Here is a 57,671-nt window from a genome sequence, read left to right on the forward strand (position 1 = left end):
GAACTGGCCCCCGAGCCAGAGCCGTGCGATCTCCTCGTCGCTGGCGCCGGCGCGCAGCGGGCCACGCAGGTCCGTCTCCGTGCGCGAGAACAGGCAGTTGCGCATCTGGCCGTCGGCGGTGAGGCGGGTGCGGTCGCAGGAGCCGCAGAACGGGTTGGTGACGGACGCGATCACGCCGATCCGGCCGCCGGCCTGCTGCTCGTCGGGCGCGACCTCCCACAGCTCGGCCGGCGCGGCACCGCGCGGGGTGGAGGCCGGCGTGAGGACGTACTGCTCGCGGAGCGTGTCGAGGATCTCGGTCTGCGTGACCATCTGCGAGCGGTCCCACTGGTCGTGCGGGCCGAGCGGCATCTGCTCGATGTAGCGCAGCTGGTGGCCGCGGCGCAGGCAGTAGTCGGCCAGCGGGAGGATGTCCTGCTCGTTCTGGCCGCGCATGATCACGGAGTTCACCTTGACCGGCGTGAGGCCGACGGCGTGGGAGGCGTCGATGGCGGCGAGCACGTCGTGCAGGCGGTCGCGCCGGGCCAGACGGGCGTAGCGCTCGGGGTCCAGGGAGTCGAGGGAGATGTTTACGCGGTCGAGGCCTGCGTCCTTCAGTGCCTGCGCGCGGTGCTCGAGGCCGAGGCCGTTGGTGGTCAGCATCAGCTCTGGGCTGCCGCCGTCGACGGTGCGCATTGCGGAGGCCGCGGCGACGATGTCCTCCAGCTCCTTGCGCAGCAACGGCTCGCCGCCGGTGAAGCGGACCTTGACGATGCCCAGGGTTTCGACGGCGATCCGCACCATCCGGATCACCTCGGCGTCGGAGAGCACCTTGTCAGTGGGCAGCCACTCCATGCCCTCGGCGGGCATGCAGTAGGTGCATCGCAGGTTGCAGCGGTCCGTCAGGGAGACGCGCAGGTCCCTCGCGGTGCGCCCGAAGGCGTCGACCAGCGGAGTCTGGACTGCGAGTTCTGACACGTCGCCACTGTAGCCGGTGTCAATCGGCAGGCCTGCAGCGTCGCGTCAGGCGGGAGCCACCGGCTGCCTCAGGATGGTGCGCAGTTTCTCCGGTGCCGTGCGCCGCGGGTCGGAGAGGTAGATCTCGTGGTGGTGGCCGTTGAACCGGAGGCCGCGCTCCGGGATCACCCGGTTGTGGAGCCGCTCCAGGGTGGGGCCCTCGTCGTCGTAGGGGCCGACGTGCAGGATCTGCAGGCAGCGGCCCTCGGTCAGCGGCTGGAAGACGACGCGCCCGAGGCCCGGGAGGTCCTTCTTGGCGGCGGTGGCCTCGACGGCCCCGCGCACGGCCGCGTCGTCGACCCAGGGCGGGACCGTGATCATCGCTCGCCAACTCCAGGCATCCTTGTCCCTCGTGAGGAAGGTGGACATGTCGTCGGCCCACCAGAGTGCCTCGAGGGGGCCGACCACGCAGTCGCGGCCCTCCGCCTTCGCGGCGAACTTGAGCGCGTAGGCCACCGGGTAGAGGGCCTCCACGGCCTGGGCGTAGGCCGACGACGTGTTCGGGTCCCCGCTGCCCTCGACGGCGAGGTAGCCGAGGGTGGGAACGTCCACCTCGACGAAATCCTTCGAGCCGGGCGCGTAGAGGTGCTTGAACTCGGCCTTGACGTCGTACTTCTCCATCCACGTCTCCTTCGACCCCACCAGCCTAGACCCGCTCCGCGACGCGGATTTCCCAACTTGTTCGTGAAAAGTTCGCTGGGAAGGTGCACAATGTGGGCGTGGCGAATGAAACGGTGGGACACGGTCTGGGGCCGACGCGCGCCCGCGTGCTCAACCGCCTCACCGAGATCGACGGCGGGGTGGGCGTCTCGTCGCTCGCCAAGGACCTGGCCCTGCACCCCAACACCATCAGGTTCCACCTCGAGGCGCTCGTCGACTCCGGGTACGCCACCCGCAGCCACGAGGCGCCCAAGGGGCAGGGACGCCCGAAGACCCTCTACCACTCCTCCGAGACCGCGCCCGTCGTGGACGGCAACCACCTGCGCGACCTGACGCAGGTGCTGGTGCGCCAGCTCATCCACCGGGCACCCGACCCGGGCCGCGCAGCCGAGGAGGTGGGCCGCGCCTGGGGCGAGGAGGTCGCCGCCGACGCGGTGCCGTCGCGGCGCGGCGAGGACGGCATCGGGACGCTCCTCGAGCACACCCAGGAGATGGGCTTCACCATCGACACCCCGGACGCGGAGACCATTGCCTTCCACTCGTGCCCGTACCGCTCGGTGTCCCAGCCCACGCTGTCGAGCATCTGCCAAGTGCACCTGGGGATGATGCGCGGCTACCTGGAGAGCGCCGGCTCGAGGTTCGACGTCGACACCCTCCGCCCGGGAGTGGTCTGCATCGCCGACCTGAAGCTCCGCGACGTCGAACCGACGCCCGACGGCGAGGACGTCGTCGGCGAACCGGTGACCGCCGACGAGTTGCCGCCGGCCGCCCACTAGGCTCGGCCCATGAGCAGGGAAGAGCGCGCGGCGGACGCGCAGCGTCGTGTCGAGCTGGGCAAGCAGGCCGCGCGCCTCGAGGCGCAGGCGGCACAGGCGATCATCGACGACTTCATCGCGAAGGCCCGCGAGAAGGGCCTCGACCCCGTGCCGCTGCGGGCCCGCACCATGGACGGCCACCTCGTCCGCACTGACAAGCACGGCTGGTACATCCGGCAGAACCACTCCCTCGCCATCGACACCGACGGCGGCTACCAGGTGCTCACCGTCCCCGGCGGCTGGCGGGAACGGATCACCGGGGTGAAGCTGACGGCGAGCCTGCCGTCGCTTGAGGTCGGCCGCGGCGGCCGCGACGGCGAGACGGGCAGCCTCCGCGAGTTCCTCGGCTGGGTGCTCGACGGCCAGGTCCCGCAGGAGTAGACCGCCGGGGCCCAGCAGCTGCGACCCGCGCGTGGTCCACCCGGCTTCGGCACCTTGTCCCCAGCCTTTTCCACAGCACCCGGGCGGGTCAACCTCGAATTGACGAGATTTCGCCCTGCGTGAACACGGGGTTAACCGATCGCAAACTTCGGGAGCCGGCGGTGGAGAACTGCCCGAGCTTTTCCACAGATGGTTGACAACTTCGATGGAGAAGCCGGCCACTCTCAGGTGGGATCGGGCTGAGACGGGGCCGGTCCACGCCTGCCTGCCGCACCTCGCGGGAGTTATCCACAGGTCGAAATGCTGCCGCGGCCGTTGACCCCCTCCACCTCATAAGTTGTCTGCCATCGACCAAAGGTGGTGATCAGATGCTGCGAGACCGCGCCCCCGAGGCCGGGGACCCGACGGCCCCAGCCCAGCCCAGGCCGGAGGGCGTCCAACTGCGGCCCCGGCGCAGCCCGAGACTCGTTGCGCTGGGCGTGCTGTTGGTGGTGCTGGGCGCGCTCGGGGCTGCGGCCCTGTACTCGGCCAGCGTGGACCAACGGACGGCCGTCGTGATGGCCGAGGACGTGGTGCGCGGCCAGCAACTCACGGCCGAGGACCTCAGCATCGTCTCCGTCCCGGCGGGCTTCCAGGTCGACGTGACCGACGGCGACTCACTCGCCCAGCTCGTGGGCCGGACGGCGCGCACGGACCTGCCTGCAGGATCGTTCCCGACAGCCCGGCACCTCGGAGACGAGCCCATCCCGCCCGGGCACAGCCTCGTCGGACTGCAGCTCGGTCCGGGTCGCATGCCCGGAAGCGAGCTCGTGCCCGGCACCGCGGTGCAGCTGGTGAGTCTGGCCGAGGGCGACGAAGCGGTGACCGACGCGGTCGTGGCGGAAGCACCCGTCCTGACCGACGACGGAACCGGATTCGTGCTCGACGTGGTGGTGCCCGAGGAAGCGGCGCACGCCGTCGCCCGGCTCGCCGCCACCCAGCAGCTTGCCCTGGTAGCGGTGGGTGAGGGCTGATGGCGGTCATCGTCTGCACGGGTGCCTCGGGGGCGCCGGGGGTAACGACGAGCGCGCTCGGCCTGGCGCTGACGTGGCACCGCGACGTGCTGCTCGCCGATTGCGACCGAGAGCCTTCTCAGGCGATCCAGGCGGGCTACCTGCGGGGTCTCGACCATGGTGGCCGCGGCCTCGGAGGCCTGGCCAGGGTCCACCGGGAGAACCGGCCGCTGTCGTCCGAGTTGTGGCACCACACCGTGGCCCTGTCGGAGTCGAGCGACGTCCAGCGCCGGTTCCTGCCGGGGTTCTCGCTGCCCGGCGCGGTCCGCCTGTTCGACGTGGTGTGGCCGGAGCTCGCCGACTCCTTCGCTTCCCTGGACGCGCGGGGCGTGGACGTCATCGTCGATGCTGGGCGGCTCGGTCGCGACGGCCTGCCGTTGCCGCTGCTGGCGAGAGCGGACGCGGTCTGCTTCTTCACGAGGACGTCGCTGCGTGCCCTGGCCGGCACGCGGTTGTACCTGCCGCTGCTCGCCGAACAGTTGGCTGAACTGCCCGTCGACAAGCTCCTCGGGCTGGTCCTCGTCGGCCCCGACCGGCCCTACTCGGCGCGTGAGATCTCCGCCCAGTTCGGGATCGAGTGCCTGGCCGACGTCGAATGGAACCCCGCACTCGCGGCGGTCCTCTCCGACGGCGATCCGGAGCCCAAGCGGTTCGGCGGGCGAAGTCTCATGAGCCAGCTGCGTGCGGCCGGCATGCGGATCCACGAGCGGATCAGCAGTGCCCGTGAGCTGGAGCGGGCCCTGGTGGCGAGGGCAGCTCATGTCTAGCCCGGTGTCCCGGGTCCCCAGCCTCGGCGGGGCGTTCAACTCACTCGCCGCCTCGGACTGGCACCCGGATCCACCGGCCCGAAGGCGCGGCCACGACGCTCCGGAGCCACGATCGGCAGTGCCACCGTCGTTGGACGTCGACTGGCCACTGGTGGTGGTGCTGCGTCGGCACGCCGCCGAGCGCATCAGCCAGATCAGCGAGCAGTGGCAGGAGGAGCGTCACACACCGATCCCCGAGGAGGACCGACGGGTCCGCGGCCGTGCCGTGATCCGGTCCGTGGTGCACGCCCACGCCGAGCAGCTCACCGAGACCGGGGAGGCCCTCTGGCCGATGGAACTCGAGGACCGCTACGCCGCGGCTGTCGAGAACGCCATCTTCGGCTACGGCCGGATGCAGCCCCTGTTCGAGATCCCCGAGGCCGAGAACATAGAGATCCACGGCTGGGACTCGGTCATGGTGCAGTACGGCGACGGCCACCGCGAACCCCATGCCCCGGTGGCGGACACCGACGAGGAACTGGTGGACGCCATCCGCTTCCTGGGTGAGACCGCAAGCCCACCGCGCCCATTCGACGACGCCCACCCGACCATGACCCTCGCGCTCGGCGACCGGTTCCGGTTGCACGCGATCGGATTCGGCCTGAGCTATCGCCCGTCCATCATCATCCGACAGCACATCCTCACCGACGTGACCCTCCCGGACCTGGCAGAGGACGGCATGCTTCCGGCCCAGGTCGCGCACCTGCTGCACGCTGCGGTGCTGGCCCGCAAGTCCATCGTCATCTCCGGTGACCAGGGTGCCGGCAAGACGACGTTGTTGAGAGCCCTCATCGCCGCCATCCATCCCACCGAACGGTTCGGCACGCTCGAGACGGACTACGAACTCCTGACCCACCTCCGCCACGACCGTCGCAACATGCTGGCCCTCCAGGCGAAGGTCGGGCTGGGCGAGAACTCGTCCGGGCGCGAGGTCGGTTCCTGGAGCGTCGCGGACCTGATCCCGGAGGCGCTGCGCCAGAACCTGTCCCGGCTCGTGGTCGGCGAGGTGCGCGGTGCCGAGGCGGGCGCGATGTTCGAGGCGATGCAGGCCGGGGCGGGAACGCTCTCCACCACACACTCGCACTCGGCAACCGCGACCATTGACCGTCTCGCGGCACGCGTCGCGCAGGGCGGGGTGATCGGGATGGAGGAGGCCCTGCGGCAGGTGGCCCACAACATCAACTTCATCGTCCACGTCGTCCTCGAGGACAACGCCTGGCGCGGTGGCACCCGGCGACGGCTCGTGAGCGAGGTCCGGCAACTCACCGGCTCGATCGAGGGCGGCAGACCCAGCACGCATCTGGTCTACCGGGCGGCCACGTCCGGGGCCGGGCAACTGTTCCAGCCGGAGGCCTCGATGGCGGCCGAACTCGAACCGTTCCAGGCAGGTGTGACATGGAACCGATGATCGCCGGAACAATCGGAGCGCTGCTGGCTCTGGGGGTGACCCTCGTCGTCGCCGGCCTGATGAAACGGGAGCAATCCACAGAGTTGTCCCCAGATCTGTGGAAAAGGGTCGCCAAGGTGTGGGAATCGTCCTCGCGACGCTCGAAGCTGTGGGTCGTCGGGTCGCTCGCCGCTGGGGTGCTCCTGGCTGTGGTGTCCGGCTGGCTTGCTGCAACGGTCCTGGTGCCGGTGTTCGCGATCGGGATCCCGGCACTGCTCAAGGAGCCGCGGCAGCACGAGATCGACGTGCTGGCGGCGCTCGACCGCTGGGTGCGCCTGCTCGCGCCGTCGATCGCCACGGGCAAGTCCATCCGGGACGCAGTGATCGCCACCCGTCAGCAGGCGCCCGCGGTGCTCGTGCAACCGGTGAACCGGTTGGTGGCCCGCATCGACCAAGGCTGGACCACCCGGGACGCGCTCCTCACCATGGCCGACGAACTGGACTCCGCCGACGGCGACGCCGTGCTGGCTGCACTGGCCATCGCCTCGAGCAGGGGTGGCGTGGGAACCCGTGCGACCCTGACCGCGCTCAGCGCCAACACGCAGGATCGCCTCCGGGCCCTGCGTGAGATCGCCGCCGAGCGCGCGAAGCCAAGGGCCGTGGTGAGGCAGGTGACCCTCATCACGCTAGTCGTGCTCGGGGCCTCGGTCCTGCTCGGCGGAGAGTTCTTCGACGCCTACCGGACGCCGCTGGGCCAGGTGCTGGCGCTCGGGATCGGCGCGGCCTACATCGGCTCCCTCGCCATCCTGCGGCGACGGACGGTCCCCGCGCCGACGGCCCGCTTCCTGCGGGGGTCGGCATGACCGGGATCGGGCTGGCGATCGGCGCCGGCCTGCTCGTGGGCCTGGGAGCATTCCTCGCCCTGGCCGGTGCGGTCGGACGGACCGCCAAGCTCGAGGACGCGCTCGCGGCGTTGGACGGCACCACGGTCCCTGTCCAGCAGGTGCAAACCGTCGAATCGCGAGGACTCGAGGGAATCGGCGCCGCGCTGCAGCGTAGGTTCCGGCTGCCCGTCACCGAGAAGCAGCAGCAACTCCTGCTGCTCCAGGATCGCTCCATCGGGGACTTCTTTGCCGAGAAACTCGTCCTGGCGCTCTCCGGTCTGTTGCTGCCCGGTTTCTGGGTGGCGTTGCAATACCTGGCAGGCTCCCGGCCGGACCCGCTCCCCGTCTCGCTCGGGCTGGTCGGGGCCGTGGCCGGGTACTTCCTCGCCGACTGGAACCTCGCCCGGGGCGCGAAGGAGGTCCGGCGCTCCACCACCGAGAGCATCCACACGTTCTTCGACCTCGTGGCGCTGGAGCGGCTCGCGAATGCATCGGCGGCCCAAGCCGTCGAGACCGCCGCTCGGGTCTCCGACGCACCGCTGTTCCGCCGGATCTCGGCGGGGCTGGAGCGCTCGCGACTGGAGCAGACGACGCCGTGGGCGGAACTGGGTCGGATCTCCCGCGAGTGGGACCTGCCCGAGCTCACGGACTTCGCAGACGTGATGCGTCTGGAGGAGCAGGGGGCCGCCCTCGCCGACGTCCTTCAGGCCCGGGTGAAGGAGCTGAGGGAGGCGCACGTCTCGAGGCAACGCAGCGAGGCGCAGGAGGCCACCGAGGCGCTGACCGTCTGGATGACCATCCCGGCGCTGCTGCTCGGCCTCACCTTCGTCATCCCGCCGGTGCTGACGTTGTGGGGGATGTGACGAGCCTGTGGACAAAGAAGTTCGACGCCCGCAAACAACCAAAGTAGGAACAACGAGAAGGAACGAGAACATGATCACCAAGAACATCATCGGCCTCTGGCTGCAGTTGGTCCGTCCCGCCGCCCATGACGAGCGCGGTTTGTCCCAGTCCACCGAGAACGCCATCCTGCTGGCGGGCGCCGTCGCGGTCGCCTTCATCATCGTGACCGCGGTGACGGCGTTCGTGCAGGGCGAGCTCCCCTTCTGAGGCGGGGCCGGATCGGGATGCTGCGATGAGGCTGCTCAAGGCACTGGCGGCACTGCTGCTGTTGGTGGTGCTGCTGGTCGGCGTGCCCTGGGCCCTGCTCGAGTGGGGCCAGGTGGCCGGGCTGGCGCAGGTGCAGTGGTCCACCGCGCTGCTGCGACCCGACGACGGCCGCATAACGCTGGGTCTGCTGTCCCTCGTCGGCTGGGTCGCCTGGGTGGTGGTGGCGGCCACCACCGTGCTCGAGTCCGTGCGTGCCGTGTCCCGGGGCCTGGTTGACATCCGCCTGCCAGGCACCGGATGGCTCCGTCCGGTGGTGGCTTCGTTGGTGGCAGCGGTCGCGGCGCCGCTGCTCGGCTCCGCCCTCGCGGGTACGCACCCGGACCTGGCACCCCCGCCGGCCGCCGCCGTCGCCCCACTCGAGGAGCGCCGGGAAGAGATCCCGCCCTCAGCGGCGACGGACGACGTGGAGTCTCCAAAGTCGCAGTACGTTGTCCAGCCCGGGGACGAGCTGTGGTCGGTCTCCGAGCGCGTGCTCGGCTCCGGTGAGAGATGGCGCGAGGTGGTCGCCGCCAACCCCGGCCTGTCCCACGACGCCCACCTACGTCCGGGGCAGGTCCTCAACCTGCCCGAGGTTTCGGAACCGAGCGCATCGGCGGGGGCCGACCCCAACTCCCACGTCACCGTCGCCGAGGGGGACACCCTCTGGGACCTAGCCGACGAACACCTCGGAGACGCCGAACGCTGGCCCGAGCTGCACGGGGCCAACCGTGGCCTGGTCCAGGACCCCGACGAGATCCAGGTGGGCTGGGAGCTACTGGTCCCCGACGTCGTTCCCGGCGGTCCCGGTGAACCGGGTGATGAACCCGCCCGCCCTGAGCCGTCCCCACCGGTTCTGGAGACGGTGCCGCCGGTGGCTGAACGGCCCACGACGCCCTCGGAGCCGACGCCCACAACCACCCCGGCACCTGCGCCGACGACCGTCGAGCCGTCGGCCTCGGCCCCCGCCTCCACTGAACCTCCACCGCCTGCCGACGACGTCCACGAGCCCTTGGAAGTGGACGAGGCCGCACAGCACGACGTCCTCGGTCCGCTCGGCGCCGTGCTGGCGGCAGGGATCTTCGCCGGGGTGGCCGCTCGGCGCCGCACCCAGCTCCTGCAGCGCGCCGTCGGACGACGCGTCCTTCCGTTGCGTCCGGAACTGCTGCGGTTCTGGTCATCCCTCACCAAGCGCAGCGGCGCGGCCGAACCGCCCGCCGGGATGGCGCCCACCGGGGTCGTGCTCGGCTGGCGGGGCGGGGAAGACGTGGCCTCGGAGCTCGAGGCGAACCGGTGCACCCTCGCGCACGGCTCCGAAGAGGACTCACTGGCGGCCGTCTCGGCGATGCTGACCAGCCTGATGTGCGCACCGTGGTCAACGGCCGTGGACGTGGTGACGGTCCAGTCGCCCGACGACTGGGAGGCGAGCCTCGACGACCCCCGCATCACCGGCGTCAGCGACCTGGAACATGGGCTCGTCCAGTTGCAGAAGCTCTGCGCTTCCAGACGGATCGAGATGGGCAGCTCAAGCCTGGGAGAGCTGCGCACTGACGCGGACCTAGCCAGTGCTTGGGCGCCGATCGTCTTCCTGTTCTGCCGGCCCGTACCCGAGTCCGCGCTCAGGCGCATCGAGGACTGCTTGTCCCTGGGAGAGGTGGGCGTCAGCGTCGTGGCCGCCGTCGACCACGCTCCTGCCCCGGCGCCCGGCTGGAAGCTGGTCCGGCTCGACTCCCCGGAACAGGCCTTGTTGCTCCCGGAAGAGTCCCGGTTCATCCCCCAACTACTGTCGGCACCGGCCCGGCATGCCGTGGTCGAGCTCTTCGCCGGCGCCAATGACGAGACCACCGAGCCCGCCCCCTGGTGGGACGAGGACCCCCTGCCCCCGAACGTGAAGGTCCTGCCCCGCAAGACGCTCGAACCCACCGAGGACACCGCGATGCCAGCCCGGACAGTCGACACAGCTCATCCGACCCTCCTCCTGCTCGGCCCAGTCGAGCTCCGAGGCTGCACCGGGCCGGCCCCTTCCCGCTCCAGGGCCGCCAGCACCGAGTGCTGCGCATGGCTGCTGGCCAACCCCGGCTCGACGCCCACCCGGATGGCACGCGAACTCGTCGTGGCCGAGTCCACGCGCCGCTCCATGGTGAGTCGGCTGCGCACCTGGCTCGGCAACGACCTCTCCGGCAGCCCGTACCTGCCCGACGCCTACTCCGGGAGGCTGGAGCTCCACCCGGACGTCGAGTCGGACTGGGAGAGGTTCCAGGTGTTGCTCTCCGGCGGGGTGAACCACGCCAGCACGCCGATCCTCCGGGAGGCGCTGGACCTGGTGCGCGGAGAGCCGCTCGAGGGCGTCGCGTTCCAGTGGCCATGGGCCGAGCAACTCCGCACGGACATGGTCAGCATGATCACCGACGCCGCCGTCGTCCTGTTCGACCGAGCGCTGGAGCAGGGGGACGCGGAGGCTGCCGGATGGGCGGTCTCCAGAGGACGCCTGGCCGCTGGGCAGGACGAGACCCTCGCGGTCCGCGACATCCAACTGCTGGCTCTTGCAGGCGACAGGGCGCAGGTCGACCAAGCCGTCCGAAGGCTCACCCGTGCCACCCGCGCTGCCGGGCGCGACCTCACATCAGACTCGGTCCGCCGCATCCAGCGCTCCCTCCACCTGGTCGTCGCAGGCCAGGAGGCGAACTGAACTACTGGTTCAGCGCCTCGGTGGGCTTGTCACCGTCGCCGTGGTCACCGAACAGGCCACCGCGGTGGCCCTCGCCGGTCACCTTCATGGAGTCCTCGTCGCCGAGCAACTTGTGGTGGTGCGGGTGGTGGGACTCGCCCTCGCCCAGCAGGCCGCTGCGGTGGCCCTCCCCCTCGACGTCCAGGTCTCCCTGGTCACCCAGGAGCTTGCCTTCCCCGGCCTCCGCACCTTCCTCTTCGCCCTCGTCGAACTCGTCGTCGAAGTCGTCCTCGTCGAACTCCACCGGGATGGAGGTGTGCTCGTGGATGATCAACCACTGGTCGTCGAACTTCTGCAGGACGAAGGTGGCCCGGGACTCGAGTTCCACCTCCTCGTCGGTGCCGACGATGGTGCCCTCGTACTCGATGTGGCCGTTGACCACCGCGAGCTCGGCGGTCTCGATGATCTCGACGTCCTCGAAGTCGCACTCGGCCTCACCGTTGCGCTCGAGCGAGCTGAACCAGCCCACCACTTGGCCGCGCCAGGCGGCCTTGTCCGGGTACTCGGCCGGCTCGGCCGAGTCGAAGACACGGGCGTCGTCGGCGTAGAGGGCGAGGAACGCCTCGACGTCGAGGGCTTCGTAGGCGTTGATGTAGGCGTCGATGAACTCGCGAGGGGTGGACATCATGGCTCCTGTGTTTCGGCGGCTCCCGGTTGGGGGTCTGCTCCAACGCTAGCCCGGTGAGCAGACCACGGCAGCCGAAACCGGAACCGGACGGGACCATTCACCCAACGTTCACCCCTCCGCGAACCCTCCCACGCCCTGTACTACATGCTGTAGAGTCCCGGCGCAGGGAGGTGGTTGCGCTGATCGGCAGGAAACGTGCGCCCGGCGCGCTCGAGGCGGAGATCATGCAGGTCCTCTGGGACCGTGCGGAGCCCATCAGCGCCCGCGAGGTGCAGGAGGCCCTCACCGGCCCCGAGCCAGCCACCACGACGGTCCTCACCGTCCTCGACCGCCTCCACAAGAAGGGCCTCGTCCGCCGCTGCGGCGAGGGCCCGCGCAAGGTTCGCTTCACCGCCACCCAGTCCGGCGAGGAGCAGGCCAGCACCACCATGCTCTCGGCCCTCGGCGGCGCCACCGACCGCGAGGCCGTCCTCCTGAAGTTCGCCGGCAACCTCCAGCCAGACGACGTCGACGTCCTGCGCCGCGCGCTGGAGGCGAACACCCGGCAGCGCGGGTAGCCCGTGCCAACCGCCATCGGCTGCCTCGTCGCCGCCGCCCTCCTCATGGTCCTCGCTCCCTGGCTGCTGGCGCGCGGCAACTGGCAGGTCGCCCGACCCCGCCTCGCGCTCGGCGCCTGGTTCACGGCCCTGTTCACCGGTCTCGCCCTCGTCGCCGCAGCGCTCGTCGGGACCGTGCTGGCCGCCACGTCACTGGCCGTCGCCGCCGACTCGGGCCGGGCGGGCGGCGGGGCGCTGGTGACCGTCGTCGCCTGGGTCTCCCTCACCGGCGCCGGAGCGTTCATCGGCCTGGTCTCCGGGCTCTCGCAACCGCTGGTCGACTCCTACCGGCGCAGCCTGCGCCGGCTCTCGCCCGTCGCCACCGCCCGGGAGGACCGAGGCGCGTTCACGCTGGTGCGGTTCAACTCCGAGGAGTTCCTCGCCGTGGCCGTGCCTGGCCGCCGCCCCGAGATCCTCCTGTCTTCCGCGCTGGAGGCGCACCTCACCCCCGAACAGCTCCGCGCCGTCCTGGCCCACGAGTACGCCCACCTGCGCCACCGCCACGGCCTGGCGGTGCGGATCGCCGAGCTCAACGCGCTGTGCCTGCCCCGCTGGGTCCCCGCGGGCAACGCGCTGCGTCGGGCCACGCTGCTGCTGGTGGAGCTCGCCGCCGACGACGTCGCGGCGGGCCAGGCCGGGGCCCGGACCCTCGCCGGGGCGCTGTCGCGGATCGGACAGGCCACCCACGACCCGGGACTGGAACTGCGCGCCGCCCGCCTGCAGGCCTTCCGCAGTGATGCCACGCAGCCCTGTGGACTGCCCCTGCCGGTCCGGATCTGACGGACCCTCAGCCCACGGTGACCTTGAGCACCGCGATCGGCCGCTCGAACTTCGAGACCCGCGCAGCCACCTGCGCCTCCCACTCCCCCGCAGCCGGGAGGTCCACCGTGGCGGCCCAGGAACCATCCGGCCGCGGCTCCACCACCGCGGCGACGGGGCCGAGGTCCTGCTCCGGGAGCCGGAACGAGACCGCCACGTCGCCGGACTCGACGGCCGCGCCGTCGAACAGGAGCGTGAACGAGAACGTGTTGGTGCCCACCGCGCTGGGGGCCAACGACCCCTCCACGGCCAGCCCCTGCGACTGCACCGAGACCTGCTGCGCGCCGTGCAGGTGGCCGTGGGAGGGGCTGGTGTTGGCGAGGAAGCCGGTCAGCAGCGCCACCGCCACCAACAGGGCCGCCTCGTAGCGCAGCGCGCGGAAGAACCTCAGCAGCGACCGGCTGGTCGGCAACAGCCTGAACCGCACCCACGTCGCCAGGAGCACCACGGCCGCCACCACCATCACCTTGACCAGCAGCAACCGGCCGTAGGGGGTCCCCACCAGGTTCTCGAACGAGCCGAGCACCAGCACGGCCATCCCGGTCCCGGTGACCGCCAGCAGCGCCACCGCCCCCAGCGCCGCCCGGGAGAACCTGACCAGCGCGGCCCGGGCCTCGTCCCTGCCTGGTCGAGAATGGAGGAACAGCAGCATCGCCAACAGCCCGCCGAACCAGAACGACCCGGCCAGCAGGTGCCCGGCGTCGGCCACCAGCATGACGGGCGGGTTGTACGCGAGGGTGTGCCCGACCAGCGCCGGGGACACGGCCGCCGCGCCGGCCAGCCCAACGGCGAGCCCGCCCCGGGGTGCGAGGCCGCCGGTGCGCGCTCCGCCGAGCAGGTGCGCTGACCAGCCGAGCACCACCACCAGGATCGCGACCGCCACCACGGGCCAGGAGACGCCGGGAGCCCAGGCGCCGGGGTCGAACACCGCAGCGAGGGCTGCCCCCACCACCCTGAGGCCGGAGGCAGGCACGAGGAGCACCGCCGCGCCCCCGGCCACGGCGAGGCTCCAGCGCTCCGCCACCAGTAGCGATCTGGAGGACGCCCCGGCGCCGCGCAGGACCAGCCGGGTGGCGAACACGAGGCCGGCGAACGCCAGCAGACCGAGGTAGAGCAGACCGCTCAGGACCCGCACCAGCAGCTCGGTGGCAGCCGGGGTCCCGGAGGCAGCCGACGGTGCGGCGCCCGGGGCGGCGTCGCCGACGGTGAAGGACACGACCCCGCTGACGGGGTGGCCGTCGGCCGACGCCACCCGGTAGGCGACGGCGTGGCTCGCGTCGGCGGCCAGCTCCGGCAGCTCGACGATGACGGTGGCGTCGGTGACGGTGGCACGCAGGGGTGTCGGGTCGGCGTTGGCGGCGAGCAGCCGGATCGCGCCGTCGATGAGGCCGACGGGTTCGTTGAAGCGCAGCTCGAGCGTGGCGGGCGCCTCGGCGAGGGCCGCGCCGTCGGAGGGGGTGGTGGAGACCAGCTCGGCGTGGGCGGCGGCGGGCTGGGTGGGGCCGAGGAGGGTGAGCAGCGCCAGGAGCACGGGGGCGAGGAGCCGCAGCCCGCGCGTCCCGGGCCGGCTCGGTGCTGCGGCTGTCATGACCCCTTGCGGGAGCGCACCAGCGCCGTCGCCCCGACCGCGATCCCCAGCACGCCGGCAGCGAGTGCCGTCACGCTCCAGGCGTCCGGGCCGGAGGCCCGCGCGCCACCGGCGCTCGCGTCGTCGTGGCCGTGTCCGGTTCCCTCGGCGACGGCCAGGGACGGTGCGGGCAGGGCCAGGTCGTGCGGGTCCTGGCCCTCGGCGGGGATCTCAACCCACGCGGACTCCCCGTCCTCGCAGGTCTGGACCACCGGGAAGTAGAGCGTGGTCCCGGCGGCTTCCGCGGGCAGCTGCACCGCCAGCTCCAGGACGTCGCGCTGGCCGTCGGGCAGCCGCTCGAGCGCGGTCCAGACCACCTCGGCGACCCGCTGCGTCACCTCATTGCCGTGGCCGTCGACCACCGGCGGCTCGAGCGTCTCCGTGACGGTCTCGACCGTGTAGAACGGGTTCCGGGTGGGCGTGACCGAGTTGATCCCGTCGGGGAGCAGGATGCCGAGTTCGGTGGTGGGCGATCCGTCGCAGCCGTGCGGGACGCTGAAGGAGAGCACGGCGTGGGCGCCGGCCTCGTCGGTGCTGGCGGTCACGCCGACGTGGGCCGACGCCACCCCGGCCCCCACCCAGCCGAGGCCGAGCGCGCCGGCGGCCATCGCCGTCGCGACCCGCGCCCGACCCGACACGCCGCGTCGATCGGTCGCAGGGGTGGGCCGCCACCCCCGGTCCGGAAATCGACGGCGTGTCCGGTCGGCCCGGGCGTGCCCGGCAACGTCGTGGTCCATCAGGTGCTCCTCCAAGTCTCAGCCCAACATCATCCAGCACATCGCGGCCATGCCCGCGCTCATCACAACGCCCGATCCGGCGTCCACCGGTCCGGGCAGCACCGTCCTCGGCCGGCGCAGCGCGTCGAACGTTTCCACCAGCAGCGCCACCGCGGAGACGGCCATCGCCGCCGTCACCGCCGTGCCGGTCAGCACCGCCCCGGCCCCGAGCGCTGCGTGGTGGTGGGTGATCGGCGCGTCCCCGGTGGGTGCCATCACCACCAACATCCACACCATCGCCAGCATGCTCGCGGCGTGGGACACCTGGTGGAGCGGGCCGTGGCAGCCGGTGTCGAAGTGGGACACGCGCCCGGTGGCCAGCAGCACGGCGAGCACGACGAACCAGGCCGCCCCGGCGGAGAAGACCAGTACCTGGGGCAGCGCCGGGAGGTACCCCCACCACGGCCACGCCATGGCGACCATCACGACGGCCATCAAGAGGTGCAGCAGGTGCATCACCGCCTGCAGGGGCTTGCGGATCTCCGCCACGACGCGCCCCACCAGATAGCAGGCGAGCAGCCCGAAGGCGACGGTGAACGCCCACCGCGTGAGTGGTTCGTCCACCTCCGCACCCTTCTGTTCTACAAGTTGTAGTGGAACGCTAGCAGCAAGCGGATACCCCCACAACTACGTGTTGTAGAGTTGCGGCGGTCGATCAAGGACGGTGCCGTGAGGGTTGAGCAAGTGGCGGAGCGGGTCCGTCGGGCAGGGAACGTACGCCGGGACATCCCGACGGCGCAGCAGCGCGTCGCGCTGAGCGGAGGGCCGGCAACTTGACCGCCACCACCGCTACCCGCGCGACCACCCCAACCAGCCGCGTCCCCGGCGCACTCGTGGCGCTCGTGGCCGTCGGCCTGCTCCTGGCCGTTCCCGTCGTCACCACCGCCGTCCTGGGCGCAGCACCCTACGAACAGATCGTCCGCGTCTTCCCCGGTCCCTTCGTCGCCATCACCGCCACGGTGCTGCGGGCGATGGCCGACGGCGCCGCCCTGGTCAGCGTGGGCGCCATCGTCGTGCTGCTGTTCCTGCGCGACGCCACGTCCAAACAGGCCCAGGACCTGGGCTCGTCCTTCGAACTCCGCGTGCTGCAGCGCGCCTCCGGGCTCTGGATGCTGGCAGTGGCCGGGCTGATGCTGTTCGACCCGCTCGACACCTCCGGCGTCGACCTCGCCCAGGTCCTGATGCCCGGCGCGCTGGCCTACGTCCAGACCGCCGCCTACGCGCCGCTGTCGGTGTTCGTGCAGTTCTTCGGCGCCACCGTCGTCACCCTCGGCGCCCACTTCGCCCGCCGCTGGACGGGGCTGCTGTTCCCGCTGCTGGCAGCCACGTGGGCCGTGCTGGCGCCCGTCGTCGTCGGCCATGTGCTGGTCGGACCCGACCACGACCTGGGCGGCGACGCCATGGTGATCCAGCTGTTCGCCACCCAGTCCCTGTTCGGGGTGCTGGCCGTGTTGGCGCTGCGGGCCTGGTCCGGGCGCGAGATCACTCCGGGGATCCGCCGGCGCACCGCCCTGCTGGGCGCGGTGGCGGTGCCCGTGATCGTCGTCACCGACGTCATCCTCGCCGTCTTCCTGCTGGCGGGCTCGGGCCTGTTCAGCTCCCTGAGCGGCTGGTTCATCGTCGCCCGCTGGGTGTGCCTGGCCGTGCTGGTGGTGACCGGGGCGCTGTCCACGGGCGGTGTCCTTGGGCGCGACGCCGACGCCCCCGCCCCGTCGCAGGCCCGCGTGCGCGTGGCGCTGTCCGTGGCCGCGCTGGCGATCGCGGGCTGGGTGGGGGTCACCGTCGCCCACCTGCGCGTCCCCACGCCGCAGTACTTCGAGCCGACGAGCATCGCGCAGACCTTCCTGGGCTTCGACGTCGACGCCGCACCGACGGCGCTGGTGCTGTTCGGGCAGTGGCGGGTGAACCTGCTGCTGCTGGCCATCGCGGTGGCCGCCATGGTCGCGTACTTCGTGGCCCTGCGCGCGGCCCGGCGCCGCGGCGTCGAGTGGCCGCTGGGCCGCACGATCGCATGGTCGCTGGGCTGGGCGCTGGTGGTGTTCGCCACCAGCTCCGGGTTCGGCCGGTACTCCGCCCCGCACTTCGGCATCCACATGATGGTGCACATGTCGCTGAGCATGATGGCGCCGGTGCTGCTGGTGCTCGGCGGCTTCCTCACCCTCCTGCTGCGCGCCAGCAAGGCCGACTCCGGGGCGCAGCACAACCTGCACGACTGGGTCAGCTGGGCGATGGGCTGGCGGGTGGTTCGGTTCCTCTACAACCCGCTGATCGTGTTCGTCTCGTTCATCGGGTCCTACTACCTGCTCTACCTCACCGACCTGTTCGGGACGATGGTGCGCTACCACTGGGCGCACCAGCTGATGAACGTGCACTTCCTGCTGGTCGGGTACCTGTACTACGGCCTGATCATCGGCGTGGACCGCGCCCCGAAGCCGCTGCCGCACCTCGGCCGGCTGGGGCTGATCATGGCCGCCATGCCGTTCCACGCGTTCTTCGGCGTGATCCTGATGGGCAGCCAGTCCATCATCGCCGCCACCTTCTACACCTACCTCGACCAGCCCTGGATGGACCTGCCGGCCGCGCAGGAACTCGGTGGTGGTGTGGCCTGGGCGGGCGGTGAGATCCCGGCGCTGGTGGTGATCATCGCCCTCGGCATCCAGTGGGCCAAGCAGGACCGCAAGGAGGCCGCCCGCAAGGACCGGCACCTGGACTCCGGCCGCGACCAGGAGTTCGAGGACTACAACGCCATGCTCGCGCGGCTCGCCCAGCGCAACCCGCAGGCACCCAAGGCCCCCGTGAAGGAGGATCCGCAGCCGTGACCCTGGACACCAGTGCCCCCGCAGCGCAGGAGATGATCGAGCTCGACATCTCCGGGATGACGTGCGCCGCGTGCGCGAACCGCGTCGAGAAGACCCTCAACAAGCTCGAGGACGTCTCCGCGACGGTGAACTACGCCACCGCCCGCGCCCACGTCACCGGCTACGGCGCCCACGGCGTCGAGAAAGTCCTCGCCCAGGTGGAGAAGGCCGGCTACGGCGCCCACGTCCACGACGGCGCCGACGACGAGTGGTCGAAGCGGGCCACCGAGGACCGGATCGTCTCGCTGCGACGCCGCCTGATCCTGTCGGCCATCCTGACCGTGCCGCTGATGGACATCACCATCGTCCTCGCGCTGGTGCCGGACTGGCGCTTCCCCGGCTGGGAACTGCTGTGCATCCTGCTTGCCCTGCCCATCGTCACCTGGGCCGCCTGGCCGTTCCATCGCGCCACCCTGCGCAACCTCCGCCACGGCTCCGCGAGCATGGACACGCTGGTGTCCATCGGCATCGCGGCGTCCTTCGGCTGGGCCGTGGCCACCCTCCTGTTCGGCCTTGGCGAGGCCACCGACCCCGGCTTCTGGCTCGGCTTCGGGGCCACCCCCGAGGGCGCGAACTCGATCTACCTCGACGTCGCCGCCGGCATGACCACCTTCCAGCTGGCGGGCCGCTACTTCGAGACCCGCTCCCGGAGGCGGGCCGGCGACGTGCTGGGCGCCCTGAACGCGCTGGCCACCAGCACCGCGCGGGTGCTGCGCGACGGCGTCGAGTCCGTGGTGCCGATCGCCGAGCTCCGCAAGGGCGACACCTTCGTCGTGCTGCCCGGCGAGTCCATCCCCGCCGACGGCCGGATCCTGGTTGGCACAGCCGCCGTCGACACCTCGATGATGACGGGCGAGCCGATGCCCGTGCCGCGCGGTCCCGGCGACGACGTCACAGGCGGCACCATCTCCACCGACGCCCGGCTGGAGGTGGAGGCGCTCAAGGTGGGAGCCCACACCCAGCTCGCCCAGATGGCCGTCCTGACCGAGCAGGCACAGGCCCGCAAGTCCCGCGTCCAGAAGCTGGTCGACCGCATCACGGCCTGGTTCGTGCCCGTGGTGGTTGCGCTCGCGATCGTGGTGGGCCTGGTGTGGGTGCTGCTTGGGACCGCCCCTGTGGTGGCTTTCGGGATCGGCATCTCAGTGCTGATCATCGCCTGCCCCTGCGCACTCGGCCTCGCGACCCCCACCGCGCTGATGGTGGGCATCGGCCGCGGCGCCACGCTCGGCATCCTGATCAAGGGCCACGATGCCCTCGAGGCCAGCGGCGGCATCACCACCGTCGTCCTCGACAAGACCGGCACCCTGACCAGCGGACGCATGAGCGTCGCCGAGGTCTCCGGTTTCACCGCCTCCGACGACGACGTCGTGGCCCTGGCCGCGGCCGTCGAGCGCGGCTCCGAGCACGCCATCGCCCGCGCCGTCGAGGCCGCCGCCGAGGAGCGCGCGCTCGTGCTGCGCCCGGCGACGGAGTTCCAGACCCTGCCCGGCCTCGGCGCCGCGGCACGGGTCGACGGTGCACGCGTCGTGGTGGGCAACCCGAAGCTGCTGGGCGAGCAGGACGTCGAGATCACCCCCGCCGCGCAGGCGGCCATTGACCGCGCCGACGCCGAGGGTAACACCATCGTCCTGGTGGCCCGCGAAGGGGAGCTCGTCGGCCTGCTGGCGCTCACCGACGCCATCAAGTCCGACGCCGCCCGCGCCGTCGCCGCACTCCACGAGCAGGGGCTCGAGACGGTGCTGTTGACCGGCGACTCGCAGCAGGCCGGCGAGCGCATCGCCCGCGAGCTCGGCATCGGCAGCGTACATGCCGGGGTGCTGCCGCAGGGCAAGGCCGACGTCGTGAAGGAGCTGCAGGCGCAGGGCAAGCGGGTCGCGATGGTGGGAGACGGCATCAACGACGCGATCGCGCTGGCCACCGCGGACCTGGGGCTCGGCGTGGTCACCGGCACCGACGTCGCCCTCAAGGCCGCCGACATCATCCTCGTGCGGGACGACCTGATGGTGATCGCCGACGCCATCGGGCTGTCGCGGAAGACGCTGCGCACCATCAAGGTGAACCTGTTCTGGGCGTTCGGCTACAACGTCGCCGCCATCCCCATCGCCGCCATCGGCCTGCTGAACCCGCTGATCGCGGCCGGGGCGATGTCCCTGTCCTCGGTGCTCGTCGTCCACAACAGCCTGCGCCTGCAGAACTACCGCAGGAAGCGCTGACGGCCCTATCCTCCTTCTCGGGAAGTGCGCTCCCGACACCCGAATCCGCGTCACTGGTTGGGCTTTGGGCGCCCGCCCGTTCGGACGGGAGTAACGTTTCAATCGAGACTCAAGGAAGAGGTGTACAACTGTGAAGACATTCACGCTGCCCGGAACCGACATCGTCGCCCCCAACGTCGTCCTCGGACTGATGCGCATCGAGAACAAGAGCGACGACGAGATCCGGGAGTTGACGCGTACGGCGCGCGACGAGGGGATCGACTTCTTCGACCACGCCGACATCTACGGGACCGGCATCCACACCTGCGAGCGCCGCTGGGCCGAGGCGATGCAGCTGAGCCCGTCGGAGCGCGAGCAGGTCACCATCCAGACCAAGGCCGGCATCATCAAGGACGGGCCGTACTACGACTTCTCCTACCAGCACCTGGTCTCGTCGGTCGAGGGCTCGCTGGAGGCGCTGGAGACCGACTACATCGACATCCTGCTCCTCCACCGCAGTGATGCCCTCGTCGAACCCGAGGAGGTGGCCCGCGCGCTGGACGAGCTCCACAGCTCCGGCAAGGTGCGCCACTTCGGCGTCTCGAACCACACGCCGGGCCAGATCGAGCTGTTGAAGAAGTACGTGCAGCAGCCCCTCGTCGCCAACCAGCTGCAGCTGTCCATCGGCCACGCGGCGCTGCTGGCGCAGGGCATCGCGATCAACGTCGAGGGCCGCCAGGAGGCGTACAACCTCGACGGCGGCGGCATCGTCGACTACTGCCGCCTCAACGACATCACGATCCAGGCGTGGTCCCCCATGCAGACCCGGGTACCGGACCGCCACGTGTTCCTCGGTTCGGAGCACCACCCGCAGCTGAACGCGATGATCGACGAACTCGCCGCCAAGTACGACGTCGAGCCCGAGGCCATCGCCACCGGCTGGATCACCCGTCACCCCGCCGGCATGCAGGTGGTCCTCGGTACGACGACGCCCGCGCGCGTCTCGGCGTCGGCGAAGGGCTCCGAGATCCCGCTCACCCGCCCCGAGTGGTACGGGCTGATGCAGAAAGCCGGATACCTGATCCCCTGACGCGGGAGGCCGCCTCCGGTTCGCGCCCGTCTTGTTCGTTCTCGCCCGTCCTACAGCTCGGGCGAGAACGAACAAGACAGGCGCGAATCCAGGAGAGCCCCGTTCGCCGGTTCGCCCGGTTCTGCCGCGGATGCACCCTCGGACCGGTAGACATGACGCATGGATCCATTCACGTTCGAGGGGGACTGGAGCGGTCAGCTGATCGCGACGGCCATTCATGCGGGCCACGACCTGCGGCCCGAGATCGCCGAGCGGCTCGTCCTCGACGAGGCCACCCGGTTGCGCGAGGAGGACCCGTTCACCGACCTGCTGGGAGCCCGCGCCCCCGCCCGCGTCGTGGTGAACCGGTCCCGCTTCGAGACCGACCTCAACCGGATCCGCGAGAAGGCCGTCTACAAGAACCCCGCCGACGCGTGGGGGCTCGAGCTGTGGGACGAGTACCCGCTGCCCGAGGACGTCATCGGACGCAGCCTCGAGGTCTACGACTCGTTCTTCGAGGCACTGGGCGAGCGGCTCGACGAGGTGGCCGCCCGCGGCCCGTTCATCGTGCTCGACGTCCACTCCTACAACTTCCGCCGCGAGGGACCCCGGCAGCCCGACGAGCCGGTGATGGAGAACCCCGAGATCAACCTCGGCACCGGATCGCTCAACATGGACCTCTTCGGCGACGTCGACGCCGCCTTCCGGCTGGCGATGGCGGCCCAGCACTTCGACGTCCGCGAGAACGTCAAGTTCAAGGGCCAGAACCTCGCCTGGTGGGTGCACGAACGCTACCCGCGCACCGGCTGCGTGCTCGCGCTCGAGTTCAAGAAGGAGTTCATGGACGAGTGGACCGGTGAGCCGGACCACGAGCGGATCGACTTCCTCGCAGACGGCCTGGCCCGCTGCTTCGAGCCCATGCTGGGGGCGTTGCCCAAGTGATGACACCCGCCGACAACCCACTCTCGACAAATGACCAGGCGGTGGACCACCAGCTCTCCCAGCTGGGCACGAGCTTCCGGTTCATCCTCGACGTCACCCCCGTCGACGCCGACGACGTCCGCGTCGCCTTCCTGGAGCGACCCCACGAACCCGAGTTCACCTACCGCGAGGTGGGCGTGGACCCGGAGGTGGCGGCGAAGATGCTCGCCGACGTCGACGTGGCCAGCGTGGAGGACAACACCGTCGGCGCGCTGCTGCGCGGCAAGCACAGGGAGCTGGAGTTGCAGCTCGCGATGCTCCGCTCCCGCGGCACCAGCGACTTCCACGCCCTCAGCCTCGAGCTCTACGGCGGCGTGGCACCCAACCTGCTCACGGCCGCCAGGTCGGTGATCGAACGGGTCGACCCCGAGCCGTACCGCGGCGAGCACCTGGACGCCGAGGAGTTCCTCGCCATGGCCGAGGCGGAGATCGACCGCTACCGCCAGAGCAACCCCGACATCGACATCCACGCCGAGATCCGCCACGACTCCACCGGAATCATGGTCAGCGACAACGTCCTGCTGGTCGGACCCGAGTCGAAGGTGGCCACCGGGCGCGCCAACGCTCTCATCCAGCACGAGATCGGCACGCACCTCGTCACCCAGGTCAACGGATCCCACCAGCCCCTGAACGTCCTGGGCACCGGGCTCGCCGGCTACGACGAGACCCAGGAGGGCCTCGCCGTGCTGGCCGAGATCGCCGCCGGGGCGCTCACCACGGGCCGGATGCGGCAGCTCGCCGGCCGCGTCGTGACGGTGCACTCGATGGTGGAGGGCGCCTCCTTCGTGGAGTGCTGGCAGGACCTCGTCGACGCCGGCTTCCCGCGCCGTGGCGCGTTCACCACCACCATGCGCGTCTTCCGCGCCGGCGGCCTCACCAAGGACGCCATCTACCTGCGCGGCCTGCTGGACCTGCTCGAGCACCTCTCGCGGGGCGGCTCCCTCGACGCCCTGTTCCTGGGCAAGTTCGCCCTGGAGGACCTACCCCTCGTCGAGGAGCTGAACAACCGCGGCGTACTGCACGAGCCCGTCCTACTACCCCACTGGTACGAGAACGAGGAAGGGCGCCAACGCCTCGCCGAGGCCGCCACCCAGACCGACCCCGCCCAACTGATCCAAGGAGCAGCATGAGAATCGGATTCGTCGTCAACGACGTCGCCACTGAAGATCCCGTCTACACCACCGTCAGGCTTGCGATGCAGGCCTCCAACATGGGACACGAGGCGTTCCTGATGGGAATGGGCGACTTCGCCTACGAGGTCGACGGCAGCCTCAGCGCCAAGGCGCGCGGCGTCGGCGGCAAGAACTATCGCTCCACCGAGCGCTACCTCGACGACGTGCAGAAGCCGGAGGTCGAGGAACAGATCAGCCTCTCGGAGTTCGACGTCGTGATGCTGCGCTCGGACCCTGCCGCCGACGCCTCCGAGGCCCCGTGGGCCAACAATGCCGGCGTCGCGTTCGGTCAGCTGATCGCCAACACCGGCGTCCTCGTGGTCAACGACCCGGGCAGTCTCGCCAACGCCCTGTCCAAGGCCTACTTCCAGCACTTCCCCGAGGTGGTCAGGCCACGCACGATGATCTCGCGCGACCAGACCAAGATCGCCGCCTTCGTCGACGAGCTCGGCGGCAAGGCGGTGCTGAAGCCGCTGCAGGGCTCCGGCGGCAGCGGGGTGTTCCTGGTGAACGAGAAGGAGTCGCCCAACCTCAAGCAGATCACCGAGGCCATCGCACGCGACGGCTACGTCGTCGCCCAGGAGTACCTCACCGCCGCCCAGGAGGGCGACGTGCGGATGTTCGTGATGAACGGCCGCCCGCTGATGCGCAACGGCAAGTACGCCGCCTTCCGCCGCACCCCCTCGGGCGGCGACATCCGCTCCAACATGAGCGTGGGAGGCAAGGCGAAGGCAGTGCAGGTCACCGACGAGATGCTCGGCCTGGTGGACGTGGTGCGCCCGAAGCTGGTGGCCGACGGCATGTTCCTGGTGGGGCTGGACATCGTCGGTGACAAGCTGATGGAGGTCAACGTCTTCAGCCCCGGGGGGCTGGGCAGCGCGTCCCAGCTCTACGACGAGAACTTCTCGATCGCCATCATCGAGGACCTGGAGCGCAAGGTGCAGATCCACGGCCACTACGGCCTGCTGGGCAACACTGACCTGGCCACCATCTAGCGCCACGCGCCGGCGGCCCGCGCCCAACTCGGGCCGCCGCAGCGTCGCCTACAGTCGGATGATGATGAGCATCTGGGACAGGATCACCGGCCGCCGCGGTAGCTCCGGGAAGGGCGCGCCACTGGCGGGCCACGCCGAGTTGCACGCCCGTGCCGAGGCCGGCGACGCCGACGCCATGGTGGAGTACGCCCTGCTCCTGGTGGACGACAACCCGGCGGAGTCGACGGCGTGGCTGCGGCGCGCGGCCGACACCGGCCACCCGCAGGGCAGCTACTACCTGGGCGTCGTGCTGAATGACGAGGGCGACGTCGACGGCGCCCGCGAACAGTGGCGTCGCGCGACGGATGCCGGGTACACGCCGGCGATGCACATCCTCGGCTTCACGCTCTACGAGGCGGGCGAGGTGGACCTCGCCAAGCAGCACTGGCGGCGCGCCGTCGACGGCGGCAACGCCGACTCAATGGTGTTCCTGGCGATGCGGCTGCTCCAGGAGGGCGACGCCGACGGCGGCCGGGCGCTGCTGGAGCGGGCTGCTGCGCTGGGGAACCAGCTCGCCGTCGAGGGCCTGGCACAGCTCGACACCTCCGACGGCCGGGGCTCCTGAGGTCCGCTCAGGTGGGCTGGTCCGCCTCGGGTGAGCGGGGCGTGACCATCACCAGGACCACCCCGAACACGCAGATGGCCGCCAATACGTAGAACACCCTCGAGAGGTCCTCGGGGAAGGCCGCCGCCAGCACACCTCCCACGAGGGGGCCGGCCACGCCTCCGAGGCGGCCGAACCCCGCGCACCAGGAGGTGGCCGCCGCACGCGAGGTGGTCGGGTAGTAGTTCGCGACGAAGCCGTAGATCAGCGTCTGGGTGCCGGAGGTGCCGATGCCCACGATGCCGACGGCGGTCATCATCAGCGAGATCAGGCCGGGGGTGGCCGTGGTGGTGGCCAGCACGATGCCCACGGCGCCGACGGCGAACAGGACGGCGATCACCGGCTTGGCGCCCCAGCGGTCGGCCGCCCACGAACCCCCGAGCCCACCGGCCACGGCACCCACGTTGAGCGCCAGCAGCAACACCAGGGAAGACTGCTCGCCGAGCAGGCCCTCGGTGAGCTGCGGCAGCCACGTGTTGAGTGAGTAGACCAGCAGCATTCCGACGGCGCTGAGCAGGCCCAGCACCACCGTCGGCAGCAGGAAGCGTCTTCCGAAGAGTTCCGTGAAACCGCCCTTGGTCTCCTCGTCGACAGGCCACACGGGCGCCCCCGGCACTGGGATGCCGCGGCGCTGGGAGACCAGTCGGGCCTCCTCGTGCTTGCCGCGCGACTCCAGCCAGACCACCGACTCCGGCAGCTTCCAGAAGGTCAGCGGCAGCAGCGTCACGAGCGGAAGCGCACCCAGCCAGAACAGGCCGCGCCAGCCGATGAGGTCCAACGCGACGAGGGCGGAGGCGGCTGCAAACATCGAGCCCAAGGGGATGCCGCTGAAGACGATCGCGTTCGACAGGTTCTTGCGCCCCTCCGGGGCCATCTCGGAGACGACGACGGCGGTGGTGGCCGCCAGCGCCCCGATCCCGATCCCGGTGACCAGCCGCATCACCCCGAAGGTGGCGGCGTCCGGCGCCATCGCGGTCAGCGCCATCCCCACCGACAGCCAGGCCGTGGACGCCAGCATCGGGATCCGCCGGCCGATCCGGTCCCCCACGGCCCCGATCCCGAGCGCACCGAGCAGCATCCCCAACGGCGCCAGACTGCCGAGCACGCCCCCGAGTCCCGAGGCGGCGGCGATGGCCTCCTTCATGCCGTCGGTCAGCTGGTCCGGGGGTACGCCGGCGGACGCGGTCAGCGCGGTCTGCAGCTCCGGGGCGAGCGCCTCGAAGATCAGGCCGCCACGCTCGCGGAACTCCGGCATCACGGCGCCGTAGACTGCGAGGTCGTAACCGTCGAAGACCAGACCGGCGAGCGCTGTCCCCAGCACCCACAGCAAGGTGGTGCGTCGTCGGGAAGTGACGTCGGACATGGGCGAAGTCTTGCACGCACCCACTAGCCTTGGGGCATGGAAACCAGATTGCTCGGCCGTACCCTCCGCGCCGTCTCCGTCGTCGGTCAGGGTTGCTGGCAGTTCGGCGGGGACTGGGGCAACGTCAGCGACGACGACGCGCGCGCTGTGCTGCACGCAGCCGCCGACGCGGGCGTGACGTTCTTCGACACCGCCGACGTCTACGGCGACGGCCACAGCGAGGAGCTGGTCGGCGCGTTCCTGCGGGAGCGCTCGGACGACTCGTTCTTCGTCGCCACCAAGCTCGGCCGCCGCGCAGACCCGTTCGTGACCGAGACCTACACGCGGGAGAACCTGCGCGCCTGGACGGAGCGCTCGCGGCGCAACCTGGGCGTCGACATGATCGACCTGACCCAGCTGCACTGCCCGCCCACCCCGGTCTACTCCACGGAGTCGGTGTTCGACGCCCTGGACGAGATGGTCGACGACGGCTGGATCCGCAACTACGGCGTCTCCGTCGAGACCGTCGACGAGGCCCTCACCGCACTGGAGCGCCCCGGCCTCGCCAGCATCCAGATCATCCTCAATGTGTTCCGCCGCAAGCCCCTCGAGCAGGTGCTGCCCGCCGCCAAGGCCGCCGGGGTCGGGATCATCGCCCGGGTCCCGCTGGCCAGCGGCCTGCTCACGGGCCGGTTCGCCGAGGACACCACCTTCGAGGCGTCGGACCACCGCACCTACAACCGGCAGGGCGAGGCCTTCGACCAGGGCGAGACGTTCTCCGGCGTCCCCTACGACGTCGGTGTCGCCGCCGCCCGCGAGTTCGTGGACCTGGTGCCCGAGGGCGTCACCCCGGCCCAGTTCGCGCTGCGCTGGATCCTGGCCCAGGACGGTGTCTCGGCCGTGATCCCGGGCGCGAGCCGCGCGGACCAGGCCGCCGCCAACGCCGCAGCCGCCGACGTGCTGCCGCCCACCGTCGAGCAGTTGGCCGCGCTGGAGGACCTCTACGACCGCCACATCCGCGCCCACGTGCACGACCGCTGGTGACCCGCCCGCCGGTCGGGTAGCTCAGATAACGCTGGCCAACAGTGGGACCAGCAGGGCGCCGACCGTGACCACCATGGTGACCACGAACAGCAGCTTCTGCCTGAGGACGAGGTACAGCACCCCCGGCACCAGCAGGAACACCCCGACGGTGAGGATCAGCGGCGCCACGACCAGGGAGAGCTCGGACATGTAGTTGTCCGACATGCCGTGGAAAAGCTGGTCCAGCCCGACCAGCAGCACCGCCAACGGCACCAGCAACGCCGCGCACGTGAGCACGATCGCCCACCGGGGCGACCACCGGTTCGGCGCCTTCATGCCCCCGAGTCTCGCACGCCCCGTGCCGTTGCGTGGCGCAGCCCGTGGGAGCGGACAGCACCGGAGACGGAGCCGTCCGCTCCACCCACCGAAGGCGCAGGCCTGGCAGGAGCGCTCAGCACCGCAGACGGAGCCGTCCGCTCCACCCACCAACACCGGGACGCTCAGCCGCGCAGGGACGTCTCCCACTGGCCATGCAGGGAGGCGAAGTGACCGGTGGCCTCGGCCACGAGCACCTCGGGGTCGCCGTCCTCGACGATGCGGCCGTCGGCCATCACCAGCACGCGGTGGGCGATCGAGACGGTCGAGAGCCGGTGGGCGATGATGATCGCCGTGCGGCCCTTCAGGAGGGTCTGCAGCCCGCGCTGGACGAGGCGCTCGCTCGGCAGGTCCAGCGAACTGGTGGCCTCGTCGAGGATCAGCACCTGCGGGTCGGCCAGGAACGCACGCGCGAAGGACACCAGCTGGCGCTGGCCGGCCGAGAGCCGCCCGCCGCGGCTGCGCACGTCGGTGTCGTAGCCCTCGGGCAGTGCCCGGATGAAGCCGTCGGCGCCGACGTTGATGGCGGCCGCCTCGATGTCGGTGCGCGACGCCCCGGGCCGGCCGAGTGCGATGTTGTCCGCCACCGTGCCGGAGAACAGGTAGGAATCCTGCGTCACGGAGACGATGGTGCGCCGCAGGTCCGCGTCGGTGACGTCACGCAGGTCGGTGCCGTCGATGCGGACTGCGCCCTGCTGCGGGTCGACGGTGCGTGCGATCAGCTTCACCAGCGTCGTCTTGCCTGCCCCGGTCTCGCCCACCAGCGCCACCACCTGGCCGGCGGGGATGTTGAGGTCGATGCGCGGCAGCACCGGGGTGCCGTCGGTGTAGGAGAAGGTGACTCCGTCCACCTCGATGTGCCCCCGGGCGCCGTCGAGTGTGACCGGGACCTCGGGGTCCGCCAGCGTGGGCTCCTCCTCGAGCACGCCGGAGATCTTCTCCAGCGCTGTGGTGGCGCCCTGCAACTGGTTGACGAACATCATGATCTCGGTGACCGGGTCGAAGAACTGCCGGGCGTACAGCACCGCCGACAGCAGCACGCCGACGGGGAGGGTGCCGGCCAGCACGCGGCTGCCGTCGTAGAACATCAGGACGGCGCTGACGATGCCGGCCAGTGCGACGATGAACGTGTTGGCGACGGCGAACACGAAGAACACGTCGGCGTTGGTGTCGCGGTATTCGTCGGCGCGGTCCCGGAACTCCCCGGTGCGGGCGCCTTCGGCGCGGAACGCCTGGACGGCGCGGATGCCGACCATGGACTCCACGAAGGATCCGATCATCCTGGACGAGGCCACCCGGACCTTGCGGAAGCGGTTGCGGGACTGGGTGACGAACCAGAACGCGAACAGCCCGGTGGGCACCAGCCCGGCGAGCAGGATCAGGCCGCTGGGAACGTCGAGCAGCATCAGAGCCACGACGGTCATGCCGAGGAACAGCAGCGAGCTCACGAACTGGGAGATGCCGCCGGCGACGAACTCGCGGATGGCCTCCACGTCGCTGGTCTGGCGCGAGATCAGCCGGCCGGAGGTGTACTTCTCGTGGAAGGCGATGCTCAGGCGCTGGGAGTGCGCGAACAGGCGGCGCCGCAACTCCAGCACGAGCGCCTGGGCGAACTTGGGCGTGACGGCCTTGGCGTGGCCCTCGAGCAGGCCGGCCAGCAGCGCACTGACCAGCGCAGCCGCGGCGATGAACGCGAACCTGGCCCACTGCCCGGTGTCGAGGGCGTGGAAGCCGGCGTCGACGCCGAGGCCGACCAGCGCGGGCACGGCCACCTTCGCCGCGGTGCCGATCAGGGTCGCGGCCGCCACCTCGGCCACCTGCCACCGCACCGGGTGCAGCAGGGAGCCGAGCAGGCGCATCGAGCGGCGGCGCAGGGCGACGTTCTCGGCACGGGTGTGGTGCTCGGCCTCCTCGCCCAGGATCCCGCGGACGGTGGAAGGGGAGGCCTGGTTGCGCGGCAGCTTCTTGCGCAGCTTCTCGCTCATCACAGCTCCTCAGCCAGCTCGGTTGCGTGGATCTCGGACTCGACCCACTCGGGCGGGTGTGCAGGGGCCGGAGCATCGTCGTCGTCCTCGAAGGAGGAGATGACATAGCGGTAGCGCTCGCTGGTGGCGAGCAGCTCCGAGTGCGTTCCGACGGCGACGACGCGGCCACGGTCCATGAGCGCCACACGGTCGGCGAGCGCCACCGTCGACGGGCGGTGGGCGACGATCAGCACCGTGGTGTCCCCGAGCGCCTCGTCCAGGGCCTCGGTGACCTTGGCCTCCGTGTGCACGTCGAGCGCGGACAGCGGGTCGTCGAGGAGCATCAGCCGCGGCCGGGCGGCGATCGCGCGGGCCAGCGCGAGGCGCTGCCGCTGGCCGCCCGAGAGGCCCTGGCCCTCCTCGCCGATGACGGTCTCGACGCCGGAGTCGAGCTCGCGCACGAAGTCCGATGCCGCGGAGACCTCCAGCGACTGCCGCAGCATCTCCTCCGACGCGTCCGGGTCGCCCAGCAGGACGTTGTCCCGGATGGAGGCGGAGAACAGCGTCGGGTCCTCGAAGGCGACGGTCAACTGCTCGCGCAGGTGGTGGCGTGAGACCTCCCGGACGTCGACGCCGTCGACGAGGATGGAGCCGGAGGTCACGTCGTAGAGGCGGGAGGCGAGGTTGATCAGGGTGGACTTGCCGGAGCCGGTCAGGCCCACCAGCGCCATCCGCTCCCCCGGGTTCACCTCCAGGTCCAGACCGGTGAGGAGGGGGTCCTCGCCGGGTCCCTGGTCGTCGAAGCGGAACGTGACGTTGCGGAACTCCAGGCGCGCGCCGTGCGGGGCGCCGTCGCGGGGGGTGGGGATGGTGGTGGGGTCCGTGGGGTCGGTGATGCGCGGGTCCCGGTCCATGACCTCCTTGTAGCGGGCCAGCGCACTCAACGCGTCCAGCGAGAAGGCGACCAGGAACCCGAGGAAGGAGACGGGATTTCGCAGGATGGTGGCGGTCGCGAAGAACGCGACCACGCCGCCGATGGTGACCCAGCCGAGGGCGGCGAACCAGATGGCCACCACCAGGCAGATGGCGATCACCAGGTTGGGGATCAGCGTCAGCCAGCGGAACATGCGGGCGTCGGCGAGGCCGCGCGCCACCTCCAGGTCGCGCAGCTCCTCGGCCTGGCTGCCGAACTGCTCCAGGGCCTCCGGCGCGCGCCCGAACGCCTTCAGGATGCGGATGCCCTTGACGGACTCCTCGACCACGGTGGCGACGTCGCCCGACTTGTCCTGCGCACGCCGTGTCAGGCGCGTGTACTGACGCTCGAAGCGCAGCATCAGGAACACCAGTGGCGCCGACCCGACGAGGAACACCCCGGCCAGGATGACGTTGGTGCCAGCCATCAGGACGGTGCCGACAATGATCATCACGACGTCGTTGATCAGCATGATCAGGCCGAAGGCGAACCAGCGGCGGATCAGGTTCAGGTCCTGCGTGACGCGGGTCAGGAGCTGGCCGGAGGGCCACTGGTCGTGGAACGTGGTGTCCAGGTCCACGAGGCGGGAGAACAGGGCCATGCGCGCGCTGAACTCCGTGGTGGTGGAGGCCGGGATCATGACCATCCGGCGCAGGAACACCATCGCCGCCTCGAACAGTCCGAGGCCTCCTACGAGCAGGGTGGCGGGCAGTAGCGCGCCCCGGTCACCGGCGGCGATGGGTCCGTCGATGAGGCGCCCGAGGACCTGGGGCATCAGGAGTGCGGCGGCGGACCCGACGATGGTCGCCAGCAGGGCCAGCACCAGCCGGCCGAAGTGCGGCCGGGCGTGCGGGATGATGACTCCGAGGAGTTCCGGGAGCGGGGGGACCTGAGGCCTGGTCGAATCCCGTTGCGTGCCCACCGTCGCCCTCCACTCCCCACCGTGCCGCCCGATTCTGGGCAGCGCGGACATGCTACCCCCTGGAGCAACCGCTTTCACGGAGGTCGGGCAGGGCTCGCGGAACTCGCTCGGGACCGCCGTCAGTCCCTGGCGGGCGTCGCCACCGCGTCGCCGGCGGGGACGTAGGCGCAGCCCGGGTCCTCGGCGAGCGGGTCGCCGTTGACGGCGTAGGCGCGGGAACGGGACCCGCCACACACCTCGCGGAACTCGCACGTGCCGCACCGGCCGCCGAAGCCGTCGGGCGCGCGCAGGGCCCGCATCACGGGCGCCTCCCGGTAGATCTCGGTGACGGGGGTGACCCGGACGTCGCCGGCCACGTGGGGCAGGAACCCCGACGGGTACACCTTGCCCTTGTGGTCCACGAACATGAAGCCGCGCCCGGAGTTGACGTCGATCGGCGGCCGCGCGGGACGCTCGCGCACCGGCACCCCGCGCAGGGCCTCGGCCGTGAGCTCGGTGAGCCGGCGGTGGAGCTCGCCACGGCCTGCCGAGGGATCCTCCCCCGCGGCGGCGGCCACCTCGCGCTGCAGCACCACCCGCCGGAAGTGGGGCGCCTCGGTGGTCTTGATCGCCATGAAGCGGGCGACGTCGGCGAGCCAGTGCAGCACGTCCTCGATCTCGTCGGCCGTCAGGGTCTCCAACTGCTGGCCGCGGCCCGTCGGCACCAGGAAGAAGACGCTCCACAGCTGCCCGCCCAGCTCGATGACGTCGCGCAGCAGGGCCGGTAGCTCCTCGACGGTGGAGCGGGTGACGGTGGAGTTGACCTGCAGCCGGAACCCGGCGTCCTTGACCCGTTGCGCCGCGACGCGGGTGGCGGCGTAGGTGCCCTCGAAGCCGCGGAACGCGTCGTGCGTGGCCGCGCGAGCGCCGTCGAGGGAAAGGGAGATCGCCTTCGCGCCGGCCTCGCGCAGGCCGGCGAGCCGGTCGACGGTCAGGTTCGGCGTCACCGACGGGGACAGCGCCATCGAGAGGCCGAGGCCCGTGCCGTGGCGGACCAGGTCCTCCAGGTCGGGGCGCTCGAACGGGTCGCCGCCGGTGAGCACCACGAGGGGGTGCGGTGCGGGGAAGCTCGCGATCCCGTCCAGGAGCGCCTTGCCCTCCGCCAGCGTGAGCTCGCCCGGGTTGCGGCGCGTGATGGCGTCAGCACGGCAGTGCAGGCAGGCGAGCTGGCAGGCGCGGGTGACCTCCCAGATGACGATGAACGGACGGTCGTGGACGTCGTGCCGCTGCCGGCGGATGGCGCGCGAGGGGGCGAGGGTCACGTCCAGATCCTAACCACGGGCGAATGTGTGGATTCGGCGCTCGTGGGTGCCCGGCCGGGCGTGGGCTGCGACGTCGCGGCGCCGGTTCAGGCGCTCCCGCGCGCCTCGCTCGCGGTCGGGTCCTCGCCCAGCGGACGGGCCGCGAACGACTCGAGGGTGAACGGGTGGACGCCGTCGGTGGGGTCGGCCAGGGAGGACTTCAGGCGCTGCAGGGCGGCGAGTCCGGCGCCCACCGCCGCGGAGAACTGGTCCAGCTCCGAGACCCGGACCGACGGGGTGCGTGCGACGTTCTCGCTGATGGTGGTCACGAGGTCGTCCATGAAGTGGTGCGCCACGGGCGTCAGCGCCCCGGCGACCACGACCACACCGGGGTCGACGACGGCAGTGGTCAGCGCCAGCGACGGCGCCATCTGCGCCACGTAGGACCGCATCCGGGCGAGCGCCCGCTGGTCGCCGTCGAGGATGGCGCGGACGCCGTCGCCGATGGGGTCGTCGGAGTCCATGAACGGCTCCAGCCAGTCCATGTCCACCTCGGTGGGGATGAAGTGGTTGTGGGAGAGGTCGCCCGCACCGCCGTGGGCGCCGCCGCGCGGGACCCCGTCGAACATGAGGCCGAGGGTGGGGCGCCGGCCGAGCTGGATGAGGAGGATGTCCCCGTGGTCCTGCGCGGCGCCGACGAGGTGTTCGGCGTAGGCGGCGGCGCGGACGTCGTTCACGACGAACGTGCGCGCACCGATGGCCTCGCCCCACAGCGTCACGGGGGCCTTGCCGTTGACCTCGGGCATCGCCGCGGACTCGACCATCAGCCCGTCCGGTCCGACGTTGCCGGTGACCGACAACCCGGCCAGCCACAGGGGCGCCGCTCCCCCGAGCGCCTCGTCGGTGACCTCGGCGATGGCCCGCGTCCGGAGGTCCTCGTCGACGCCCCGGGGCAGGCGACGCTCCACCTTCGCCTGCAGGCTCCCCTCCAGGTCGAAGCGGACGCACCGCACGGCCCGACCGCCGACGTCGATCCCCAGTACGGAGCCCTTCGGGATCACCAGCGAATAGACCTGCGCGGGCCTGCCCGGCCCGCCGTCGGTGGAGCGGCTGGAGGCCACCCAGCCCTTGGCCTCGAGGCCCCGGAGCACCTCACCCAGAGGCGCCGGCGTGAGCCCCGTGGCATTCGCGAGCGCCGAGATCCGGCGGGGTCCCTCGTCCAGCGCGGAGACCACCAGGAACTCGTTCCACTTCCGGACCGAATTGGGATCCGCGCGTCTCAGGGTCGATTGCGCCATTGGGCCATCGTGACACGACCCGACCCGGATCCGGGCGAGGCCCAGCGTTTGCGGGCGCCTCCGGCGCCGAAGCACCGGCCCTGCGGACCCTTCGAGCCTAGAGTGGGCTCGTGAGCCCGAATCCGACCCCGACCTCCACGTACCGGCTGCAACTGCACGCCGGTTTCACCTTCGACGACGCCGTGGCGCAACTGGACCACCTCGCCGCACTGGGGGTCAGCCACGTCTTCTGCTCCCCGATCCTGCAGGCTGCCCCCGGCTCGATGCATGGCTACGACGTCGTGGACCATTCACACATCTCGGACGAGCTGGGTGGGGAGGCGGGCTTCCGGCGGCTGGCGGCGGCGGCGCACGCGCGGGGTCTGGGCGTCGTCGTCGACGTGGTGCCCAACCACATGGCGGTGCCGACCCCGCTGTTCCTCAACCATGAGCTGTGGGAGGTCCTCAAACAGGGCTCGGACTCCCCATTCGCGCGCTGGTTCGACGTCGACCTCACCGGCTCCCAGGCCATCCTGATGCCGGTGCTCGGCAACCGGATCGGGCAGGAGCTGGAGGCCGGCACCATCTCCGTGGAGGAGCGGGAGGTTCCCACCGCCGACGGCGGCACCGTGGTAGAGCCCGTGGTGGTCCACTTCGACCACGTCTTCCCGATCCGGCCCGGCACCGAGGACCTGCCGATCGAGAAGCTGCTGGAGGCGCAGTGGTACCGGCTGGCGCACTGGAAGGTGGGCAGCGAGGAGCTCAACTACCGGCGCTTCTTCGACGTCGACACCTTGGCCGCGGTCCGGGTGGAGGACGACGGCGTGTTCGAGGCCACCCATCGGCTGCTCGTCGAGCTGCACGAGGAAGGGCTGATCGACGGCTTCCGCATCGACCACCCCGACGGCCTGGCCAATCCCCGCCAGTACTTCGCGGACCTGCAGGCCTTCACGGGTGGCTGCTGGGTGGTGGTGGAGAAGATCCTCGAGGCCGACGAGGCACTGCCGGAGTTGTTCGACTGTGCCGGCACCACCGGATACGACGCGCTCCTGCGCGTGAGTGGCCTGTTCCAGGACGCGGCCGGCCTGTCCCGCCTGAACGCCCTGTGGGAGCGGGTCTCCGGCGTCGGCGAGTGGTTCGGCTCGGTGCTCATGCAGGCCAAGCACGAGGTGATCTCCTCGATGCTGTTTGCGGAGGTGAACCGGCTGACCTCGATGGCGGTGGCCATCTGCGACGGCGACATCCGGCTGCGTGACCACACGCGCCGTCAACTCCGCAACGCGATCGGTCGGCTGCTGGTGGAGATGGACCGCTACCGCGCCTACGTCGAGCCCGGGATGGCGGCCCCCGAGCAGGAGCGCGCGGTCCTCGTGGAGGCGGCGGACCGGGCGCGACCCAACCTCGCGGCCGACGAGCTGGACACGCTGGACCTGATCGTGGCACTCGCCTGCGGGGATCCCGGCACCGGCGACGAGGAGCAGGGCGCGGAGACCCTCCCCGAGCCGGGCCACGGCCCCGTGACCACCGAGCTCCGTGACCAGGCCATGGACACCCGCGAGCTGAGGGCCGAGTTCATGGTGCGGTTCGCACAGACCTGCGGGCCCGTGATGGCCAAGTCCAAGGAGGACACCGCGTTCTACCGGTGGAACAGGTTCATAGGGGTGAACGAGGTGGGCAGCGAGCCCACGATGGTGGGCATCACCACGGACGGCTTCCACGACTTCTGCTCTGCGCTGACCGCCACCTGGCCCTCGACGATGACCACGCTCAGCACCCACGACACCAAGCGCTCCGCGGACGTCCGCGCCAGGCTCTCCACGCTCACCGAGTACCCCAAGGAGTGGGAGGTGTGCGTGACCGAGCTGCGGGCGGCCACCGACGAGCTGCGCTCGGATCCGCTCGACGGCGCCACGGAGCTGTTCGTCTGGCAGACGCTCGCGGGCACCTGGCGGCTGCCCGGCACGGCGGCCGGTGAGGAGCCGATCTCGGCCGAGCGGCTGAGTGCGTACCTGACCAAGGCGATGCGCGAGGCCAAGTGGCACACCACGTGGACCGAACCCGACGCCGCCTACGAGGAGGCGGTCATCGCCCTGGCCCTGCACGCGTTGGACGACGAGGCGTGCGCGGCGGCCTTGGACACCTTCACCGAGACGGTCGCCGGCTCCGTGCGCGCCAACGTGCTCGGCCAGGCGCTGCTGCAGCTGACGATGCCCGGGGTGCCCGACACCTACCAGGGCTGCGAACTGGTGGACCTGTCGCTGGTGGACCCCGACAACCGCCGCGAGGTGGACTACCGCCTGCGCCGCGACCTCCTCGCCGGATTGGACTCCACCGCCGATCGACCAGGGCACCGCGCGCCCGCACCCACCGCTGATCGACCAGGGCACCCCGCGCCCGCACCCACCGCCGATCGACCAGGGCACCCCGCGCCCGTACCCACCGCTGATCGACCAGGGCGCCCCGCGCCCGCACCCACCGCTGATCGAGTAGGGCGCCCGGCGCCCGTGTCGAGATCCCTCGACGCCGAGAAACTCCTGGTGACCTCCCGTGCGCTGCGGCTGCGCTCCGAGCACCCGGACGCGTTCCGGGGTGACTCATCGGAGTACCGGCCGGTGGCCACCACCTCCGGCCACGCCGTCGCGTTCGCCCGTGCTCGGGCCGGTGCCGAGGAGGTCGCGGCCATCACCGTCGCCACCCGGCTGCCGTCCCAGCTGGGCGAGCAGGGCTGGGCCGAGCACAGGATCATCCTTCCCGACGGCCAGTTCCGCGACGTCCTGACCGGCCAGCCTGTCTCCGGCGGCGAGACCCGTCTGGCCGACATCCTGGGCGACCTCCCCGTCGCGCTGCTGGTGCCGGCCTCAGCCTGACCCGCCCGCAGCCGCCTCTGAGCGGCCGGGGGTGCTGCGGCTTGGCTGCAGCAGGCCCGCAATGACCGGGCCGAGGAGGATCGCAGCCAGGTACACCCACACCCCCACCAGACCGAAGACCGGGACGACACCCTCCCCCAGACCGAGCAGGAACTGGCTCAGGGCCACCACCGCCATCCACACGGCGCCACGCGCGGCGCCGCGAGCCACCGACGGTACCTTCAGCAACCACCCGATGACGAGGGATACCAGGAACATCGCCACGGCGGCGAGCACGAACGTCAGGCTGATCTGGGTCAGGAGTGCCGGCGGAATGCTGCCGTCCTCCGGAGCCATTTCGTACGGGAACGGTAGTCCCAGGACGCGCCCCACGGCGGAGGCCGCCATCTGGGCGAGCTGGCCCACGAAGGCCAACAACAACCCGATGCCCAGATCGCCGAGAATTCTCCTCATCGGATCCCCCTGTGTTGTCTTCGATTCTACTCCTCGGGTCTCTCTGACACCGGTGGAACGAGGACGGGTCCGGCTGGTTTCGGGGCCAACCCGGGCGGCGATCCCGGGACTGCATCGAATGGCCCATCCCCTCGGCGGAAGATGGTGGATTCGGCCGATCCGGGGCGACGGGGCGCGCGCCTACCGTCGGAGGGTGTCCTGGACAGGGCAGGCCGAAGGGGGTGCGAGATGGGGATCGACGTGGCGTTGGTGGCCGGGACCGTCTCCAGCGTCATCTTTGCGGCCAGCGTGCTGCCGATGCTCGTCAAGGCCGTCAGGACGCGCGACCTGTCCTCCTACAGCCTGGGCAACCTGTCGCTGTCGAACCTGGGCAACGTGGTGCACTCCGTCTACGTCTACAGCCTGCCCGCCGGCCCGATCTGGGTGCTGCACAGCTTCTACCTGGTCACCACCGGGCTCATGCTCGTGCTGTTCCTGGCCCACGGATGCCGCTCCCCCGGGCCCACCGACGGCGACGGGCCCGCCCATGCCGACGACGCGGACGAGGCTCGGGCGGAGCACCCGATACTGGCGTAGCGTTGGCACGACGACGCGACGCACGTTGACCGGCGAGGAGGCCGAATGAACGCCAACACCCCAACCTTCCATGACACGGGCACGCTCCCCGAGGTCGACGGCCAGTGGCTGCGGCCCTCGTCGGACCATCCCGCCGAGCCCCGCTGGGGCCACCCCGACGGGTTGCAGGTGGGCCTGTCGCCGACGCCGGGGCCGCGCGGCCTGCTGCGCCTGTTCACGCCCTACCTCGACCACCCCCGCGAGCGGCTGTTGAACTTCGTCGCCGTCGAGCCCGTGGTCTCGGGCCAGAGCGCGCGCGGCTTCTCCGAGCTGGAGCCGAGCCAGCTCGACGGGCTCCCCGGCAAGCGGTTCTGGAGCGCCGACTCCCTGGGCCACGCCGAGCCCAGCGACCCACAGTGGCCCGCGCGCGGCGTCGTCGAGGAGGTCGACGGGGTGGAGCACCTCACGGTGTGGGTGCACTCCGAGCGGTTCGAGAACGGCGCGGAGGTCTCGGTCAGGGTGCGGTTCCGTGCCGACCGTCCCCACGAGGTCTCGCTCGCGGCCTTCCGGCGGCCCGGCTCCGCCGAGCTGCAGCACTGCGTCCTCACCGCCACCATGGGCAACTTCGCACGGCTGCGGGAGCTGCACCTGCGGGACCGGGTGGTCACGCCGGCGGAGCTCTGGCCCGGTTTCGAGCGCACCGACTTCGCCGAGCACGGCCGCTTCGGGGTCGAGGAGCTGCAGCGCAGCCCCGACGGCGGAGTGGTCGTCGCGGCGACCCCCGACGAGCGCGCACCCCACGAGGCCGTGGCCGCCGAGGGCACGGCCACCCACTGGAGCTACGTCGGGCGCCGGGCCGTGCAGGGCTGGCGGGTCCCGCAGCCCAGCCCGCAGCTCGAGGTGCTCGTCAACGGCCGCTGGGCGTACTGGGCCAGTGAGTCGCCCATCCCCGGCGGCGTCAGCTACGAGAACTTCGAGATCCTGGAGCCGTTCACCGAGGGTCAGGAGTTCATCTACTGGGCCGAGCCCATCGACGAGAGGGACTTCACCTGGTGAGGCAGTCGTCAGGGCGCTCGCATAGGGTGGCCCCGTGACTGCTGCTCTCGACGCCCTCGGCAAGGTCTGGGGATACGACGCCTTCCGGGGGCAGCAGGGCGAGATCATCGAGACCGTCGTGCGCGGCGACGACGCCCTGGTCCTCATGCCCACCGGCGGCGGGAAGAGCCTGTGCTACCAGATTCCCTCACTCGTCAGGGAGGGCACCGGGGTGGTGATCAGCCCGCTGATCGCCCTGATGCACGACCAGGTGGACGCCCTCGAGCAGCTCGGCGTGCGTGCCGCCTTCCTCAACTCCACCCAGTCCCCCGACGAGCGGCGCGACGTCGAGCGGCGCCTCCTCGCCGGCGAGCTCGACCTGCTCTACCTCGCACCCGAGCGGCTTCCCGTGGCCACCGGCCTGCTTGACCGGGCGCGCATCGCGCTGTTCGCCATCGACGAGGCCCACTGCGTGGCGCAGTGGGGACACGACTTCAGGCCCGACTACCTGGGCCTCACCATCCTGCACGAGCGGTGGCCCGACGTGCCGCGGATCGCCCTCACCGCCACGGCGACGGCCGAGACCCGCGACGAGATCATCCGCAACCTGCGCCTCGACGACGCCCGCGTGTTCGTCTCCAGCTTCGACCGGCCGAACATCCAGTACCGGATCGCACCCAAGCAGGACGCCAGGAACCAGTTGCTGCGGATCATCGAGACCGAGCACCCCGGCCAGGCCGGCATCGTCTACTGCCTCAGCCGGGCGTCGGTGGAGAAGACGGCCGAGTGGCTGTCCGGCAAGGGCGTCACCGCGCTGCCGTACCACGCAGGGCTCCCCGCACCGCAGCGTGCCGCCAACCAGTCCCGATTCCTGCGGGAGGACGGCGTGGTGATGGTGGCCACCATCGCCTTCGGCATGGGCATCGACAAGCCCGACGTCCGCTTCGTAGCCCACCTGGACCTGCCCAAGAGCATCGAGGGCTACTACCAGGAGACCGGCCGCGCGGGCCGCGACGGGCTGCCTTCGACCGCCTGGCTCGCCTACGGCCTGGCCGACGTGGTGCAGCAGCGCCGCATGATCGCCGACGGCGACGGCGGCGCCCAGCGCAAGCGGGCGCAGGGCCTGCACCTCGACGCGATGCTCGCCCTCTGCGAGACCGTCAAGTGCCGCCGCGCCCAGCTGCTGCGCTACTTCGGCGAGACCAGCGAGCCCTGCGGCAACTGCGACACGTGCCTCGAGCCGCCCGAGGGCTTCGACGGCACGGTGCCCGCTCAGAAGCTGATGTCCACCGTCGTGCGGCTGCAGCGCGAGCACGGGCAGCGCTACGGCGCCGGCCACCTCGTCGACATCCTCCTCGGCCGCGAGACCGAACGCGTCACCCGCTTCGGCCACACCGGCCTTTCGACCTTCGGGATCGGCACCGAGCTCGGCGAGCAGGAGTGGCGCGGCGTGGTGCGGCAACTCCTGGCCCAGGGTCTGCTGGAGGTGCAGGGCGAGTACGGCGTCCTGTCGCTGCCGGAGGCCGCGGGCCCGGTGCTGCGCGGCGAGCAGCAGGTGGTGCTGCGGCGCGAGCCGGAACGCGTGCGCACTCCCCGGCGGTCCCGCACCCGGTCTGCACCCACCGAGCTCGACGAGCCGCAGCAGGACCTGTTCCAGCAGCTGCGCGCCTGGCGGGGCGGCGTCGCCAAGGCGCAGGGCGTGCCCGCCTACGTGGTGTTCAACGACGCCACCCTGGCCGGGATCGCGCAGGCGCGCCCGACAAGCCTCGAGGAGCTTCGAACGGTCTCGGGCGTCGGCGAGGCGAAGCTGGAGCGCTACGGCCAGGCCGTGCTCGAGGTGGTGCAGGACCCTCAGTCCCCCTGAGGTGTGACGACGCAGTCGCGATCCACACCACCAGTCCCCCTGAGGTGCGACGACGCAGTCCGCGATCCACACGACCAGTTCCCCTGAGGTGCGACGACGCAGTCGGCGCCTCGAAGGGCCGGTGACAGCCCGGTTCGGGGCGCCAGAGGCCAACCGGTGGGCCTGTCCGCCCGATATCGTCGGGGCGTGCTGACCAGACTCCCCCGCGCCGCCGCAACCGTCCTGGCCGTCATGCTCGCAGTCCTGGCGGTGCCTGCCCTGGCGCCGCGGGAGGCCAATGCGGCCACCGACACCGTCCGCAACCTCGACGTCACCTTCGACGTCCGCGCCGACGGCTCGGTGGACGTGCGCTACCTGCTGGAATGGGACTTCGGCGAGAAGGGTCGCCGCGGCATCGAGTTCGGGATCGCCACGCGGGAGTCCTGGGAGCAGGACCGCTCCAAGGACGTCGTCTACGAGGTCAGCGACATCGAGGTCTCCTCACCCAGCGGCGCACCGGCCATGTGGGAGGAGAACGTACGGGAGTCCGGCTCGGACGGCCAGATCATGCTGCGGATCGGCGACCCGGACCAGGCCCTCGACACCGACACCGCCACCTACGAGATCTCCTACACCGTCGTCGGCGCCCTCCGGACGTTCGACGGCGTGCCGCAGCTGAACTGGGACGTCACGAGCCGGGACTACCCGGGGATCGAGGAGTTCACGGTGACCGTCACCGCCCCCGACGGGGTGGACCGGGCCCGGTGCCTCACCGGCGACGAGGAGTGCGGCCAGGACGTCTCGGGAGGCGTCGCGGTACTGACCGGCGGCGACGTCGAACCGCGGGACACGATCACCGCCATCGCCGACTTCCCGGCCGGGTCCGTGGCCAACGCCGAGCCGAAGCTGGAGGACCGGCGCCTCGTCGTCCCCGAACTTGTCCAGCAGGACAGCAGCTTCACGGTCGACGCCACCGGCGCCACCGACGTCGAACACACCCTCGTCTACGCGCTGCCGCAGGACGCGGTCCGGGAGGAGTTCGACCTGCGCCTGCCCACTCGGTTCCCGGTCTCCAGCCGCGAGGACCGCGTGTGGCGGATCACCGACCTGCAGGCCACCAACGAGCTGGGGGCGCCCTTCGAGATCGAGACCCGGATCCCGGTCGAGGGCGAGAGCGAGGAGGCGCTGCTGGTGGAGGTGCACGCACCGGTGGCGCCGCCCACCGCCACCGTCGTGGTCAGCTACCGCGTGGAGGGCGCCGTCGACTCGAGGGGTGGCACCGCCCACTTCCGGCTCCCGTTGAACGCCGCCAGCCGCAGCAGCGACGTCGAGAGCAGCTTCACGTGGCGGTTCCCCGCCGACGTGACCGCCGCCGACTGCGTCCGCCTGGGACTGGACGGCGAGGACAGGCGGCGGGGCTGCAACGAGGACGAGGAGCTGTCGATCGACGGCGGCACCGTCACCCTCGAAAGCCCCACCGGGAACAGCAACACCTCGCTGATGCGGTTCGAGGTGACCCTTCCGGCCGATGCCGTGGGCGGCGCCACCGCGATCATCGAACCGAGCCGCGACCGCGCCCGACAGGTGCTGGCCATCAGCTCCACAGCCGCCGGGATCGGGGGTCTGGGCGCGATGCTGCTGGCAGGCTTCCTCCTCCGCCGCAGGGCCGGACGCCCTCGGGACCAGCGCTACGCCGACGTCGCGCCGGGCCTCACGGATCCCGGGGGCCGCGTGGTGAAGGTCACCGGTCAGCCGCAGGTGGCAGTGCAGTTCGAGCCCCCGGAGGTCGACGTCGCCACCGCCGGCCTGTTCCTGGACCGGGAGTTCAAGGGCACCCACACGGCAGCAGTTCTGACCCGAATGGCGGTGAATGGTGCGGTGTCCCTCAAGTCCTCGCCCCTGGCCGTGGAACTGGCCGACTCCGATGCGCTGCAGACAGAGCTGGAACTGGACCTGGCCGCGAAGCTCGATGAGTACGCCGACGACGAGGCCCCGTTTGCCCGCAACGTGTGGCGGCTCAACCAGGTGGTGGACTCCCACCAACTCTCGGTGGTCCGGGACCGGCGCTACTTCCAGTCGTCCGTCACCAACTCCGCCACAGCCGTCCGAGGCATGGCCATCCTGCTGCTCGGCATCACCTTGCCGGTGGCCGCCGTCCTGCTGGCCGTCTTCCTGGACAATTGGATCGTCCGCGCCGGTTTCATCGGGCTGGGCCTCGGCAGCGTCGTGGCGGCCGTGCTGGTCAGCTCGGCGAAGCCGGTCCGCTCCCTGGGTGCCACTGGTTCCGCTCTGCTGGACCAGGTCCGCGGGTTCCGCCAGTACCTCGCCACGGCGGAGGCCGACCAGCTCGACTACGAGGCCGGCCAGGACATCTACTCGCGGCACCTGCCCTGGGCGGTGCTGTTCGGGCTGACCGAGCGCTGGACGCGCGTCTGCCGGGAGCTCGCCTCGGCCGGCCGCATCGCCCCGCTCGAGACCGCATTCACCCCCGACTTCTCCCCCGGCGTGTTCGCGAGCAACGTGCGAGCGCTCGCCGACACGGCGAATGTGGCCTCGGTCACCGACCCATCCACCCGCTCCAGCGGCAGTTGGTCCAGCAGCGGCGGTTCCGGCGGGTCGTCGGGTTTCTCGAGCAGCAGCTTCGGCGGGGGCGGCGGTGGCGGTACCAGCGCCGGGAGTTGGTGACCACCGCGAACTATGGTGGTGGCGTGAGCACCGACACCAGCAGTTCCAGCACCCGTATCGCTGTCCTGATCGACTCGGACAACGTCTCTCCCAAACACGCGGGCGCGGTGCTGGAGGAACTGGCCAGCTACGGGGTCCCGACCGTCAAGCGGGCCTACGGGGACTGGACCACGAACAACCTGACCGGCTGGAAGGGCGAGTTGCTGCGCCACGCCATCCAGCCCATCCAGCAGTTCTCCAACACCGTCGGCAAGAACTCGACGGACTCGGCCCTCATCATCGACGCGATGGACCTGCTCTGGCAGGGCAACGTCGATGCGTTCGCGCTCGTGTCGTCGGACTCGGACTTCACCCGCCTCGCCACGCGCCTGCGCGAGTCCGGGAAGCGCGTGTTCGGGTTGGGGCGCAAGGGGACGCCCGAGTCGTTGCGCCGCGCCGTTGACCAGTTCATCTTCCTCGAGGTCCTGGAGCAGCAGGAGCAGCAGGCGCCGCCTGCGGTGGAGCCGCTCGCGGCAACTCCGGATCCCGCCACGGGCATCAACCTCGAGAGCGCCCTCACCAAGGCGGTCAACGCGACCTCCGGCGACGACGGATGGAGCCTGCTGAGCCAGGTGGGGCAGCACGTCAACCGGACCCACGCAGACTTCGACCACCGCGACCACGGGCACGCCAAGCTGAGCTCCCTGATCAAGGCCCAGCCCTATCTTGAGACGAAGTCGCTGGGCGGGAGCCTGCGGGTCCGCCTGAAGCAGGGCAGGAAGGTCGCCGCCACCGCGTCCCAGGGTCGCAGCGGTGGGGCCAAGAAGGCGCTGGCCCCGAAATGATCGACCGTCCGCAGGGTTTTGAACCGACGTCCGGCACGGCGGTGTGGGCTCCGCGGGCCTCCCTGGTGGAGGTCGTCCTGGAGGGCACGCGCCTGCCCATGCACCGGACCGAGCGGCGCGGCTGGTGGGGGCTCGACCGCCCGCTCGGGCCGGGCACACGGTACGCCTTCAGCGTCGACGGCGGCCCTCCCCTGCCCGACCCCCGCGGTCTCGCCCACCCCGACGGCGTGCACGGTCCCAGCGCCGTCGTCGACCCCGCGCTGTTCACCCGCCGCCCCGACTGGGCGGGCAAGGACGTCCGCGGCGGCGTCGGATACGAGTTGCACGTCGGCACCTTCACCGACGGCGGCACGTTCGACTCCGCCGTCGAGCGGCTCGCTCACCTGGCCGAGCTCGGCGTCGACTACGTCGAGGTGATGCCGGTGGCGCCCTTCCCGGGCGAGCGGGGCTGGGGCTACGACGGCGTCGGCCTCTACGGCGTCCACCGCGCCTACGGCGGCCCGGAGGCGTTCGTCCGGTTCATCGACGCCGCCCACGCCGTCGGGATCGGCGTGGTGCTCGACGTGGTGCACAACCACCTGGGTCCGGAGGGGAACTACCTGTCCCAGTTCGGCCCCTACTTCACGCCTCGCCACCACACCCCGTGGGGCGACGGGCTGAACCTGGACGACGAGGACTGCGAGGAGGTGCGCGCGTTCCTGCTGGGCGCAGCCCGGCTCTGGCTGGTCGACTACCGGCTCGACGGTCTGCGGCTGGACGCCGTGCACGCCCTGGTGGACGACTCGCCCCGGCACTTCCTGGCAGAACTGGCCGACGCCGTCGCCGGCTGGGAGGCCGAGGCCGGCAGGCCGCTGAGACTGATCGCGGAGTCGGACCTGAACCGCTCCGAGATGGTCTCCCCCACCGGGTCGGTCCCCGGTGCCCGCGGGATGGACGCCCAGTGGGCCGACGACGTCCACCACGCCCTGCACAGCTTCCTGACGGGCGAGACGCAGGGCTACTACGTCGACTTCGGTTCCGCCGAGGTGCTCGAGAAGGCCCTGACGAGGGTGTTCGTCCACGACGGCGGGTTCTCGACGTTCCGGGGCAAGGACTGGGGTGCGCCTCTGGATCCGGGCTCGGACCTGTACGACGGCCACTCCTTCGTGACGTTCCTGCAGAACCACGACCAGGTGGGCAACCGCGCCACCGGCGACCGCATCAGCCGGACAGTGGCGCCCGGCGCGCAGGCTGCCGGGGCGGCGCTCTACCTGCTCTCGGCGTTCGCGCCGATGGTGTTCATGGGCGAGGAGTGGGCGGCCTCGACGCCGTTCCCCTACTTCTCCCACCTGGGTCCGGAGCTCGGCCCGAAGGTGACCGAGGGCCGACGGCGCGAGTTCGCCGACGTGGGCTGGGCCGACGAGACGCCCGATCCGCAATCGGCCGAGACCTTCCGCAGCGCCGTGCTGCTCTGGGACGAGCGCGACGAGGCCGCGCACGCCCGGATGTTGTCCTGGTACCGGGAGTTGATCGCGATCCGGCACGCCCGACCCGACGTGCTCGATCCCTCGCTGGGCAGCACGCAGGTGCAGGTGCTCGACGACGACACCCTGGTGATGCGGCGGGGACAGGTGACCGTCGCGGTCACGCGCGCCTCCTCCGCAGTCGAGGTGGATCTGGGCGCCGCCACGGAGGTCCTGGCCTCGTGGGACGACCCGCGCGAGCTCGCCCCCGGCCGCTTCCTCCTCCCCGGCCCGGGCGCCCTGATCGCCCACCGGCCGACCGCCTAGGACCCGCCCCCATCCCGTAGGTCGAGTAGGGCGCCCCGCGCCCGTGTCGAGACCACCGCTGATCGAGTAGGGCGCCCCGCGCTCCACTCCGCTGACCGAGTAGGGCGCCCCGCGCTCCACTCCGCTGACCGAGTAGGGCGCCCCGCGCTCCACTCCGCTGACCGAGTAGGGCGCCCCGCGCTCCACTCCGCTGATCGAGTAGGGCGCCCCGCGCCCGTGTCGAGATCCACCCCTGCCGCACAGCGCCGAAGCGACTTTTGAAACCAGTCCACCGCCCACACTCCGATACACACCTGTTTCCACAAGTTGCACACAGTTTCCGAGCGGTAGCACCCCACTCATCCCCGGTTATCAACAGTTGTTCACAACCTTGGGGAAAGGTCACGGTTTCAAAAGCGGTTCATCGGGGGCACCTGCAGGTTTCACGCGTGAAATCCGACCCACCGGAGATTCCACATGCAGCGCCAAGGTGTGCTACCGATTTCGGGTGTGACCGAGCACACGAGGAACCGCCAGAGCAGTAATCCACAACCCGGGGCGGGTTATCCACAGTTGGTTTAACGGTTGCTCTCAGGAAGTTCAGGAGAGCTGGAACCGTCGTCAACGGTGGTTTCGCCCGACCCGTGTGTGGCGTTGGCAATATCGTCGGACGCGTGGTCCTCAGTTTCGGCGGAGTTGTCCTCCACCGGGGCGTCCACACCGTCCCCCTCAGCCTCGCCGTGCCCGTCGACCGCATCGTCGCTGCCACCGACCTCGACGTCGCTGATCGCCTGGGTGCGGGCCCAGGTCCAGATGATCAGTCCGGCCACGACCATGGGGATGGAGAGCCACTGCCCCATGCTGAAGCCCATGGACAGCAGGCCCAGGTACGCGTCGGGTTCGCGCCAGAACTCCCCGATGAACCGGAAGACGCCGTAGCCGATCAGGAAGGCCCCGGCCACCTGGCCGCGATAGCGTGGCTTGCGCGCATACAGCCACAGCAGGACGAACAGCAGCAGGCCCTCGAGGAGTGCCTGGTAGAGCTGCGAGGGATGGCGGGGGACGTCCCCGCCAGTGGGGAAGATCATGGCCCAGGGCAGGTCTGCCGAGGCCTCGCGCCCCCAGAGCTCGCCGTTGATGAAGTTCCCGATCCGGCCGGCCATCAGCCCGAAGGGCACGGCGGGCACCAGGAAGTCGCCCACCTGCAGGAAGGGACGCTTCTTGATGAACGCGTGCACTGCGATGCCGACGATCACCCCGATCGCCCCGCCGTGGAAGCTCATGCCGCCGTCCCACAGCTTGATCACGTCGAGCGGGTTGGCCAGGTAGAAGCCGGGCTTGTAGAACAGGACGTACCCCAGCCGGCCTCCGACGATGACTCCGGCGATGGCGTAGAGGAGGAGGTCCTCGATGTCTGCGGGCGACCACTTGTCCGGCTTGGTGATCGAGCGGTACGGCTCGTGCTTCAGGCGGCGCCGCAGCAGGAAGTAGGCGACGACGAACCCGATCAGGTACATGATCGCGTACCAGTGGATCTTCAGTCCGAAGATGTTGATCGCGACGGGGTCGATGTCCGGGAACGTGAGCACAAGGGGCGCCATGTACCCAAGCTTGTCACAGGCTCGGTGGCCGAGGCAGCCGGCTTCTGGCGCGGTGGGCGGGCCCAACCCAACGGAGGGACGCCCACGAAGGCTGACCAGCCGTTGCGATTTCACGGATGCTGAGGGCCCCCGGTATGCTGGTCGGGCTGTCGATCCGGGGCATTAACTCAATTGGTAGAGTGCCACCTTTGCAAGGTGGAAGTTAGGGGTTCGAGTCCCCTATGCTCCACTCCGCATCGTCCTCGTCCGAGCGTCGCCTCAGGTTCATCGTGGAGCAACTGACGTCCAACACGCACCTCCTCTCCGCACTGCCGAGTCGCTTTCTGGCCTGATCCTCCCGAAATCACAGTTCGTGTCGCCGCTGACAACTACCATCGCAATACCACTGCGCCCCCCAGGGCCCAAGTGACGATCGCACCGCCAGGAGGATCGATGACGATTGGTGAGCACCGGAGCACCACGCGCCGGGGTGGCAGTTCATTGGGGGGCGCCGTGATGCTCCTGATCGGGCTCCTGGCCGGAATCGCGCTGGCCGCGGCGGCCGGCGTCGTCCTCCTCGGCATCGGGTGGGCGACCCCGATGAAGGCACAGCCGGTCATCGGCGCCAGCCCCAGCCCGTCGCCGACGCCGACGGCGGGTGGCTCGACCCAGGAACCGGGTGAGGTGTCCGAGGCGTGCGTGCGATCGGCGGAGTACAACCTCGTGGTCGACGAGGCAGTGGAGGAGCTCGCCCGGGGTGCCGAGTCCCAGGACGCCCTCGCACTGCAGGAGACCCTCGACCGACTCCAGGACGCCCGTGAGACTGCTGCCGGCGCGGCCGAGGAGTGCCTCGCCCAGGCCGGGGAGGATCCCGGAACCGAACAGTCCGCCACCGCGGAGCCCAGCCCGAGCGCCACGTCGTCATGACAGGAGCACCTGCGCCGGCCGAGGGGGAAGCCCGCCGCGGCTTCATGGGCACACTCTGGTACGGCTACGCCCGCGTGACGGTCGCGCTGCGCTGGTTCATCGTGGTCGGGTGGGTGGCTGCGGCCGTGGCTGCCACGTTGTTCCTCCCACCGATGCAAGGCACCGTCGACGACATCGAGGCGCTCGGGGCCAACGACGCCAGCTTCGAAGCGGAACGGCGGTCACTGGAGCTGTTCGAGTTCCCCCTCCTGGCGCGTGCGGCGATCGTGCAGCGCAACCCCGACGGCCTTCCGCCGCTGGTCCAGGCCGAAGCGGTGATGCGTGGCATCGCGGTCAACCAGGGCAAGTACGAAACTGAACTACTGGGCGCGATCCCCGTCCCGAACACCGAGGGAGGGTTCCCGGGTGCCGCCGAGAAGAACACGACAGTCATCACCTACGTGTTCGCCAACCCGGAGCTGAACTTCTTCGAGCAGACACGGGCGGTAGAGGACTTCGCGGCCGAGCAGCTCACCGACGCCTCGGACGCGTACGTGGGCGTCACGGGCTCGATCCCCGCACGCGCAGCCCAGGGATTGGTGCTGAACTCATACGTCCACATCGTCGAGGTGACGACCGTCCTCGCGGTGCTCACGATCGTGGCCCTCACCTTCGGCTCGTTGGCGGCACCCGCCGTGACGCTGGTCTCCGTGGGGGCTGCGGTGTTCGTCACGCTCGGCGTCTCCGGATGGGCCGGGCAGAGGATGAACGTCGCGATCCCGGCCGACCTGCGGCCGCTGATCGTCGCGCTCCTCCTCGGAATCGTCACGGACTACTGCATCTTCTACCTCTCCGGCCTGCGAACCAGGCTCCGGGAAGGGCACGACCGGCTGGAGGCGGCGCGCCTCGCCACCGCCTCCTACACGCCGATCGTCACCGTGGCCGGCTTCACGGTCGCGGCGGGCACGGCCTCGCTCCTCGTCGCCGAGTCCCCACTCTTCCGCGGCTTCGGGCCCGCGCTCGCGCTCACCGTCCTGACCGGACTCGTGGTCGCCGTCACCCTCGTGCCGGCCCTGCTCGCGATCCTCGGCCGAGCCGCATTCTGGCCGCGCAACCTCGTCGCCGAACCTGCGAAGGTGCGCGAGCGGCCCTCCCTCCTCACCCGGGCGGTCGCGCGCCGCGGCTCCGCCTTCGTCCTCGTCCTGGTGTGCGTGGTGGGCTTGGGCGCGGCCGCCTACCAGGCGCGCAACCTGGATCTCGGGCTCGGATTCGTGCAGTCCCTGCCCGAGACCACGAGCGCACAGCGCGCGGCAGACGCTGCCGGCAAGGGCTTCGCCCCGGGCATCGTCTCCCCGACCGAGATCGTGCTCGAAGCACCGGGAATCGGCGAGAAGACCGACGAGATCGCCCAGTTCGGCGAGGCCCTCAGGGCCCAGCCCGGCGTGGCGGGCCTCGTCGGTCCCGGCGAACTGCGCGCCGCGGACGACGTCGGCGCCTTCACAGCTGAGTCGGGCGACGCCGTCCGCTTCCTCGTGGTCCTCGACAGCACACCACTGGAGTCGACGGCGATCGACACGCTCGGCCGCGTCGAGGCGGCACTGCCGCAACTCGCCGCCGACGCCAACCTTGGCGAGGTCACCACGCTCGTCGCCGGTGACACCGCACTCGCCTCGGGCATCATCGCCGACACGAGCAACGACCTCCTCCGGATCGGGCTGGTGGCGCTCGCGGTCAACCTGCTCCTACTGGTCATCTTCCTGCGCGCGCTGGTCGCCCCCCTCTACCTCCTCGCGTCGAGCGTCCTCGCGCTGGGGGCGACGCTGGGCCTGTCGGTGCTGTTCTTCCAGGACTTCCTGGGGCACGACGGCCTCACCTTCTACGTCCCGTTCGCAGCGTCGGTGCTCCTGCTGTCCCTGGGGTCCGACTACAACATCTTCGCCGTCGGCCACGTCTGGCAGGAGGCCCGCAATCGGTCGATGCGGGACGCCCTCCTGGTCGCCACCCCGGAATCGACCCGGGCGATCACCTCCGCCGGCCTGGCGCTGGCGGCCAGCTTCGGCCTGCTCGCCGTGATCCCGCTGGGGCCGTTCCACGAACTCGGCTTCCTGCTCGGGGTCGGTATCCTGATCGACGTGTTCATCGTCCGTGCACTGCTCGTGCCGTCACTGATCACGCTGGTTGGCCCGGTGAGCAGCTGGCCCTCTGGGAGGCTGCAGCGCGTGCGGCGCCCCCGCGGCGGGAGAGCACGTGCAGATTCCTGACCGAGGCACGACGCGGCCGGACGGCGCTCCTGCCGCGCCGTCGTCCCGTCGCCGCCTGCGGCTGAGAGCGCTGGACTGGGCCCTGGGCGCCCTCGGAATGCTCGGGATCGGGTTCCTCGCGCTGCTGGTGTTCTGGCTGTCGATCACGCGGCCGGTCGACGACACCGGAGCCTCCCCGAGCCCCGTCCCGTCCCCCTCGGCGACAGCCGGGGGCACCCGTGCAACGCCGCCCCCGGATCTCGCCGACGACCAGGTCTGGCTCGGTGACATCTCACTGGACGCCAGTTCCGTCTTCGCCGCCGGGACACCGCTCCACGACGTCGTCGCCACCGGTACCGACGTCACCTCGGGGCCAGACGGTCTCGTCGCCCGCCACCTGGACCTGACGGCCACGGTCCCGTTCGAGGTCGTGGCCGCAGAACTCGGCCCGGGCAGCACCCTGAGCGCCGCCGAGGGCGGTGAGGTGCGCGTCCACACCCGCATGGAGGCCATGGGACGGACTCTCTCCGTCGCAGCCACCGGAACCGTCGATGTCGTGGACGGCAAGCTCGTCCTGGTGCCCACCTCAATCGACATCGGAGGGCCCGAGTTCCTCGCCGACCTGCTGGCCGATGCCGTGCGGGAGTTGGTGACGTTCGAGCACCGCATCGAAGGGCTCCCCGACGGTGTCATCCTGCGGAGCGTGAAGGTGCTGGATGGCGGCTTCCGCGCCAACCTCACAGGTGACGACGTGCGACTCGTCCAGTGAGTCCGGCCGGCGAACGCGATCAGCCCCCCCTCCGGGGCAGGGTTTCGCGCTAGACCAGTTGGCCGGTTGCCGTCACGCTGGCGACGCGGTCGAGTACCTCGGGCACGAGCGAGTAGTGCACCCAGGTGCCGCGACGCTCCGACGTGACCAGGCCGGCCTCGCGGAGGACCTTGAGGTGGTGGGAGATCGTCGACTGCGACAACTCGAGGGGCTCACTCAGGTCGCACACGCACACCTCGCCACTCTCGTGGGAGGCGATCACGGACAACAGCCGGAGACGGTTCGGGTCCCCCAGGGCCTTGAACACCTTCGCAAGGCCCTCGGCCTCGTCACCGCCCAGCGGCTCGCGCACGAGGGGCGTGCCGCAGTCGGTGGGTGAACACGATGAGGTCATGACACGAGTCTAGGTCTTGAATTGACGCCTGTCGAAGCAAAGGTTTAGGCTGACAGCTGTATCGATGATCATCGATTCAACACCAAGGGAGGTCTGTCATGAGTCTGATCGAAGTCTACGAGCCGGCGATGTGCTGCAGCACGGGGGTGTGCGGTAACGACGTTCCGCAGGAGCTGGTCACGTTCTCCGCTGACCTGGACTGGCTGCGGAGCAACGATGCCGACGTCCGCCGGTTCAACCTGGCGAGCGAACCCGCCGCCTTCGCCGCACAGCCCGCAGTGGTGCAGTTCCTGCAGGTCTCGGGCTCCGAGGGCCTCCCCCTGGTCCTGGTCGACGGAGTGATTGCGATGACCGGCCGCTACCCCGACAGGGACCAGCTCGCACGCTGGGCCGGGCTCTCGCTCGTGCCCGCAGGCGCCACGAACCTGGGGCTCACCGCCGAATCCGGGGGCTGCTGCGGCGGCTCCAGCTGCTGCTGAAGGGACCGCTCCAAGCCATGCCGTCATTCATCACCGATGCCCCCCGCTACCTCTTCCTCACCGGCAAGGGCGGCGTCGGCAAGACCTCCGTCGCGGCCGCTGCTGCGCTCATCCTGGCGCGCGGGGGGCGGTCGGTATTGCTGGTCAGCACCGACCCGGCCTCCAACGTCGGGCAGGTGTTCGGCCTGTCGATCGGCAACACCATCACCCCGGTCCCCGCGGTGCCGGGCCTCTCCGCACTCGAGATCGACCCCGACGAGGCGGCCGACGCCTACCGTGAGCAGATCATCGGCCCGGTGCGGAACCTCCTGCCACAGGCCGAGATCGCGGTGATCACCGAACAGCTCTCCGGGGCCTGCACCACGGAGATCGCATCCTTCAACGAGTTCACCGGCCTGCTCACCGACGCCGCCGCCTCGGCCGACTTCGACCACATCGTCTTCGACACCGCGCCCACCGGACACACCATCAGGCTCCTGCAACTGCCGGGGTCCTGGACGGACTTCCTCAACGAGGGCAAGGGCGACGCATCCTGCCTCGGCCCACTCGCCGGGCTCGACCAGCAGCGGGGCATCTACGCCGAGGCCGTGGCCGCCCTCGCCAACCCGGAGTTGACACGCCTGGTGCTCGTCACCCGGGCGCAGCGCGCGGCCATGGACGAGGTGGAACGCACCAGCCTCGAACTGGCCGCACTCGGCATGAGCGAGCAGTACCTGGTCATCAACGCCGTGATGCCGGAGCCGGCCAGCGACGACGAGCTCGCCACGGCCGTCCACCGCCGGGAGCAGGACGTGCTGCGCGACCTGCCCGCCGCGATCCGCGACCTCCCGACCGACGTCCTCGAACTGAAGAGCGACAACATGGTCGGCATCGACGCCCTCGGGAGCCTGCTGGTGAGCGGTCCCGGAACCGGCGCCGACACCGACGGGGCCTTGGGCGAAGCACCGGTGGTGTTCGCCGATGACGGTGGGGACCGGATCGAGGCCCTGGTCGACGAGCTGGCCGAGCAGGACCACGGCCTCGTGATGCTGATGGGCAAGGGCGGGGTCGGCAAGACGACCGTCGCCGCCGCGATCGCGGTGGCGCTGGCCGGACGCGGACTGCCCGTGCACCTCACCACCACGGACCCGGCCGCCCACCTGGACGAGACCCTCGACGGCGGTCTCGAGAACCTGACCGTCTCCCGGATCGACCCCCACGAGGCAACCCAGCAGTACCGGGACAATGTGATGCGCACCAAGGGGGCCGGCCTCGACGAAGCCGGGAGGGCGGCACTGGCCGAGGACCTGATGTCGCCCTGCACCGAGGAGATCGCCGTCTTCCAGGCCTTCTCCCGCGCCGTCAGCCAGGCCCGACGGCAGTTCGTCGTGATCGACACCGCCCCGACCGGGCACACCCTCCTGCTGCTGGACGCCACGGGCTCCTACCACCGCGACGTCGTCCGGCAGATGGGTGAGACCGCGTACATCACCACCCCGATGATGCGACTCCAGGACCCGGACCTGACGAAGGTCATCGTCGTCACCCTGCCGGAGGCGACCCCGGTCCTGGAGGCTGAGCAGCTCCAGTCGGACCTGCGCCGCGCCGGCATCCTGCCCTGGGCCTGGGTGGTCAACAACTCGTTGGCGGCCGCACACACCACGGATGCGCTGCTGCGACGCCGCGGGCACAACGAGTTGGCGCACATCCGGACCGTCGCGGGGATCGCTCCCCGACATGCGATCATCCCGCTGCTGGAGCGCGAGCCGGTGGGCGTGGCCGCGCTGGGCGCGCTGACCGCCTCCCCGGACCTGGCGGGCGTCTGACGGCGCCACCGGCCGCCCGGGCTTGGACGGCGTGAGAAGCTGGTGCTGTGCAGAACCCAAGCGACCTCTACAGCCTCGAGCCCGGCGCCGTCGGCGATGATCCGCGACCGGGCGTGCTCCTGGTGTCCCTCGGCGCCTTCATCGACGCCGGGGGGGTGCAGCGCATCCTCAGCGAACACCTCCTGAGCGCCGGCAACGCCGAACTCGTGGCGACTTTCGACGTGGACCAGCTCCTCGACTACCGCGGCCGCCGGCCGACGATGGTCTTCGACAGCAACCGCTGGTCCGAGTACGAGACACCCACGATGCTGCTGCAGCGCCTCGTCGATCGGGACGGGGACACCTACTACGTACTCACCGGGCCCGAGCCCGACTTCCAGTGGGAGCGTGTGGTGGCGGCAGTGCGCGAACTAGTTGCGATCCTCGGGATCTCGCTCGTGGTGACCGTGCACGGCGTCCCGATGGGCGTGCCGCACACCCGACCCGTCGGGCTGACCGCCCACGCCACGCAGGCCGCCCTCATCAGTGACGTCCACTCCCCCTTTGGCCGGGTGCAGGTGCCGGGCTCCCTCGGCGCGCTTCTCGAACTGCGCCTCGGAGACGCGGGACACCCCGCTGCCGGCTTCGCGGTCCACGTCCCGCACTACCTGGCTGCCACCGAGTTCGCGCAGGGCGCGCTCGCCGCGCTGAACGCCGTCGTCGACCTCACGGGGCTGAACCTGCCCAACGACGACCTCGTCGCCCGGGCCGAGACCAACCGTCGCGCCATCGCCGCGGAGGTGGACGACAACGAGGAGGTCCGTGGCGTCGTGGCCGCGCTCGAGCAGCAGTACGACGCGTTCGTGAAGGGTCAGGAACGCCCGAACCTCTGGGCAGGTGACGGATCCGAGATCCCCTCGGCGGACCAGCTCGGCGCGGAGTTCGAGAACTTCCTGCGCACGGTCTCCGACGAGGACGCCGACGGCGACAGCTGAGTTCACAGGTTGAGGGTGCGGCCGCTCAACCCCCTCAGGAGTCGCCCCCCGGCCGCGGCCACACCCTGACCTGCGGACCACCATGTCTACTGACAACCATCGTGGTACTTCCACGCTAGGGGTGTCGCGATCCCAGTACCTCAGTAGGCGGGTACTGGGCTTGGTTGGCGTCAGTCCCCCTCATGATCACCCATGACGGCAGCGATCTCCTCCCGATGGCGGACGCCCAGCTTCGCGAAGACCTGGTAGAGGTGCGACTCGACGGTGCGCACGGAGACCACCAGCCGCTCGGCGATCGCCGGACTACTCAAACCTGCTGCGGCCAGGTGCGCGACCTCCCGCTCCCTGCGCGTGAGGACCGGGATCTTCTCGCTCTCGGAGAGCTGGGTCAGCGCCACGCCCTCGCACTCGGCAGCCAGCCGCGCCGCCCGCGCCCGGGCCCGGTCTGCTGCCGGACCGGAACGCAGCAGCAAGGCCGCCGTGGCAGAGGCCTCCGCCGCCTCGAGCCGCAACCCGAACCGCTCGAGCTGCTGGGAGACGCGGTCCAACCCGAGGGCGTCCTCGGCCTGGACCATCGCGGCATGCTCGGCGAGCAGCGCAGCCAGTGGCGACGAGCACGCGGCCGCGCTCCGGGCCAACAGCGGGGCCACCCTCGTGGCCGGGGCGCCCAGTCGCATCGCGATGTGCAGCAGCCGGGCCTGGTATACCGGCAGCTCCCGGAAGTCACGCGCGTGCTCCAGCGCCATGCGGGCGGCACCGGTGCTGTCCCCGACCGCCGCCCTGATGAACACGTCGGCGAGAACGAAGTCCAACCGGCCGCGGGAGCGCTGCTCCGCGATCGGCATCCGGCGCGCCCGCGCGAGGGTGTCCGCCGCGCCGCCGCTGTCCCCGAGCCGGGCCTCGGCCACCGCCGTCGCCGCCAACACCCAGGCGAAGGTGCCGTCGAGCCCCGCCCGGTGCAGGCAGGCCGCCGCCTCGCGCAGCTCCTTCAGCGCGCTGGCCGGACGGCCCCGCAGGAGCTGCATCTTGCCAAGTCCGAAGGCTGCCATGCCGAGGGTGACGTCGTCGTAGCCGGGTACCCACTGGGTGTAGTTGGCGCGGATGAGGTTCTCGGCCTGCTCCAACTGGCCCTCCTGCAGCTGACACATGATCTCCTGCAGGTCCGAGGTGCGCCTCGCCCGCGGCGCGAACGGACCGCCCCCGGCCGCGAGGCTGCGAAGTTGCGCGTGCACGGCACGAGCTTGCGTCGACTCGCCCATCAGGATCAGTGCCTCCCCGGCCGCCTCACCGGCCACCAGGTAGGTGTGCTCGAGCGAGTCGGGGTCCTGGAGCACCTCGAGCGCCAGGTCGGCCCCCGCTCTCGGGTGGCCCGCCTCCAGCAGGAGCACGGCGCGCAGGGTCGCGTCGTGGCGCCGCGAGTGGGGGTCGCGGCACCGCTCGTGGAACCGGTCGAGCAGCGCCTCTGCCTCGTCATCGGCCCCGAGGCCGTGGTACAGCGCGACGAAACTGCAGTCCAGGTACTGGATCCGGACGTCGACGCGCGCGTCGCCGAAGGCTGCCTCCTCCACCGCTGCCAGCCGGTCCGCGGCTTCCCTGAAGCGGCCCAGACCGTTGAGTGCCGCAGCCAGGAGCACCGTCGCCGACACGTCGGCGTCCTGCTCGACGGCTGCCTCCGCGAGGCGGATCGCCTCCTCGAAAGCGAACACGGAGTTGGCGTGCTCGGCGGCGCTGAGGAGCGTCTCGGTTTCGGGGCGCTCGCCCGCGTCCAGCTGCCAGCACGCCAACCGCAGCCGGCCCGGGCCGTCGAGCAACTGGCGCGAGGCCACCTCAGCCAGCGTGTGGAGGAGCTGCCTGCGCTCCTCTGAGGTCAGCCCCGCGAGCGCCACCTCGCCCACCAATGGGTGGCCGAGCCGGTAGCTGTCAGGGTGTCCCTCGTGCGCGGGAGGCACCCGATCGACCATGCCCGAGCGCTCCAGCGTGATCAGCGCCTGCCGGTCGCAGGCGTACTCGGCCAGCCTGGGCTCCAGCGGCTCCCCGAGCGCCAGCACGGCGAGGGCGCGGCGCTCCAACTCGGACAGCGCGCCCAGTCGGCCGCCGACGGCGTCGACCAGTCGGGTGGGCAGCGGGACGCCACCGTCCCAGCTCCA

General features: G+C 70.8%; 48 protein-coding genes and 1 tRNA gene (2 of these 49 cut by a window edge). 33 read left to right on the forward strand and 16 right to left on the reverse strand.

The window, feature by feature from the left end; translation table 11 throughout:
• Together moaA and FOJ82_RS13630 are read right to left on the reverse strand one after the other, a co-directional pair.
• On the reverse strand, positions 1-957 hold the 5' portion of the coding sequence (gene moaA / locus FOJ82_RS13625) for a GTP 3',8-cyclase MoaA (RefSeq protein WP_221933168.1). Its footprint begins 78 nt before the window's first position; the window shows 957 of its 1,035 coding nt (coding positions 1-957); the start codon lies at positions 955-957; its stop codon lies off the left edge, out of view.
• 45 nt (positions 958-1,002) lie between these two features.
• Positions 1,003-1,617, reverse strand: a complete 615-nt coding sequence (locus tag FOJ82_RS13630) for a GyrI-like domain-containing protein (protein WP_143939047.1) — start codon at positions 1,615-1,617, stop codon at positions 1,003-1,005.
• A gap of 98 nt (positions 1,618-1,715) precedes the next feature.
• On the opposite strand from FOJ82_RS13630, the gene FOJ82_RS13635 reads away from it, so the two are divergent.
• The 9 genes from FOJ82_RS13635 to FOJ82_RS13670 all read left to right on the forward strand — a co-directional run bounded on the left by FOJ82_RS13635 (position 1,716) and on the right by FOJ82_RS13670 (position 10,816).
• The gene (locus FOJ82_RS13635; protein WP_143939048.1) at positions 1,716-2,432 is read left to right on the forward strand and encodes a helix-turn-helix transcriptional regulator; all 717 of its coding nucleotides are present in this window, start codon (positions 1,716-1,718) and stop codon (positions 2,430-2,432) included.
• Positions 2,433-2,441: 9 nt separating this feature from the next.
• Entirely contained in the window at positions 2,442-2,852 is a 411-nt protein-coding gene (locus tag FOJ82_RS13640) for a hypothetical protein (RefSeq protein WP_143939049.1), read from the forward strand.
• 368 nt (positions 2,853-3,220) lie between these two features.
• On the forward strand, positions 3,221-3,865 hold the full coding sequence (locus FOJ82_RS13645) for an SAF domain-containing protein (RefSeq protein ID WP_143939050.1): 645 nt from the start codon (positions 3,221-3,223) through the stop codon (positions 3,863-3,865).
• The gene (locus FOJ82_RS13650) at positions 3,865-4,671 is read left to right on the forward strand and encodes a hypothetical protein (RefSeq protein WP_143939051.1); all 807 of its coding nucleotides are present in this window, start codon (positions 3,865-3,867) and stop codon (positions 4,669-4,671) included. The genes FOJ82_RS13645 and FOJ82_RS13650 overlap by 1 nt, the downstream gene beginning before the upstream one ends.
• A complete protein-coding gene (locus tag FOJ82_RS13655; RefSeq protein WP_143939052.1) occupies positions 4,664-6,118 on the forward strand; it encodes a TadA family conjugal transfer-associated ATPase in 1,455 nt (484 codons plus the stop codon). The genes FOJ82_RS13650 and FOJ82_RS13655 overlap by 8 nt, the downstream gene beginning before the upstream one ends.
• Complete coding sequence (locus FOJ82_RS13660) at positions 6,115-6,960, forward strand: type II secretion system F family protein (protein ID WP_185975804.1); 846 nt, start codon at positions 6,115-6,117, stop codon at positions 6,958-6,960. Before FOJ82_RS13655 ends, FOJ82_RS13660 begins: the two co-directional genes overlap by 4 nt.
• Positions 6,957-7,844 carry a type II secretion system F family protein gene (locus tag FOJ82_RS13665; RefSeq protein ID WP_143939054.1) on the forward strand — a complete coding sequence of 296 codons (888 nt, stop codon included), beginning with the start codon at positions 6,957-6,959 and terminating at the stop codon, positions 7,842-7,844. Before FOJ82_RS13660 ends, FOJ82_RS13665 begins: the two co-directional genes overlap by 4 nt.
• Before the next feature lie 70 nt (positions 7,845-7,914).
• On the forward strand, positions 7,915-8,091 hold the full coding sequence (locus FOJ82_RS16305; protein ID WP_185975805.1) for a hypothetical protein: 177 nt from the start codon (positions 7,915-7,917) through the stop codon (positions 8,089-8,091).
• Positions 8,092-8,116: 25 nt separating this feature from the next.
• On the forward strand, positions 8,117-10,816 hold the full coding sequence (locus FOJ82_RS13670) for an AfsR/SARP family transcriptional regulator (protein WP_143939055.1): 2,700 nt from the start codon (positions 8,117-8,119) through the stop codon (positions 10,814-10,816).
• Position 10,817: 1 nt separating this feature from the next.
• Here the strand turns inward: FOJ82_RS13670 and FOJ82_RS13675 are convergent, their stop codons facing one another.
• On the reverse strand, positions 10,818-11,480 hold the full coding sequence (locus FOJ82_RS13675) for a YybH family protein (protein WP_185975806.1): 663 nt from the start codon (positions 11,478-11,480) through the stop codon (positions 10,818-10,820).
• 173 nt (positions 11,481-11,653) lie between these two features.
• Between FOJ82_RS13675 and FOJ82_RS13680 the strand changes: the two genes are divergently transcribed.
• Positions 11,654-12,040: a BlaI/MecI/CopY family transcriptional regulator gene (locus FOJ82_RS13680; RefSeq protein ID WP_221933169.1), complete on the forward strand. Its 387-nt coding sequence runs from the start codon at positions 11,654-11,656 to the stop codon at positions 12,038-12,040.
• Between the two features lie 3 nt (positions 12,041-12,043).
• On the forward strand, positions 12,044-12,859 hold the full coding sequence (locus FOJ82_RS13685) for a M56 family metallopeptidase (protein WP_143939057.1): 816 nt from the start codon (positions 12,044-12,046) through the stop codon (positions 12,857-12,859).
• A gap of 7 nt (positions 12,860-12,866) precedes the next feature.
• Here the strand turns inward: FOJ82_RS13685 and FOJ82_RS13690 are convergent, their stop codons facing one another.
• From FOJ82_RS13690 to FOJ82_RS13700, 3 genes are read right to left on the reverse strand one after another with little or no spacing between them, the layout of a single operon-like run.
• A complete protein-coding gene (locus tag FOJ82_RS13690) occupies positions 12,867-14,486 on the reverse strand; it encodes a copper resistance CopC/CopD family protein (protein ID WP_143939058.1) in 1,620 nt (539 codons plus the stop codon).
• Positions 14,483-15,262, reverse strand: coding sequence for a YcnI family copper-binding membrane protein (locus FOJ82_RS13695; protein ID WP_143939059.1), 780 nt, complete (start codon positions 15,260-15,262; stop codon positions 14,483-14,485). The genes FOJ82_RS13690 and FOJ82_RS13695 overlap by 4 nt, the downstream gene beginning before the upstream one ends.
• 18 nt (positions 15,263-15,280) lie before the next feature.
• Complete coding sequence (locus tag FOJ82_RS13700) at positions 15,281-15,865, reverse strand: DUF5134 domain-containing protein (protein ID WP_143939060.1); 585 nt, start codon at positions 15,863-15,865, stop codon at positions 15,281-15,283.
• A 209-nt stretch (positions 15,866-16,074) separates the two neighbouring features.
• On the opposite strand from FOJ82_RS13700, the gene FOJ82_RS13705 reads away from it, so the two are divergent.
• From FOJ82_RS13705 to FOJ82_RS13735, 7 genes are all read left to right on the forward strand, one after another.
• Entirely contained in the window at positions 16,075-18,120 is a 2,046-nt protein-coding gene (locus FOJ82_RS13705) for a cytochrome c oxidase assembly protein (RefSeq protein WP_143939061.1), read from the forward strand.
• 32 nt (positions 18,121-18,152) lie between these two features.
• The gene (locus FOJ82_RS13710; RefSeq protein ID WP_143939276.1) at positions 18,153-20,372 is read left to right on the forward strand and encodes a heavy metal translocating P-type ATPase; all 2,220 of its coding nucleotides are present in this window, start codon (positions 18,153-18,155) and stop codon (positions 20,370-20,372) included.
• Positions 20,373-20,502: 130 nt separating this feature from the next.
• Complete coding sequence (locus FOJ82_RS13715; RefSeq protein ID WP_143939062.1) at positions 20,503-21,441, forward strand: aldo/keto reductase; 939 nt, start codon at positions 20,503-20,505, stop codon at positions 21,439-21,441.
• Positions 21,442-21,600: 159 nt separating this feature from the next.
• Entirely contained in the window at positions 21,601-22,362 is a 762-nt protein-coding gene (locus FOJ82_RS13720) for an N-formylglutamate amidohydrolase (RefSeq protein ID WP_143939063.1), read from the forward strand.
• 41 nt (positions 22,363-22,403) lie between these two features.
• Positions 22,404-23,531, forward strand: coding sequence for a peptidase MATCAP family protein (locus tag FOJ82_RS13725; RefSeq protein WP_221933170.1), 1,128 nt, complete (start codon positions 22,404-22,406; stop codon positions 23,529-23,531).
• Positions 23,528-24,568, forward strand: coding sequence for a glutathione synthetase (locus FOJ82_RS13730; protein ID WP_143939064.1), 1,041 nt, complete (start codon positions 23,528-23,530; stop codon positions 24,566-24,568). Before FOJ82_RS13725 ends, FOJ82_RS13730 begins: the two co-directional genes overlap by 4 nt.
• 61 nt (positions 24,569-24,629) lie before the next feature.
• Positions 24,630-25,172: a tetratricopeptide repeat protein gene (locus FOJ82_RS13735; RefSeq protein ID WP_185975807.1), complete on the forward strand. Its 543-nt coding sequence runs from the start codon at positions 24,630-24,632 to the stop codon at positions 25,170-25,172.
• A gap of 7 nt (positions 25,173-25,179) precedes the next feature.
• Here FOJ82_RS13735 and FOJ82_RS13740 read toward each other — a convergent pair whose 3' ends face one another.
• Positions 25,180-26,574 (reverse strand): MFS transporter, encoded by a 1,395-nt coding sequence (locus FOJ82_RS13740; protein ID WP_143939066.1) that lies wholly within the window; start codon positions 26,572-26,574, stop codon positions 25,180-25,182.
• A 36-nt stretch (positions 26,575-26,610) separates the two neighbouring features.
• On the opposite strand from FOJ82_RS13740, the gene FOJ82_RS13745 reads away from it, so the two are divergent.
• Positions 26,611-27,597: an aldo/keto reductase gene (locus FOJ82_RS13745; protein WP_143939067.1), complete on the forward strand. Its 987-nt coding sequence runs from the start codon at positions 26,611-26,613 to the stop codon at positions 27,595-27,597.
• 21 nt (positions 27,598-27,618) lie between these two features.
• Here the strand turns inward: FOJ82_RS13745 and FOJ82_RS13750 are convergent, their stop codons facing one another.
• From FOJ82_RS13750 to FOJ82_RS13770, 5 genes are all read right to left on the reverse strand, one after another.
• A complete protein-coding gene (locus FOJ82_RS13750) occupies positions 27,619-27,912 on the reverse strand; it encodes a hypothetical protein (protein ID WP_143939068.1) in 294 nt (97 codons plus the stop codon).
• Positions 27,913-28,076: 164 nt separating this feature from the next.
• Complete coding sequence (locus FOJ82_RS13755; RefSeq protein ID WP_143939069.1) at positions 28,077-29,936, reverse strand: ABC transporter ATP-binding protein; 1,860 nt, start codon at positions 29,934-29,936, stop codon at positions 28,077-28,079.
• Positions 29,936-31,810 (reverse strand): ABC transporter ATP-binding protein, encoded by a 1,875-nt coding sequence (locus FOJ82_RS13760; protein ID WP_221933171.1) that lies wholly within the window; start codon positions 31,808-31,810, stop codon positions 29,936-29,938. The genes FOJ82_RS13755 and FOJ82_RS13760 overlap by 1 nt, the downstream gene beginning before the upstream one ends.
• 119 nt (positions 31,811-31,929) lie before the next feature.
• The gene (locus tag FOJ82_RS13765) at positions 31,930-33,111 is read right to left on the reverse strand and encodes a TIGR04053 family radical SAM/SPASM domain-containing protein (RefSeq protein WP_143939071.1); all 1,182 of its coding nucleotides are present in this window, start codon (positions 33,109-33,111) and stop codon (positions 31,930-31,932) included.
• Positions 33,112-33,197: 86 nt separating this feature from the next.
• On the reverse strand, positions 33,198-34,388 hold the full coding sequence (locus tag FOJ82_RS13770) for an ROK family transcriptional regulator (RefSeq protein WP_143939072.1): 1,191 nt from the start codon (positions 34,386-34,388) through the stop codon (positions 33,198-33,200).
• 110 nt (positions 34,389-34,498) lie between these two features.
• Between FOJ82_RS13770 and treY the strand changes: the two genes are divergently transcribed.
• Positions 34,499-37,234 carry a malto-oligosyltrehalose synthase gene (gene treY / locus FOJ82_RS13775; RefSeq protein WP_143939073.1) on the forward strand — a complete coding sequence of 912 codons (2,736 nt, stop codon included), beginning with the start codon at positions 34,499-34,501 and terminating at the stop codon, positions 37,232-37,234.
• Here the strand turns inward: treY and FOJ82_RS13780 are convergent.
• Entirely contained in the window at positions 37,226-37,687 is a 462-nt protein-coding gene (locus FOJ82_RS13780; RefSeq protein ID WP_143939074.1) for a hypothetical protein, read from the reverse strand. The two genes, treY and FOJ82_RS13780, sit on opposite strands and share 9 nt — an antisense overlap.
• Before the next feature lie 228 nt (positions 37,688-37,915).
• On the opposite strand from FOJ82_RS13780, the gene FOJ82_RS16310 reads away from it, so the two are divergent.
• The 6 genes from FOJ82_RS16310 (at position 37,916) to treZ (ending at position 46,398) form a co-directional block, all read left to right on the forward strand.
• Positions 37,916-38,263, forward strand: a complete 348-nt coding sequence (locus tag FOJ82_RS16310; RefSeq protein ID WP_185975808.1) for a hypothetical protein — start codon at positions 37,916-37,918, stop codon at positions 38,261-38,263.
• Between the two features lie 45 nt (positions 38,264-38,308).
• Positions 38,309-39,298, forward strand: coding sequence for a hypothetical protein (locus FOJ82_RS13790; protein WP_143939075.1), 990 nt, complete (start codon positions 38,309-38,311; stop codon positions 39,296-39,298).
• A gap of 34 nt (positions 39,299-39,332) precedes the next feature.
• A complete protein-coding gene (recQ, locus tag FOJ82_RS13795; RefSeq protein ID WP_143939076.1) occupies positions 39,333-41,141 on the forward strand; it encodes a DNA helicase RecQ in 1,809 nt (602 codons plus the stop codon).
• 186 nt (positions 41,142-41,327) lie between these two features.
• Positions 41,328-43,805 (forward strand): DUF2207 domain-containing protein, encoded by a 2,478-nt coding sequence (locus FOJ82_RS13800; RefSeq protein ID WP_143939077.1) that lies wholly within the window; start codon positions 41,328-41,330, stop codon positions 43,803-43,805.
• 23 nt (positions 43,806-43,828) lie between these two features.
• Complete coding sequence (locus tag FOJ82_RS13805) at positions 43,829-44,629, forward strand: NYN domain-containing protein (protein WP_143939078.1); 801 nt, start codon at positions 43,829-43,831, stop codon at positions 44,627-44,629.
• Entirely contained in the window at positions 44,626-46,398 is a 1,773-nt protein-coding gene (treZ, locus tag FOJ82_RS13810; RefSeq protein ID WP_143939079.1) for a malto-oligosyltrehalose trehalohydrolase, read from the forward strand. Before FOJ82_RS13805 ends, treZ begins: the two co-directional genes overlap by 4 nt.
• 557 nt (positions 46,399-46,955) lie before the next feature.
• On the opposite strand, the gene lgt is transcribed toward treZ, so the two are convergent.
• Complete coding sequence (gene lgt, locus FOJ82_RS13815) at positions 46,956-47,978, reverse strand: prolipoprotein diacylglyceryl transferase (RefSeq protein ID WP_143939080.1); 1,023 nt, start codon at positions 47,976-47,978, stop codon at positions 46,956-46,958.
• 156 nt (positions 47,979-48,134) lie between these two features.
• Here lgt and FOJ82_RS13820 point away from each other — a divergent pair.
• From FOJ82_RS13820 to FOJ82_RS13835, 4 genes are all read left to right on the forward strand, one after another.
• Positions 48,135-48,207 (forward strand) — tRNA-Ala (locus FOJ82_RS13820).
• 203 nt (positions 48,208-48,410) lie between these two features.
• A complete protein-coding gene (locus FOJ82_RS13825) occupies positions 48,411-48,884 on the forward strand; it encodes a hypothetical protein (RefSeq protein ID WP_143939081.1) in 474 nt (157 codons plus the stop codon).
• Positions 48,881-51,124 (forward strand): MMPL family transporter, encoded by a 2,244-nt coding sequence (locus FOJ82_RS13830; protein WP_143939082.1) that lies wholly within the window; start codon positions 48,881-48,883, stop codon positions 51,122-51,124. Before FOJ82_RS13825 ends, FOJ82_RS13830 begins: the two co-directional genes overlap by 4 nt.
• Positions 51,111-51,872, forward strand: a complete 762-nt coding sequence (locus FOJ82_RS13835; protein ID WP_221933172.1) for an LmeA family phospholipid-binding protein — start codon at positions 51,111-51,113, stop codon at positions 51,870-51,872. The genes FOJ82_RS13830 and FOJ82_RS13835 overlap by 14 nt, the downstream gene beginning before the upstream one ends.
• A 49-nt stretch (positions 51,873-51,921) precedes the next feature.
• On the opposite strand, the gene FOJ82_RS13840 is transcribed toward FOJ82_RS13835, so the two are convergent.
• Positions 51,922-52,266, reverse strand: a complete 345-nt coding sequence (locus tag FOJ82_RS13840) for an ArsR/SmtB family transcription factor (protein ID WP_143939083.1) — start codon at positions 52,264-52,266, stop codon at positions 51,922-51,924.
• 98 nt (positions 52,267-52,364) lie between these two features.
• Here FOJ82_RS13840 and arsD point away from each other — a divergent pair, with 98 nt between their 5' ends.
• From arsD to FOJ82_RS13855, 3 genes are read left to right on the forward strand one after another with little or no spacing between them, the layout of a single operon-like run.
• Positions 52,365-52,745 carry an arsenite efflux transporter metallochaperone ArsD gene (arsD, locus tag FOJ82_RS13845; protein WP_143939084.1) on the forward strand — a complete coding sequence of 127 codons (381 nt, stop codon included), beginning with the start codon at positions 52,365-52,367 and terminating at the stop codon, positions 52,743-52,745.
• Positions 52,746-52,762: 17 nt separating this feature from the next.
• Entirely contained in the window at positions 52,763-54,550 is a 1,788-nt protein-coding gene (gene arsA, locus FOJ82_RS13850; protein WP_143939085.1) for an arsenical pump-driving ATPase, read from the forward strand.
• Between the two features lie 47 nt (positions 54,551-54,597).
• Complete coding sequence (locus FOJ82_RS13855) at positions 54,598-55,524, forward strand: PAC2 family protein (protein WP_143939086.1); 927 nt, start codon at positions 54,598-54,600, stop codon at positions 55,522-55,524.
• 170 nt (positions 55,525-55,694) lie between these two features.
• Here the strand turns inward: FOJ82_RS13855 and FOJ82_RS13860 are convergent, their stop codons facing one another.
• Positions 55,695-57,671, reverse strand: partial view of a LuxR C-terminal-related transcriptional regulator gene (locus FOJ82_RS13860; protein ID WP_143939087.1) — the 3' portion only. The gene runs 735 nt beyond the window's last position; 1,977 of the gene's 2,712 nt are visible here — the last part of the coding sequence; its start codon lies off the right edge, out of view; its stop codon occupies positions 55,695-55,697.

Source organism: Tessaracoccus rhinocerotis (genome assembly GCF_007197885.1).
Classification (GTDB): domain Bacteria; phylum Actinomycetota; class Actinomycetes; order Propionibacteriales; family Propionibacteriaceae; genus Arachnia; species Arachnia rhinocerotis.

Excerpts from the sequence above, each read along its gene's own strand:
- FOJ82_RS13630 (WP_143939047.1), bottom strand. The coding sequence starts at position 1,617 with ATGGAGAAGTACGACGTCAAGGCCGAGTTCAAGCACCTCTACGCGCCC.
- FOJ82_RS13720 (WP_143939063.1), top strand. The coding sequence starts at position 21,601 with ATGGATCCATTCACGTTCGAGGGGGACTGGAGCGGTCAGCTGATCGCG.
- FOJ82_RS13840 (WP_143939083.1), bottom strand. The coding sequence starts at position 52,266 with ATGACCTCATCGTGTTCACCCACCGACTGCGGCACGCCCCTCGTGCGC.
- FOJ82_RS13650 (WP_143939051.1), top strand. The coding sequence starts at position 3,865 with ATGGCGGTCATCGTCTGCACGGGTGCCTCGGGGGCGCCGGGGGTAACG.
- FOJ82_RS13770 (WP_143939072.1), bottom strand. The coding sequence starts at position 34,388 with ATGGCGCAATCGACCCTGAGACGCGCGGATCCCAATTCGGTCCGGAAG.
- FOJ82_RS13825 (WP_143939081.1), top strand. The coding sequence starts at position 48,411 with ATGACGATTGGTGAGCACCGGAGCACCACGCGCCGGGGTGGCAGTTCA.
- FOJ82_RS13640 (WP_143939049.1), top strand. The coding sequence starts at position 2,442 with ATGAGCAGGGAAGAGCGCGCGGCGGACGCGCAGCGTCGTGTCGAGCTG.
- FOJ82_RS13655 (WP_143939052.1), top strand. The coding sequence starts at position 4,664 with ATGTCTAGCCCGGTGTCCCGGGTCCCCAGCCTCGGCGGGGCGTTCAAC.
- FOJ82_RS16305 (WP_185975805.1), top strand. The coding sequence starts at position 7,915 with ATGATCACCAAGAACATCATCGGCCTCTGGCTGCAGTTGGTCCGTCCC.
- FOJ82_RS13750 (WP_143939068.1), bottom strand. The coding sequence starts at position 27,912 with ATGAAGGCGCCGAACCGGTGGTCGCCCCGGTGGGCGATCGTGCTCACG.
- FOJ82_RS13675 (WP_185975806.1), bottom strand. The coding sequence starts at position 11,480 with ATGTCCACCCCTCGCGAGTTCATCGACGCCTACATCAACGCCTACGAA.
- FOJ82_RS13710 (WP_143939276.1), top strand. The coding sequence starts at position 18,153 with ATGATCGAGCTCGACATCTCCGGGATGACGTGCGCCGCGTGCGCGAAC.
- FOJ82_RS13665 (WP_143939054.1), top strand. The coding sequence starts at position 6,957 with ATGACCGGGATCGGGCTGGCGATCGGCGCCGGCCTGCTCGTGGGCCTG.
- lgt (WP_143939080.1), bottom strand. The coding sequence starts at position 47,978 with ATGGCGCCCCTTGTGCTCACGTTCCCGGACATCGACCCCGTCGCGATC.
- FOJ82_RS13755 (WP_143939069.1), bottom strand. The coding sequence starts at position 29,936 with ATGAGCGAGAAGCTGCGCAAGAAGCTGCCGCGCAACCAGGCCTCCCCT.
- FOJ82_RS13690 (WP_143939058.1), bottom strand. The coding sequence starts at position 14,486 with ATGACAGCCGCAGCACCGAGCCGGCCCGGGACGCGCGGGCTGCGGCTC.
- FOJ82_RS16310 (WP_185975808.1), top strand. The coding sequence starts at position 37,916 with ATGGGGATCGACGTGGCGTTGGTGGCCGGGACCGTCTCCAGCGTCATC.
- FOJ82_RS13645 (WP_143939050.1), top strand. The coding sequence starts at position 3,221 with ATGCTGCGAGACCGCGCCCCCGAGGCCGGGGACCCGACGGCCCCAGCC.
- FOJ82_RS13780 (WP_143939074.1), bottom strand. The coding sequence starts at position 37,687 with ATGAGGAGAATTCTCGGCGATCTGGGCATCGGGTTGTTGTTGGCCTTC.
- FOJ82_RS13730 (WP_143939064.1), top strand. The coding sequence starts at position 23,528 with ATGAGAATCGGATTCGTCGTCAACGACGTCGCCACTGAAGATCCCGTC.
- FOJ82_RS13735 (WP_185975807.1), top strand. The coding sequence starts at position 24,630 with ATGATGAGCATCTGGGACAGGATCACCGGCCGCCGCGGTAGCTCCGGG.
- FOJ82_RS13670 (WP_143939055.1), top strand. The coding sequence starts at position 8,117 with ATGAGGCTGCTCAAGGCACTGGCGGCACTGCTGCTGTTGGTGGTGCTG.
- FOJ82_RS13695 (WP_143939059.1), bottom strand. The coding sequence starts at position 15,262 with ATGGACCACGACGTTGCCGGGCACGCCCGGGCCGACCGGACACGCCGT.
- FOJ82_RS13660 (WP_185975804.1), top strand. The coding sequence starts at position 6,115 with ATGATCGCCGGAACAATCGGAGCGCTGCTGGCTCTGGGGGTGACCCTC.
- FOJ82_RS13830 (WP_143939082.1), top strand. The coding sequence starts at position 48,881 with ATGACAGGAGCACCTGCGCCGGCCGAGGGGGAAGCCCGCCGCGGCTTC.
- FOJ82_RS13790 (WP_143939075.1), top strand. The coding sequence starts at position 38,309 with ATGAACGCCAACACCCCAACCTTCCATGACACGGGCACGCTCCCCGAG.
- arsA (WP_143939085.1), top strand. The coding sequence starts at position 52,763 with ATGCCGTCATTCATCACCGATGCCCCCCGCTACCTCTTCCTCACCGGC.
- arsD (WP_143939084.1), top strand. The coding sequence starts at position 52,365 with ATGAGTCTGATCGAAGTCTACGAGCCGGCGATGTGCTGCAGCACGGGG.
- FOJ82_RS13745 (WP_143939067.1), top strand. The coding sequence starts at position 26,611 with ATGGAAACCAGATTGCTCGGCCGTACCCTCCGCGCCGTCTCCGTCGTC.
- FOJ82_RS13740 (WP_143939066.1), bottom strand. The coding sequence starts at position 26,574 with ATGTCCGACGTCACTTCCCGACGACGCACCACCTTGCTGTGGGTGCTG.
- treZ (WP_143939079.1), top strand. The coding sequence starts at position 44,626 with ATGATCGACCGTCCGCAGGGTTTTGAACCGACGTCCGGCACGGCGGTG.